This window comes from Sorangium sp. So ce1153, assembly GCF_051521595.1.
In the GTDB taxonomy this organism is placed as follows: domain Bacteria; phylum Myxococcota_A; class Polyangia; order Polyangiales; family Polyangiaceae; genus Sorangium.
In genome coordinates this window covers 9,837,034-9,894,704 of sequence record NZ_CP150361.1, presented here as the reverse complement: position 1 = coordinate 9,894,704, position 57,671 = coordinate 9,837,034, and the positions used below count along the sequence as shown (strand labels likewise).

Genomic DNA, 57,671 nt, shown 5'->3' with positions numbered 1-57,671 from the left:
CCTCACGCCCGCGGTCGCGGGCCGGACGGGGCCGCTCAAGTTCGTCGTCTCGATCGTGGGCCCGAGCATCGACGAGGCCCGCCACGTGGTCGAGCAGGTGGTCGCGCAGGTTCAGGGCATGCTCCCGGAGACGCTCGAGCTCGGCGCGACGCTGGTGAAGGGCGAGCCCGGGCGCCCGGCGCGGACGCTCATCGATTGAACTTGAACGCGTCCGATGAACAGCCGGCCTCCGTTCCCTTCCAGCCCGCCGTCTCAGCCCTCGCCTTACCGCTACCTCGGTCGCGGCGGCAGCGAGCGCCCCGTGCGGCTCCAGATCATCATCGCGCTCGTCGCGGGGCTCATCCTCGTCGCGGTGCCGCTCTACCTCTGGCGCCGCCCGAGGCCTGAGTCGATCCCGTCCGCGGACGCCGCGATGGCCGACGCCGGCGCCTACGCCTGGGACGCGGGGGCGCTCTCGGACGCGGGCGCCGCGCTGCCGGAGGGCGTCACGCTCTCGCCGTTCACCACGATCCGCTGCGAGAACCCCGGCCCGGGCAGCACGCCGCCCGATCGCTGCGATCACGTCACCTTCTTCGAGGACGCCCTCTCGCGCGCGATCCGCGACAACGTCCAGTGCGCGCCGACGGGCAAGACGAGCGCCACCGTGAGCTTCGTCCTCGAGATGGACTTCCGGCGCAAGCGGACGAACCTCTACGTCGGCAAGTCGACGACGGTGAGCCGCGCGAAGACGAAGGAGCTGCTCCGCTGCGTGAAGCGGGCGATGCCGACGCCCGACTGGGGGACGATCCCGCACCAGTACGTGAAGTACAAGGTCAACGTCATGGCGACGTACCCCGCCAGCGAGTCCTTCTGAGGCGAGCGGAGCTTGCGCCGCGCATCGATCGTGCTGGCGCGCTGCGCGCTCGCGCTCTCCGGAGCGCTCCTCGCGAGCGCGGCGCAAGCGCAGCAGCGCGCGCCCGCCGCGCCTGCCGCTCCCGCTGCGCGCGAGGGCTACTCTAGCTACGAGAGCGCCACGATCGAGCGCGCCCTCGCGCGCCTCCGCGCGACGCTCGATCCTGCCCCGGAGGGCAAGATCGTCGAGGGGGTCGACGTGGTCCCGTTCGAGGTCATCGAGGACCGCGACCCGGCCCCGGCCTTCCTCAACTGGTTCCACGTGCTCTCGCGGCGGTACGTCATCCGGCGCGAGGTGCTGCTCGCGGTCGGGCACCCTTACGAGCAGGCGCTCGCCGACGAGTCGGCGCGCATCCTGCGCGATCTCAGCCAGCTGTCGCTCGTCCTCGTCTTCGCCGCGCGGGGCAGCGCTCCGGATCGGGTGCGGGTCGTCGTCGCCACCAAGGACGTCTGGAGCCTCCGACTCAACACGAACTACCGCTTCGCTGGCGGGCAGCTCGAGTACCTGTTCCTGCAGCCCAGCGAGCAAAACCTGTTCGGCATCCACCACGCCATCGCGGCGCAGCTCGCGCTCGACCCCGGCGCGCTCTCGCTCGGCGTCGCCTACGCGATGCCGCGCATCGGGGGCAGCCACGTGCGGCTGCGGACAGAGCTGAACGCGATCGTCGAGCGCGAGACCGGCGCGCTCGAGGGCTCCAGCGGGACGTTCGTGTACGGGCAGCCGCTCTACGCGACGGAGGCGAAGTGGGCCTGGGGCGCCGAGATCACCTGGCGCGACGAGGTGACCCGCCGCTTCATCGGCACGAAGCTCGCCACCTTCGACGCGGCGGCGACGCCGGAGAACGACCGCATCCCGTACCGCTACCGGAGCGATCTCCTGGTGGGCGCCTACACGGTCACGCGCAGCTTCGGCGGCCGCGGCGCGCGCGACGGCGCCCCGAGGTCCTCGGGCGTGAAGCACGACATCTCGGTGGGGCTCGAGGCGAGCCGCAAGGTCTACCGCCTGGACCAGCCCGCGGGCGTCGCCCCCGCCGCGATCGCCGAGTTCGAGGAGAGCGAGATGCCGGTGAGCGACACCCGCGTCGCGCCGACGTTCAAGTACTCCACGTACTCGACCCGCTTCTCGCGCGTGCTCGACTTCAACACGCTCGCGCTGCAGGAGGACTACCGGCTGGGGCACGAGCTCTCGATCGCGATCTACCCGGTCACGACCGCGCTCAACTCCACCCGGAGCTTCCTCGGCGTCTCGGCCGCCGCGGCGTACACGGTCGCGCTCGGCGACGGCCTCGCGCGCGCGGTGGTCGAGACCATCACCGAGTTTGATCGGTCCCAGATCTTCGACGCGTCGATCGAGGCGCGCGCGCGCGTGCACACGCCGAGCTTCGGCCTCGGGCGGCTCGTCTTCGACGTGCGGTTGCTCGACCGCTACAGGAACTACCTGAACCGGCGCTCGCAGCTCGGCGGCGAGACGCGCCTCCGCGGGTACCCGACGGCGGCGTTAATCGGCGAGGACGTGCTGTCCGCGAACCTGGAGCTCCGGACGCGCCCGCTGGAGATCTGGTCGTGCCAGATCGCGGGCGCGGCCTTCCTCGACGCCGGCGACGCCTTCGACGGCTACGGCGAGCTGCGCCTCAAGCAGTCGGCGGGCTTCGGCATCCGGGCTCTCTTCCCGCAGCTCAACCGCGTCGTCATGCGCGCCGACTGGGGCTTCCCGCTCACGCGCGGCTACCGGGAGCCCGACTCCCTCCCGGGCGACATCGTCGTCACCTTCGGTCAGGCGTTTCCGATGCTCCCCGCGGACGAGTAGGCGCGCCGCCCGCGCCGCGCGGCTCCTCCCCGGCCGGCGCGCCGGCCGGGTCGACCTCGACCACGCTCGCCACGAGCGCGCGGTGGGCCGAGAACGCCGGCTGGAGGGCGGGCGGCACCGGCTCCCGGTCGAGCGCCGCGAGCGTCTCCTTCGCCGGCCTGCCCGCGAGCAGCGCGTGCCACGCCTGCTCGAGCGCGCGCCGCAGGCGCGCGGCGTCGTCCTGCGGCGGCTCCTGTCGCTTGCCCTGTCCGGCGCCGCCTCCGCCCGGGCGCTCCAGTTCCACGCCGCGCGCCGCGTGGAACGCGCGGGCAGCGCTGCCCCGGTGCGTGTAGCGATCGCCCTCGAAGCTCGCGACGTCGAGGAGATCGGGCGCGATGGGATCTCCCTCTCTCCTCCGCGTCCGCGCGGCGAGCTCCAGCGTTCCATCCTGATCGACGTCGAGCGCGAACCGCGGCGGCATCGCGAGCTCGACCGCGTACCGGGCCGCGCCGGCGCCGAACGGATGCACGGCCCACACCTCGAGCTCGCCAGCCTCGTTCCTGAGCACGACGTCCGGGGCGCCGTCCCCGTTGAGATCGGTCCCGGAGCGGAACACCCCGAGCTGCTCCGTGGCGTCCGGCTCCTCGCCCGGCAGGAGCGACGGCACGAGCTGGGTGGCCTGGCTCCGGTCCACGCGCCCGCTGTCGAGCGGCCCCGCCGCCATGACCACGCCCCGCGGCGTCGCCACGCGGACCGCCGAGGTACGGCGTCCGAGCGCGTCGGTGCCGGCGTAGCCGCGCAGCACCACCTCGCCCTGGCCGCGCGGCAGCGCGCCGCGGAGCTCGACCTCGAGCTCGAGCCCGAGCTCGTCGGCCTCGACGTCGATGGCACGCAGCTGCGCGTCGAGGTCCGGGGGCGCGATGTACGCGGCGAGGGGCGGCCTGCGCGCGGCGCCCCAGGGAGAAACCTGATGATCGCTGGTGCAGGAACTGGTGCAGGGGACGCAGGAGAGGAGCAGAACGCCCATCGTCAGCGTGAGCTTTTCTGTTACCGTTCCCTTCCGCATGCGCCTGCTAGTCGCCGATAAGATGGATCTCTCGGCTCTGGAAGAGCTCAAGGTACTCGGGATCGAGATCGAGTCCCGGCCGGAGCTCACCAAGGACACGCTCCCGGCGGCCCTGGACGGAATCGGCATTCTTGTCGTTCGCTCCACGGAGGTCACGGCGAAGGCGATCGAGGCTGGACGGCAGCTCAACCTCATCGTGCGCGCCGGGGTCGGCGTGGGCACGATCGACGTCGCGGCGGCGAGCGCGCGGGGCATCTACGTGGCGAACTGTCCCGGCAAGAACGCCACCGCGGTGGCAGAGCTCGCGATGGGGTTGATCCTGGCGCTCGACCGCCGCCTCGTCGACGCGACGTCGGAGCTCCGGGCCGGCCGCTGGGAGAAGGCGAAGTACTCGGTGGCCCGCGGCCTGTTCGGCCGCCGGATCGGGATCGCGGGGCTCGGCGCGATCGGCCGCGAGGTGCTGCTGCGCGCGCGCGCGTTCGGCCTCGAGCCGCACGCCTGGTCGCGCTCGCTGACGCCGGGCCGCGCCGCCAAGCTGGACGTCAGCTACGCCCGGACGCTGGAGGACCTGGCCGCCCGCTCCGACATCTTCACCATTCACCTGACGGCGACGCCGCAGACGCGCGGCGTCGTCAGCCGGAGCGTCCTCGAGGCGCTCCCCGACGGCGCCATCGTCGTGAACGCCGCGCGCCCCGAGGTGATGGACTACGCCGCGCTCGAGGAGCTCATCCCGCGCAAAGGCCTGCGGGTCGGCCTCGACGTCTTCGCCAATGAGCCCGACAGGAGCTCGGCGCCCTTCGAGTCGCACCTCCTCGAGCGCGGGCTCGTCTACGGGACGCCGCACGTCGGCGCGCAGACGGAGCAGGCCCAGCGCGCCGTGGCCCTCGAGACGGCCCGGATCATCCGCTCCTTCATGACGGAGGCGGAGCTCCCCAACGTGGTCAACATCTGCGCGACCTCGCCCGCTCGCTACGCGGTCGTCGTCCGGATGCTGGACAAGGTCGGCGTCCTGGCCAACACCTTGAGCGTCATGAAACGGCACGGGATCAACATCGAGGAGATCTCAAACACCGTCTTCGAGGGGGCGACCGCCACCTGCACGAAGATGCGGGTCACCGGCCGGCCGAGCGAAGCCTGCCTGAAGGAAATCGCGGCGTTCGAGGAGGTCCTGCACGTGGATATCGTCGCGCTGCCCAATCTGGCGTAACTCTGGAGTAAATGCCGCAAGGCAGCGCAGCATCCAGCGCGGCGCGGCGCAGCACGGTCCAGCCCAGCCCAGCTCAACGCGGGGCGGGCCCGGCGCAGGTGAATGCGGGGACGAACCGGCGGGGAGATCCCCGGCCATGCAGGGGCGGTTTGCCCGTATCCCCCCTTGCATGAAGGCCCGCATTCGACTAGGTTGTCCGCCGACAACTAGGCGGATCCGCTGAGCCGGATTCCCAGTTCGGGAATCGGCTCTTTTTTTTTGGCGCAGGGGCGCCGGGCACCGTCGCTCGGGGCCTGTGGCGCTGAGAGGTGCCGGATCCGCCAGGGGTGACGTCTCTCACATGTCGCAACCGATGGAGACTCCGACCAGACCCGTGTTCGAGCTTGGGCGCGTCCGTGACGCGGTGCTGCCCGTGCTCGCCTCGCACGGGGTCACGCTCGTCGATGTGGAGTGGACCACGGAGCGGGCGGGCTGGACGCTGCGGCTCACGATCGAGCGCGAGGGGACGGCGGACGCGGGCGGCGGCGTCACGCTGGAGGACTGCGCGGACGTGTCGCGCGACGTCTCATCGGTCCTCGACGTCGAGGATCTCATACCCAATCATTACAACCTCGAGGTCAGCTCTCCAGGCCTCGACCGGCGGCTCCGTACGACGGCCGAGTTCGCCAGGTTCCTCGGCCGGACGGCGAAGGTGAAGCTGTCTCGCCCCGCGCCGGACGGCCAGCGGCTGCTCCGGGGCGAGCTCCTGGAGGCCCCGGAGGGGCAGGTCGCGGTCCTGGTCGACGGCAAGCGGATCGAGGTCCCGTTTTCGGATGTCGTGGAGGCGCGCCTCGTCTTCGAGCTCACGTCGCAGCCCAAGCCCAAGAAAGGGCAGCGGCCGGGCAAGGAGGCCGCTAAGGAGTCGGCTCCGCGGTCGACCTCGAAGCGGAGCGAGCGCGGCTCCGAGAAGCGCAAGTAGAGAGAAGAAAGATCAGGAGACAGGGACGTCATGGCAACGATGGCAGCGATGCCGACCTCGGAGACGAGCCTCGGCAGCATCCTCGATCAGGTCGCGAAGGAGAAGGGGATCGACAAGAAGATCCTTGTCGAGACGATCGAAGCCGCGATCTTGAAGGCCGCGCAGAGCGTCTTCGGCCCCACCCGCGAGCTCGAGGCGCGCTTCAACGAGGACACCGGTCAGATCGACCTCTTCCAGTACATGACCGTGGTCGAGGCCGTGACGGAGCCGGAGCGCGAGATCTCCATCACTGACGTGGACAAGCTCAAGCTGGACGCGACCCTGGGCGAGGAGCTCGGCTTCCAGGTCTTCTGGCGCCCCGAGGACGCCGAGAAGGCGCGCGATCAGGACAAGGAGTACGGCGACATCCTGAAGCTGAAGCACGGCCGCACGACCTTCGGGCGCATCGCCGCGCAGACGGCGAAGCAGGTCCTGCTCCAGCGCGTGCGCGACGCCGAGCGCGATCTCATCTTCAACGAGTACAAGGACCGCAAGGGTGAGCTCATCCGCGGTATCGTGCGGCGGTTCGAGAAGGGCAACAACATCATCGTCGACATCGGCCGCACCGAGGGCGTGCTCACGTTCCGCGAGCAGACGCCGCGCGAGACGTACCGGCCCGGGGACCGCATCGTCGCGTACGTGAAGGACATCGATCGCGAGGCGCGCGGCCCGCAGGTCATCCTCTCCCGCTCCGATCCACGCCTCGTCGAGAAGCTCTTCGAGGCCGAGGTCCCCGAGATCTACGAGGGCATCGTGCGGATCGTGTCCGTCGCCCGCGAGCCGGGCGCCCGCTCGAAGATCGCCGTGACCAGCCGCGACGCGGACGTCGATCCGGTCGGCGCGTGCGTCGGCATGAAGGGCTCGCGCGTGCAGGCGGTGGTCCAGGAGCTGCGCGGCGAGAAGATCGACATCGTGCCGTTCGACCGGGACCCCGCGCGCTACGTCATCGCCGCGATCCAGCCGGCCGAGGTGCACAAGGTGATCGTCGACGAGGCGGACGGGCGCATGGAGCTCGTGGTCCCCGACGAGAAGCTCTCGCTCGCGATCGGGCGCAAGGGCCAGAACGTGCGGCTCGCCGCGCAGCTGACGAACTGGAAGCTCGACATCATCAGCGAGACGAAGTTCAAGCAGATGGAGGAGGAGGCGATCTCCGCCCTCCAGCAGATGGACGTCGTGACGGAGCAGATCGCGAAGTCCATGTACCGGCTCGGCTTCCGCGCGCTGGAAGAGGTGAGCGAGGCGTCCGTCGAGGAGCTCGCCGCCATCCCGGGCCTCGGCGGCGCCGAGGCCGCCGAGCGGATCAAGGCGCAGGCGGACACCACGATGGAGCGGCTCCGGCAGGAGCGCATCCGCTCCGCGAGCTCGCGCACCGAGCCGCTCACCGACCGCGAGCGGCTGATGTTCATCCGCGGCGTGGGCGACCGGACGGTGGTGCTGCTGGAGGAGGCCGGGTACCGCAGCGTGGAGGACCTGCTGCGCGAGGACGAGGATCGGCTGGCGATCCGCACCGGCCTCGGGATCAAGAAGGCGCGCGCGATCAAGCAGGGCGCGCGCGAGTTCGTGGAGAGCGAGCAGAAGGTGCTCGATGCGGCGCGGGCGGATGTCCGTCGCGCCGCGGAGGCCAGGCACGCGTAGGCTGGAGGTCGAGAGGATCGAGGATGGAATCAGCGGTGAGCAGACAGAGCGACGCAGGTGAGCGCGAGCCCTTCGAGAAGGGGCGCGTGCGCACGTGCGTCGGCTGCGGGGAGCGCGTCGGCGTCGACGACGCCCGCGGCGCGCGTCCGCTCGTCCGGCTCATCCTCGGTCCCGGCGGCGTGATCGCGGTCGATCCGGGCGACGGCGGGTTCGGGCGGGGCGCGCACGTGCACCCGCAGCAGGACTGCCTGGCGGCCGCGGTCTCCCGGGGCCTCGCCCGCGCCGCGAAGGGGCGTGTCCACGCGATCGTGGCGGGCGCGGTCGAGCACGCGGAGGGCGCCGACGATCAGGCCGCGCCGGGCGTGGAGCCGCTCACGAGCGTCTCGCTGGCGCGGGCCATCCGGGAAGCGACGGAGCGCCGGCTCCAGGGGCTCGTCCGCTCCGCCGTCCGCTCGCAGCGCGTGGCGATCGGCGCAGATGCGGTCGCGGGGGCGTGCGCGCGGGGCGAGGCCGAGCTCGTGCTGGTCGCGAGCGACGCGGCGGCGGGCGCGGACCTGCCGGAGGTACGGCGGGCGATCGCGGAGGGGCGCGCCGTCGCATGGGGCAGCAAGCAGGCGCTGGGCGCGCTCGCAGGCGGCCCGCGCGAGCGCGGCGTGGCCGTGATCGCGATCTCCTCGGCGTCGATGGCGGCCGCCGTGGCCGGCGCAGTTCACGTCGTGGACACCTGCGCCCGCGTCGAGCGGGGCGAAGATTCAGCGGAGGGCAGGCGGCGCAGCGCTGGTCGGCGGGGACGACCGGCGCGCAACGCGGCCGCCCGACCGGACCAGGGTGACGAGGGCGGGAGCCCCGAGCCGCGGACGGAGGCGCCTGGCCATGCTGGCCCGGGGCCTCGCCGTCGGACGGGCAGGGCGGGGGTGGAATCCGAGCACCCCAGGTCTGCCCCTCGTCGGGCGTTCGGGGATGCCGGGACACAACCTGGCAGCTCGGAGGGCGCGCCTGCCAGCGGCGACGAGCGGCTGGTGTCAGAGAGCGGGGCCGGTCGGCTTCTTGCTACTGCGCCGGGGACCGGGGAAGGCGGCGCGGTCGGGGGCAGGGGGGCGGTGTCCGGATCTACTGGACGCGCCTCGGCGGTGGACAGAGTGGCCGCAAATCGTCGCCCGCGCGGATGGGTGAGGCGGATTGGTTAACGTGGAGCGAGGTGCATGAGCAAAGTCCGGGTCTACGAGGTCGCCAAGCAGCTGAACATGGACCAGAAGACGCTGGTCGCGCTCTTCCAGTCCATGGGTATAGGCGACGTGCGCAATCACATGAGCGCCGTCGAGTCCGACGTCGTCGAGCGGGTTAAGCGGCACCTCGAGCGGCAGAAGTCGCCTGAGGTGGTGGAGGAGAGGATCCGCCCGACGGTCGTCAAGCGCCGCGCGCGGCCCGGGGCTGAGCCCGAGCCGGAGGCGCCTGTGCGCGCTGCTCCGGAGCCGGCGCCTTCCCGGCCCGCGGCTGCGCCCCCCTCTGCCTCTCCGCCGCCCGAGCGCGCTGCTCAGGAAGAAGCGCCGGTCCGCCGCCCCGCTCCGCCGCCGCCCCCCGCTCCCGTCGCAGCTCCCCCGGAGCCGGTCTCCGAGCCGGTGGTCGCCGCGAGCCCGCGCGAGCCCGCGCCGGCCCCCGCCCCCAGCGTGCCCGCTCCGGCCTCGGCTGCGCCGGCCGCGCCGCCCGCCGCGGAGGCGCCGGTGGCGCCGCCTGCTGCGGCTGCGCCGCCCGTCGCGGCTGCTGCGCCGGCTGCACCGCCCCCGCCCGTCGCGGCCGCCGCTCCCGCAGCGCCCGCGCCGGCCGCGGAGCCTGCAGCCGCGGAGGCGAGGGCGGCCTCGCCCGAGCCGAAGCCTGCGGCTCCCGCCGCGGCGGCGCCGCCCGTGACCACCGCCGCGCCTGCGCCCGCTGCGCCTGCGCCTGCGGCCCCTGTTCCCGCCCCGGCGCAGGCTGCTGCGCCTGCGACACCCGCGCCTGCTGCTGCGCCCGCCGCGCCCGCGCCCGCGCCCGTCGCGGCGCAGCCTCCGGCGCAGGCGCCCGCGCCGTCGCCGTCGCCGACGCGCGCGACACCGGCGCCCGCCGCGTCACCCGCGCCCGCTCCGGCCCGTCCGCAGCCGGCTGCGTCCGCTCCGGCGCAGGGCTCGTCCAGGCCAGCGCCCGGCGCTCCGCCGCAGCGGCCTGGCGCGCCGGCGACGGCCGCGTCCCGCCCGCCGCCCCGTCCGACGCCGCCGCCTGCGTCCGCTCCTGCGCCCAGGCCGGACGACGCGGCAGGCGCCGCGGGTCAGGCGCCGCGCCGCCCGTCCTCGCCGCCGAAGACCGGCATCGAGGTCTGGCAGGGTCGTCCCGGCGTCACGATGCCTGCTCCCCGCACCGGCCCGCCGCCGGCGCGGCGCACGACCTACGATCCGCGCGCCAACGCCCAGCAGGCGCGCCCCGGCGGTCCCAGCTTCGGTCCGGGCGGCCGGCCCATGACTGGCGGCCGGAACACGCGGCCGGGGCAGTTCGGGCGGCCGCGCCCGGGAGGCGGCTCTCTCCCGCGCAAGCCGGTCCAGGTCTCCACGCAGGAGATGGCCTCGCACAAGAAGGTCATCAAGATCGAGGAGCAGGTCACCCTCCAGCAGCTCGCCGCGAAGATGAGCCTGAAGGCGACCGACGTGCTCATGCGGCTCCTGTCGATGGGCATGACGGGCGTGAACATCAACAGCACGCTCGACGCCGACACCGCGAAGATCCTCGCGAGCGAGTTCGGATGGAGCGTCGAGGACGTGGCCGTCAGCGAGCAGGACACGCTGACCGCGGCGATGCAGGCCGGGACCGACACCGACGAGGAGGTCGAGATCCGTCCGCCCATCGTCACCGTCATGGGCCACGTCGACCACGGCAAGACGTCGCTGCTCGACCGGATCAGGAAGGCGTCCGTCGCCGAGGGCGAGGCGGGCGGGATCACCCAGCACATCGGCGCTTACCGCGTCGAGACGCCGCGCGGAACGATCGCCTTCCTCGACACGCCGGGCCACGAGGCGTTCACGGCGATGCGCGCCCGCGGCGCCTCGCTGACCGACATCGTGATCCTGGTGGTCGCGGCCGACGACGGCGTGATGCCCCAGACCAAGGAGGCGATCTCGCACGCTCAAGCCGCGAAGGTGCCGATCATCGTCGCGGTGAACAAGATCGACAAGCCGGGCGCCGACGTGGACAAGATCAAGCGCGACCTCGCCGCGCTCGGGCTCCAGCCCGAGGAGTGGGGCGGCGAGACGATGTTCGCCAGCGTGTCGGCGAAGCAGGGGACGGGCATCGACCAGCTCCTCGAGTCGGTCCTGCTCCTCGCCGAGGTCCAGGACCTCCGCGCCAACCCGAAGAAGCGCGCCAGCGGCACCGTCATCGAGGCCCTGCTCGATCGTGGCCGCGGCCCTGTCGCGCGCGTCATGGTCCAGGACGGCACGCTCCGCACGGGCGACATCCTCCTGGCCGGCGCCGCGTGGGGCAAGGTCCGGGCGATGACCGACGAGCTCGGGCGCTCCGTCGCCGAGGCCGGCCCCGCCACGCCCGTCGAGGTCCTCGGCCTCGCCGAGGTGCCGAGCGCGGGCGATCCCGTCCACGCCGTGAAGGACGGGAAGACCGCGGAGGAGATCGCCGAGACCCGCCGGAAGAAGGCGTCGAAGACGCTGATCCCGCAGGACTCGCGCGTCTCGCTCGAGTCGATCACGAAGAACCTGCAGGAGGCCGACCAGCTCGAGCTCAAGCTGATCATCAAGGGCGACGTGCAGGGCTCGGTCGAGGCGATCACCCACGCGCTGGCGAAGCTCTCGACCGAGAAGGTGAAGGTCACGATCGTGAACGGCGCGGTCGGCGGCATCACCGAGGGCGACGTCAACCTGGCGGTCGCGTCGAAGGCGATCATCGTCGGCTTCAACGTCCGACCGGCCGGCAAGGCGGGCGCTCTGGCCGAGAACGAGGGCGTCGAGATCCGGCTCTACAACATCATCTACAACGCCGTGGATGACATCCGAAGCGCGATGGAGGGGCTCCTCCCCGCGACGAAGGTGGAGAAGGTCCTCGGCCGCGCCGAGGTCCGCCAGGTCTTCAAGATCACGAAGGCGGGCATCGTCGCCGGCTCCATGGTCATCAACGGCTCGGTCAAGCGCACCGCCGAGGCGCGCCTCATCCGGGAGAACGTCGTGGTCTGGACGGGGCGCCTCTCGGGGCTGCGCCGCTTCAAGGACGACGCAAAAGAGGTGGTCGAGGGCTTCGAGTGCGGCATCTCGCTCGACGGCTACTCGGACATCAAGGAACGCGACATCATCGAGAGCTTCGAGATCGAAGAGATCAAGACGAAGCTCTGAGCCTCCTGGATGTTCGTCGGCGTCCTCCGCCTCCGCCTCGACATCGTCGGGGCCCGCTCCCTCAAGGACAAACGCAGCGTGGTGCGCTCCTTGAAGGAGCGGGCGCAGGCCCGGATGCGCGTGTCGATCGCCGAGGTCGGCGTGCTCGACGATCCGCGGCGGGCGACGCTCGGCGTCGCGGTCGTCTCGAACTCGGCGGCCATGTGCGACAGGGTCCTCGCGGACGTGGCCGCGATGGCCGGATCGCTGCCACACGCCGTCCTCACCGACCGCGCGACCGAGATCGTGTCGTTCGGTGAGGGAGGGGCAGGGGTCCAGGGCGGCATCGAGCAAGCGCTCGATCGTGACGATGGAGATCTCGGAGCGCCCTCGGACATGCTCGAGGACGCAGAGGACGACGAATGAGTGGCACGGTGAAGCGGGCGACGCGGGTCGCCGAACGGCTCCGCGAGGACCTGTCCAACCTGCTCCGGGCGATGAGCGATCCGCGCATCGCGGGCGTGCTCGTGTCGCGCGTGGAGGTCACGGACGACCTGCAGAGCGCGAAGGTGCACGTGCGGCACGAGTTCGGGGCGGAGGACGCAGCGTCGCGCCGCGCCCTGCTGAAGGGCCTGGAGGCCGCCTCGGGCCGGCTGCGCCGGGAGGTCGCCCGCACGATGGGGCTGCGCGTCGTGCCGACGCTGCGCTTCTTCTACGACGAGGGGCCCGACGCCCAGCGGCGGATCGAGGAGCTGCTCCGCGAGATCAAGGACGACTCGGGCGGCGAGCGCTCCTAGTCTTCGCGGATGGCAAGCACCGCGGCCGCGCCGCGGGCCGACCAGCGCTGGCCGCGCCCGGGCGCGATCACCGCGGGATGAGCCGCTCGATCGCCTGCGCGGGCTCGAGGTCGAAGCGCCACGGGCCCATCTTCGTCGGGGCGTCGAGCGCCGTCTTCAGGGCGCGCAGGAACTCGCGCCGGGGCCACTCCACGGCGCCGAAGCGATCCAGGTGGTCCGTGTACACCTGGCAGTCCACCAGCGCGAAGTCCCAGTCGACCAGGTTCCCGAGCAGCGTCGCGAACGCGACCTTCGAGGCGTCCGGCGCGCGCGCGAACATCGACTCGCCGAAGAACATGCGCCCGAGCGACACGCCGTAGAGGCCTCCGACAAGCTCGCCGTTCGACCAGCTCTCGATGCTGTGCGCGATCCCGGCGGCGTGCAGCGCGGCGTATCCGGCGATGAGCTCCTCCGTGATCCACGTGCCGCGCTGCCCGGGCCGCGGCGCCTCCCCGCAGGCCCGCATGACGTCCGCGAACGCCGTGTCGGTCCGCACCTCGAGCTCGCCGCGGCGCACCCGCTTGCGCAGCGAGTGCGGGATGTGCGCCTCGCGCGGCGGCAGGACGAAGCGCGGATCCGGCGAGAACCAGAGCAGCGGCAGCCCGTCGTGCGGCCACGGGAAGATGCCCCGGCGGTAGCCGGCCAGGAGCCGCTCCGGCGAGGCCTCGCCGCCCACGGCGACGATCCCCTCCGGGGTCGCGCGCTCAGGCGGAGGAAAGTCGAGCTTGCTCGTGAGCACCGGGACGCGCATCGCTTGGGGATCGAATCCTCCCATCAGCGTGCGCGCTTGCAAATAGCCGCGCTGTTTGCGAACGCGCGCTCAGGAGGCGCACACATAGTCGGAGCCCTCGACGAAGCCGCGCGCCGCGAGGTGAGCGCGGATGAGCGCGCGCGCTCCCCGCGCCCCCACGGCGACGACGAGCGTCTGCGCGCCCCGCTCGAGCCGCGACGGGTCGACGATCGGCGCGCCCTGCGCGGTCCGGCCGATCTTGCGTGGATCGATGTCCACGAACCGCTCCGGCAGGACGCCGTTCCGGGCGAGCGCCCTCGCCAGCCGCCGGCCGGTCTTGCCCGCGCCCCAAACAGCCACGGGGCGCGCCGGTCCCAGCTTTCGCGCGAGGTAGTGCGCCTTCGCCTCGAGGAAGCGCTCGATCGCGTACCGCGGATCCGCGAACGTGGCGCGCCCCTCGCGGTGCCGCCACCGCAGGCCGAGCTCCGGGAGCTTCGCCATCCGCACGCCCGCGGCGTCGAGGCGCAGCCACAGGTCGTAGTCCTCGGCCCACGGGGCCTCGCGGAAGCCGCCGACCTGCTCCAGCGCGCTCCGCCGCAGCATCACCGACGGATGGCACAGCGGGGACTCCACGAACATCTCCCGCGCGTGATCCTCGGGCGTGAGGATCGAGTTCAGCCAGTCCACGTAGCGCAGCATGCCCTCGCCGACCGGCCCGGCCGCGAACGCCTCGACGCGCGCGCCGACGACGCCGAGCCGCGGATCCCTCGTGAGCGCCTCGGCCTGCCGCGCGAGGCGGCCGCCGATCGAGATGTCGTCGCCGTCCATGCGCGCGAGGAGCTCGCCCCGCGCCGCCTCGGCCGCTCGGGAGAGCGCCCGGGCGATCCCCACGCCGCCCGCCGCGACCGGGACGACGCGGGGGTCGCGCTGCGCGATGCGCGCGACCGTGGACGGCCCGGCGTCGGTCGAGCCGTCGTCCACGGCGATCACCTCGAGGTCGACGTCGCGCTCGGCGAGCACGCTCTCCAGCGCCTCCTCGATCGTCGCCTCCGCCTGCCGGTACGGGAGCAAGACGGAGACGAGCGGCGCCACGCCGGGACCATGGTGGCGCGCCGGCGCAGCGTCCAGGAGAAGCCCGCGTCAGAGGTCGCGGGCCAGCCGGATGCCGCTCAGCTGCCAGCGCGCGTCCGGAGGGAAGAAGTTCCTGTAGGTCGCGCGGATGTGGCTCGCGGGGGTCGCAGCGGAGCCGCCGCGGAGCACGAGCTGGCTGCTCATGAACTTGCCGTTGTACTCGCCGAGCGCCCCGGACCACGAGCGGAACCCGGGGTACGGCGCGTACGCGCTCGACGTCCACTCCCACACGTCGCCGAGCAGCTGCCGCGGGGCTCCCGGCCGCGAGGGCGCGCCCGCCGGCTCCGGGTGGTAGCGCCCGCGCTCGGCGAAGTTCCCCTCGATCGACGCCTCGCCCGCCTCGCCCGGCGCGGCGCCGCGGGGGACCTCCTCCGTGCCGGCGAGCGCGCCCTGCGCCGCCGTCTCCCACTCGGCCTCGGTCGGGAGGCGCGCTCCTGCCCACCGGGCGTAAGCGTCGGCCTCGTAATGGCTCACGTGGCAGACGGGCTCATCGGCGTCGAGCTCACGGAGCCCGTGCAGCGTGAACAGCTGGAATGTGTCGTCGTGGCGCTCATGGCGCTCGCGGCGCTCCCAGTAGAGCGGCGCCTCCCATCGGTTCGCCACGACCGCGTCCCAGCCGCTCGAGAGCCAGAGCTCCGGCCGCGAATAGCCGCCGTCCTGCATGAACGCGAGGTACTCGCCGCACGTCACCGGCCGCTCCGCGAGCGCGAAAGCGCCCACGAACACGCGGTGCCGCGGCGCCTCGTTGTCGAACGCGAACGCGCCGCCGCCGTGGCCGACCCAGCGCACGCCCTCGGCGTGATCGACGTAATCGACGTAATCGACGCGGCCGAGCGCCCCGGCGCCGCCGCCGCGCCGGCCTGGCGGCGCGCCGCCGAAGATCGCGGGGCGCAGCGGGTTCTGCGCCATCGCGTGCTTCAGATCGGTCAGGATCAGCTCCTGGTGCTGCTGCTCGTGGTGCAGCCCCACCTCGATCGCGAACGCGAGGTCGTCGGCGTGCCGGCCCGCGGCGAGCTCGTCGAGGAGCTCCCGCATCCTCTCGTCCACGTGGCGCCGGTAGCGGTAGGTCTCGTCCACCGTCGGGCGCGACAGGACCCCTCGCCGTGGGCGGCTGTGCCGCTCTCCCACGCTCACGTAATACGAGTTGAAGAGGTACCCGAACTGCGGGTGAAAGGGCGCGTACCCGGCGCGCTCGCCGAGCACGAACGTCTCGAAGAACCAGCTCGTGTGCGCGAGGTGCCACTTCACCGGGCTCGCGTCCGGCATCGACTGGACGACGTGGTCCTCGGGGCAGAGCGGCGCGCAGAGCGACTCCGTGAACGCCCGGACGGCGTCGTACCGCGCCCTCAGCCCGCTCGCGACGCATCGCGCCTGTTCCATCGCGTTTCCTCGGTTCCTTGCCCGCGCGCGGCGCGCCGCCGCGGCGAGCGATGCGGAGGCCTAGCGCTTCTTGAAGTCGCCGAGGTGCGTGATGTACCAGCGACCCTGCCAGGAGATGATCGTGTGCACGTCGAGGCTCGCCGGCTTCCCGTCGAGCTCGAACTTCAGCTTGCCGTGCAGGGAGCGGTAGTAGCCGATTTTGTTGGCCTCGTCCCCCGGGGGCACCCACTTCGGCCTGGAGCCGACCTGGAAGCCGACGAACCGCGCGCCCTCCCAGCTCTTGCGCTTCCGGTGCATCGCCTTCACGTCGTTGAGGTACGCGGCGTGGAGGTTGTCCCAGTACTTGCCGGGGTCCTTCACGTCCTTGAGCGGGATGAACGGCTCCTTCGGGAACCAGAAGGCCTCGGCCAGCGCCGGCTCGTTCTTCACGATGGCGTCGAACAGCGCGCTGGCCCGCTCGGTGAGGTCCTTGCTCTCGAGCGCCGGCATGACCTTCTCCATCGACAAGGCGGACGCCGCGTCGCCGGCGTCGCCTGCGTGGATGGGCGCCGATCCCGGCTGGAGCGTCCCGTCCGCCGCCGCCTCGGTGGCCGCGCGCGCGCCTCCGTCCTGCGGCAGCTCCGGCGTCCCCGCGTCCGTCGGCGGTGGCGCCGACGCCGCCTCGGCCGCGCCTGCGGTCGCTGTCGCTGCTGCCGCCGCCGGTGAGGCGCCGGCCGACGGGGGCTGGGCGCTCTCAGCCGGCCGCGCGTCCGGCGCTGGCGGGGGCGCCGCGCACCCCATCACCACGGCGAATGCGCACGCGACGACCGGCTTCATCATGCGCATGCCCCTATCGCAACCCCCCGGCGCCGACAAGCGACGCCGGGGGCGTGGGCGCGACGAGGGCCGCCCTGCGGCGGGCCCGGATCACTTCTCGAGGATGATGAACTGCACGCGCCTGTTCTTGGCCTTGTTCGCGGGCGTGACGTTCGGCGCGACCGGGCGGTCCTGTCCGTAGCCCTTCGCGACCAGCCGCGAGCCGTCCACGCCTGCCTTGCTCAGCCAGGCGCGCACCGAGTTCGCCCGGGCCTCGCTGAGCGTCTGGTTGTGCTCTCGCCCGCCCGTGTTGTCGGTGTGCCCCTGGATCTCGACCTTGCGGATGTTCGGATTCCGCTGGAGCACGTCCGCGATCTCCTCCATCAGCGCGTTCGAGTCGCCCAGGATCTTCGCCGAGTCGGTCTCGAAGTGGATCTGCCGCGAGATCTTGATCTCGTTGCCCTGCACCTTCACGAGCGAGACCTTCGGCCGCTTGTTCACGGTGAGCTGCGCGCGCGTGTCCTCGCTCGTCCGGACGTCGGCCTGGTTGACGTGGTTCATGTAGCCCTGCGCCTCGACCTTGAGCGTCACCGCGCCGGCCGGCAGGTCGGGGAAGCGGAAGGCGCCGCTCGCGTCGGCCGTCGCGGTCTGCTCGCGGCCCGTCGCGTCGGTCAGCCGGATCGTCGCGCCAGCGACCGCATCGCCGCTCTCCGCGTCCTTCACCGTCCCGACGACGTTCCCCGTCTTCGGCAGCGCCTCGAGCGAGCAATCGACGTCCACGAACGTGGGTCCCTGCGGCTGCGCCGGGCTCGGCGCCGCGCCAGGCAGCCCCGGCTGCGGGCCGAAGGCGCCGGGCTGTCCGGGCTGCGGGCCGAAGGCGCCAGGCTGCGGGCCAAAGGCGCCGGGCTGCCCCGGCTGCGGGCCGAAGGCGCCGGGCTGTCCGAGTTGCGGACCAAAGGCGCCGGGCTGTCCGGGCTGCGGGCCGAAGGCGCCGGGCTGTCCGGGTTGCGGACCAAAGGCGCCGGGCTGTCCGGGCTGCGGGCCGAACCCGCCGGGCTGCGGGCCGAATGCGCCCGGCTGCCCCGGCTGCGGGCCGAACCCGCCCGGCTGCGGGCCGAATGCGCCCGGCTGCGGGCCGAAGGGATCGAACTGCCCGGGCTGCGGGCCGAAGCCGCCGGGCTGCCCAGGCGCTGCCCCGGGGGCGAGGATCGTCGCCTGGCACGTGCCCGGCTTGTAGCCGTTCGCCCGGATATTGAACGTGTACGTCCCCGGCTCGAGGTGGCGCGTCAGGAAGCGACCGTCGGGCCCCGTCGCGTACGGCGGCTGGGGGACGCCCTCGACCGTGACGATGGCGTCCGCCACCGCCGCGTCGGGCCTGTTCTGCTCGTGCACGAAGCCGCGCGCGAAGCTCTGCGGCGCCGGCACGAGCTGCGGCGGCTCCTTGATGATCTGCGGCGCCGGGGCGGGCGGCGGCTCCTTCTGCTTCGTGTCGTACGCGTACCCGATCCCGAGATAGAGCGTCCACGGCGCCTGCGGCGCGACCTCCTCGATGAACACGGAGGTCGCCGACAGCCCGAGGTCGAACGCCGCGTGCCCGGAGAGCCCGCGGAACGCCTTCTCGAACGGCGTCACCCGCACGCCGAGCGAGAGCCGCGAGGGCGCCGCCGCGTACCCCGGGCCGCCCTGGTTCGCCGGATCGGGCGACGCGAAGTCGTCGAGCCCGAGGCAGACGTCGCCGCGCGACACGCGGCTCGTGTGGCACTCGTAGCCCTGCCGGTTCACCGGGATGTCGAGCGTGTACTCGAGGTACGGCTGCACCTTCGGCAGCGGCATCTCCACGCCGAGGTGGGTCTGGAAGAAGTCGACCCGGTTGATGCCGAGCCCGAACCGCTCGATGCGCGTGATCGGCTGCCTGTCGCGGTCGTCCGTGAACGCCCTGGCCCGCTGCTGCTCGACCTCCTCGACGAGGACGCCGGAGTTGTCGAGCTTGTAGCCGAGGTTCAGGTTGACCCGCAGCGGGAACCCCTTGCCCTCCGGCTTGCGCAGGTCGAGCGACGCGAGCCCGCGGAAGACCGCGCTCGTGCCGCCGCCGGCCAGGCCGACGTCGCCGGTCCCGTTCAGCAAGAGCAGCTGCGCCTCGCCGCCGAAGGTGAGCGGCTTGCCGATCTTCGGGGGCGTGAACGCCTTCACGCCGAGCGTCGTGTCGCCGAGCACCTGCAGCAGCCCCGGACGACCTTGATCGTTCGCGTTCGCGAACGTGCGGATCGCCGCGTAGCCCTCGAGGAAGGGCAGGGGGGTCGCGTTCAGCGCGAAGAACGCCCCCACGTGGCTCGCCGAGTCCTCCCGCGCGTCAGGGCCGCACGTGATCGGCTGGCCAGCGGGCGTCGACTCCGCCGGATCGCAGAGGAAGCCGCTCGTGGAGAACCAGTCGAGCAGGAACGACACGCGGAAGGTGCCCGGCGCGCCCGAGCCCGCGTACGACGTCCTGAGGAGGCCGGTCGAGCCCCAGAGGTTCGGCTGCTCGGTGAGCGAGAGCGCGCGCTCCTGCTCGTCCCACGCGGCGGAGCGGGGCGCCGTCGCGCTGGCCTGGACGCCCTGCTCGCCCGCGGACGCCTGCGCGCCGAACGAGAAGCTCGCGTCCGGCGGCGGCTGGCCTGGCGCGGGCGGCTGCCCGGACTGAGGAGGCGGCGCGCCGCCCGGAGAAAAGCCCGGCTGCGGCCCGAACTGGGGCGGCGGCGCGCCGCCCGGAGAAAAGCCCGGCTGCGGCCCGAACTGGGGCGGCGGCGCGCCACCCGGAGAAAAGCCCGGCTGCGGCCCGAACTGGGGCGGCGCGCCGCCCGGAGAAAAGCCCGGCTGCGGCCCGAAGGGGCCCGGCTGAGCGGGAGGAGGCTCGGGCCCGAAGGGCGGCTGCGGCTGCGCCGGCTGGCCCGGAGGCGGCTGCGGTCCGAAGGGCGGCTGCGGCTGCTGCGCCTCGGCGGCGCCCGCGAGCGTGAGACAGCCGACGAGCGGCAGCGCCGTGAGCGCAGCGCGCCGGGGCCTGTCGGCGAACACCTTCAGAAGCGTATGCATCGAGCCTCATCCGCGAGATCGATGAAGGAAACGCCCGCCAATCGGGACGGTAGGACCTCGCGCGCGGCCCGTTGTACCACTCCGGGCGGCACACGAAACAGCGGTTTTCGACGGCGGCAGATTCGCGACAACCCGCGCCGCGCGGCTCGATAAGTGCGGTCTCGCCGCTCTCGGATGCGCGGTCGTTCCGGCCGCCCTCGAGCTCCCTGCGCGTCATCGTCGGACGGCCCGCACGGCCCGCACGGCCCGCGCGGCCCGCGCGCCGCGCTGCCGCGACCGCGCCCCGGTCACAATCGTGCTCGACCGCTGACCCGGCGCGGCCCCGGCCGGGCAGCGACGGGGCCGCGCAGCCGCCCATTTCCGCGGGCGCGCATGCTAGGAAAGCCACCATGGCATCCCGGGGGCGCATCCTGATCGTCGACGACGAGGCCAACGCGCGCGCGGCGCTCTCCGAGATCCTGCGCGAGGAAGGGTACACCACCGAGACCGCGGCGGACGGGTTCAAGGCGCTCGGCAAGCTCGAGGAGTTCGCGCCGGACGTGGTGCTGACCGACCTGAAGATGCCGGGGCTCGACGGCATCCGGATGATGGAGAAGGCGCAGCTCGCCCTCCCGGACGCGACGTTCGTCGTGATGACGGCGTTCGGCACCATCTCGAGCGCGGTCGAGGCGGTGAAGAAGGGCGCGTACAACTACCTGACCAAGCCGCTCGACTTCTCGGTGCTCGCGGTCGTGGTCGAGCGCGCGGTGGAGCGGGCGAGGCTGCTCCAGGAGAACTCGCGGCTGCGCGAGCGGCTGCGCGAGCGCAACGCGTTCGGCCACGTGATCGCGAGCCACCCGAGCATGGTGAAGCTCGTCCGGCTGGTCGAGCAGGTGGCGCCGAGCCGCGCGAGCGTGCTGATCGTGGGCGAGACGGGCACGGGCAAGGAGCTCATCGCCGAGATGATCCACCGCGCCAGCCCGCGCGCGAAGGCGCCGCTCGTCCGGCTGAACTGCGCCGCGCTGAGCGAGTCGCTCCTGGAGAGCGAGCTGTTCGGCCACGAGCGCGGCGCCTTCACCGGCGCGGTCGGGCGCCGCGAGGGCCGCTTCGAGCAGGCGAACGGCGGCACGCTGTTCCTGGACGAGGTGAGCGAGATCCCGCTCGCCACCCAGGTGAAGCTCCTGCGCTTCCTGCAGGAGCGGACCTTCGAGCGGGTCGGCGGCAACGAGACCCTCAAGGTCGACGTGCGCATCCTCGCCGCGTCGAACCGCGACCTGCGCCAGCGCATCGCCGACGGATTGTTCCGCGAGGACCTCTATTACCGCCTCAACGTCGTCACCCTGGAGATCCCGCCGCTCCGCGAGCGCCGGAGCGACATCCCCGAGCTCGCGACGTTCTTCCTCGGCCGCTACGCGCAGGAGAACGGCAAGCGCATCGAGGGGTTCACGGACGAGGCGCTCTCCGCGCTGACGAGCTACTCGTTCCCCGGCAACGTGCGCGAGCTGGAGAACGCGATCGAGCGGGCGGCGGTGCTCTGCGACGGTCCGCGCATCGAGCCCCGGCACCTGCCGGCGCAGATGTCGTCCGAGCCGGCCGAGGCGGCCGACGCGATGCCGCGCATCCCCGGGAGCACCATCTACGACCTCGAGCGCTACGCGATCCTGCGTACGCTCGAGGCGTGCAAGGGCTCGACCTCGAAGGCGGCGACGATCCTCGGCATCAGCCCGCGCAAGATCCAGTACAAGCTGCACGAGTACAGCGCGGCCAACGCGCGCAGCCGGGCGCGGCCGGGCGACGGGACGTCCGGCGAGCACCCCGAGGGCGAGGAGGGCGCATGAGCAGCGGAGCGGAGCCGCTCGTCGAGGAGCGCGGAGGGCGCGGTTCGCTGGCCCGTTCCGGCGGCGAGGCGCCGGACGGCGAGCTGCTGATCGACGTCCGCGGCCTCCTGAAGACGTTCCAGCTGGGCTTCTTGCGCCGCAAGGCGGTCGAGGCGGTGAAGGGCGTGAGCTTCGGCGTGCGCCGCGGCGAGATCTTCGGCTTTCTCGGCCCGAACGGGGCTGGCAAGACGACGACGATCAAGATGCTGACGGGCCTCATCTCCCCGACCGGCGGCGAGGCGTACCTGTTCGGCGCGCGCGTCCCGTCGCCCGAGGCGCGCCGGAAGATCGGCTTCTTGCCGGAGAACCCGTACGTCTACCCCTACCTCACCCCGCGCGAGTTCGTGGAGCTCTGCGGCCGCCTGTCCGGGATGGGCGGCGCGGCGCTGCGCCGGCGGACGATGGAGGTGCTCGATCAGGTGAAGATCGCGTACGCGGCGGACCGGCAGGTGCGCCGGCTCTCGAAGGGGATGCTGCAGCGCACGGGGCTGGCCGCCGCGCTGGTCGCCGATCCGGAGATGCTGATCCTGGACGAGCCGATGAGCGGCCTCGACCCGGTGGGCCGCAAGGAGGTGCGCGATCTCATCTTCGCGGAGCGCGACCAGGGCCGGACGATCTTCTTCTCGACGCACATCCTGAGCGACGTCGAGGCGATGTGCGATCGCGTGGCGATCCTGCGCGAGGGCCAGGTCGTGGTGAGCGGCGCGATCCGGCAGCTCTTGCGGGGCGACGTGCTGCGCACCGACGTCACGCTGGCGGGCGCGTCCGACGGCCTGCTCGCGCAGCTCGGCGCGACGGGCTTCGCGACCTCGCGCCGTGGCGACGTCGTGGTGGTCGACGTGGAGGGCGAGGCGCGCGTGCGCGAGGTGCTGGACGCGGCGCTCAAGGCGGGCGCGCAGGTCGTCGAGGTGACGCCCCGCCGCGAGACGCTGGAGGACCTCTTCATGCGTCGCGCGCTCTAGAGCGAGGCTCGCCCGCTTCGGATACGGGCCCATCTCGACGTTTTCGGTGCTCAGCGTGCTGGAGCACGCCTGCGCGCCGAAAACGCCGATCTGGACCCGTCTCCTGTGCAGGCGAGCCTCGCTCTGGCCGACGTCTTGCTCCTCGGACCTTCCTGAACCGGTAGGCCCGAGGGGAGGGAGCTCGCCGCGCGGGGTGGGGGATGGGCCGATGTCTGCGGGATTTTTGAAGGAAAGCGGTAGGCCCGAGGGGAGGGAGCTCGCCGCGCGGGGTGGGGGATGGGCCGATGTCTGAGCCTTGGCCATCACGCCTCCGGCGCAGCCGGAGGTGTGATGGTCAAGGCGAGTTCGGCGGGGCCCCCACCCCGCGCGGCGAGCTCCCTCCCCTCGGGCCGGGCAGTTCCCTCCCCTCGGGCCGGGCAGCCTGCGCTAGCCCGTGGCCCCCGCGACGTCCTGCTTGGCCGCCTCGATGATCTCGAGCGCGTACGCGCTGATGGTCGACGCGTCCTCGCCCTCGACCATGACGCGCAGCTTCGGCTCCGTGCCGCTCCAGCGCACGAGGATGCGCCCCTTGTCCCCGAGCGTCTTCTCGATGCGATCCACGATGAGCCGCGTCCGCTGCATGCTGTCGAGCGGCAGGCGCGTCGCGAACGTCGCGTTCTCCAGCACCTGAGGCACCCGCTGCATCGCCTTCGAGGCGAGCTCGCTCAGCGGCTTGTCCTCCTCCACCATGATCGCGAGCACCTGCAGCGCCGCCACGATGCCGTCGCCCGTCGTCGCGTGGTCCAGGAAGATGAGGTGCCCCGACTGCTCGCCGCCGAACGAGTAGCCGCCGTTCCGCATCGCCTCCACGACGTAGCGGTCCCCGACCGCCGTCCGCACCACGTGCCCGTTCTGCGCCTTGAGCGCGCGCTCGAGGCCGAGGTTCGACATCACCGTCGTCACGATCGTGTTCCGCGGCAGCTTGCCGGTGCGCAGCATCCTGAGCGCGCAGAGCGCCATGATCGCGTCGCCGTCCACGACCTCGCCGCGCTCGTCGACCATGATCACCCGGTCCGCGTCGCCGTCGAGCGCGATGCCGATCGCCGCGCCGCGCTTCAGCACCTCGGCCTTCATGTGCTCCGGGTGCATCGCGCCCGTCTCGCGGTTGATGTTGCGGCCGTTCGGCTTCACCCCGAGCGCGGTCACGTGCGCGCCGAGCTCGGTGAACACCGCGGGCGCCACGCGGTAGGCAGCCCCGTGCGCCGCGTCGACGACGATCTTCACGCCGTCGAGCGACAGCGCCGTGGGGAACGTGCTCTTGCAGAACACGACGTACCGCCCGCGCGCGTCGTCGAGCTTCACCGCGCTGCCGATCGCCGCCCCCACGACCCGGGCCTCGTCGAGCTCATGGCTCTCCATGAGCCGCTCGATCTCCTCCTCCTCCACGTCGGGGAGCTTGTAGCCGTCGGGCCCGAAGATCTTGATGCCGTTGTCCTGGTACGGATTGTGGCTCGCGCTGATCACGACCCCGGCGTCGGCGCGCATGCTCTGCGTCAGCTGCGCGACCGCCGGCGTCGGGATCGGCCCGCTCAGCATCACGCGCCCGCCCATGGCGCACACGCCGGACGCGATCGCTGTCTCGAGCATGTAGCCGGACAGCCGCGTGTCCTTCCCGATCACCACCCGCACCTGCCGCGATTTCCCGTGGCTCGCGACGAACGCGATCGCGCGCCCGAGCCGCAGCGCCATCTCCGGCGTCATCGGCGGCTGGTTCGCGACGCCGCGCACCCCGTCGGTGCCGAAGAGCTTGCGGCCTGCGGACTGCTTCTGCGGTTCGCCCGTCGCCGACGGAGCGCTCTCCTTCTGATCCTTCTTGGTGTGCTTCGGCACGGTCCCTCTCTGTGGTTGGGGCTGAGGAGACCACCCTTAGCAACCTTTGCCAAGACAGCCTACGGGATCGCGCCGCGTTGACGGCGCGGCCTCATCGCGCCTTGTTTTGGCGCGTCGCTACCGCGCCGTGTTTGGGGTGGTCGCTAACGCGCCTTGTTTTGGCGCGGTCGCTAACGCGCCGCTTCCGGCGGCGCCTCGTTGTTGCGCCGCGCCGCCTCGTTGCTCAGGCGCAGCAACACCGACCTCTGCGTCGGCGTGCGCAGATCGCGCCCCCGCGTCGTCCCCTCGGCGCCGCGGGGCGCCGGCAGGAGCGTGTTGACCAGGCCCATCAGCCGCACCGTCGCTTGCGGCGCGATCCCGTGCGCCCAGCTCAGGAGGTGCGCCGACAGCCCGAGCGTCACCTCGGCGCGCCCCTCGCGCGCCGCCACCACCACCCGGCGCGCCGCGCGACGCGCGTCGACCGTCGCGATCGGGAGCGACGAGGCCAGGCCGAACCAGCCGAACTCGAGCTGCTGGCTGCCGCCGAACTCGGCGTTGTAGATCGACCCCGTGCGCATCGGCCCGGGGATCACCGTCGTGACCCGCGGGCCCTTCGCGCTCCCGTGCGAGAGCTCGGCCTGGAGGCTCTCCGAGAAGCCCATCATCGCGAACTTCGACGCGTTGTACCCGAGCAGGTGCGGCAAGGCGACGCGCCCGCCGATGGACACGATGTTCACGACGCGCGCCGCCCGCCCCTGCTTCTCGAGGTGCGGCAGCGCGCTCAGCGTCGCGTGGACCGCGCTCCAGTAGTTCGAGCGCATCGCCTCGTCGAGCTCCTCCACGCGGAGGTCCTTCATCGGCGCGACCTGGATCACGCCGGCGTTGTTGACGAGCACGTCGATCCGGCCGAACGCGCGCACCGTGCCGTCGATGAACGCCTCGGCCGCCGCTCGATCGCCGAGGTCGCAGGCCACCGCGTGCACCTCGACGCCGAGCGCTCGCAGCCGCTGCTCCGCCCGGTCGAGCGCCCCGGCGTCGCGGCCGTTGATGGCCACCCGGGCGCCGTGCCGGCCGAACTCCTCGGCCAGGAGCAGCCCGAGGCCGCGAGAGCCGCCCGTGATGATCACGACCCGGCCGCGCAGGTCGAGCCGCCGCAGGGCGCGGAACGCCGTCCGCGCGAGCGCGGCCGCCCCGAGGGCTGCCGCTGGGAAGAGCACCGGCGAACGCCGTTTCTTGATGAATGCCATGGCGCCGGAGCCGGCATCGCGCGTGCCATACCGGCGCGCTGGCAGAGCGCGACGCGCCCGCTCCTGCGCGCCTCCGCGGCGCTCCCCCCCGTGATGCCCTGCCGTCCGCTCAGAGCGCCACGACCGGATCCGGCGCGATGCCGAGCAGCGACGACCGCACCTCGCCGACCAGGTAGATCGAGCCGGTCACGACGACGAGCTCGCCCGGCGCGGCGACCTCCATCGCCCGCGCCACCGCCGCGCCCGGATCGCCGATCGGCTCGCCCGGCGCGATCGCGCGCAGCGCCTCGAGCGGGGCGGCCGCGCGGCCCTTGGGCGTCACGTAGAACCGCCGCTGCGCGCGCGGGGCGAGCGTCTGTAGCATCTCGCCCCATCCCTTGTCGCTCATCGCCCCGAACACGAGCGAGGTGCGCGCCGCGCCCGGGCCCTCTTCGTCGAGCCACGCCGCGAGCGCCTGCGCGCCGTGCGGGTTGTGCGCACAGTCGAGGAGGACATGGGCAGCGCCCGCCTCGATCCGCTCCAGCCGGCCGGGCCAGCGCGCGGCAGCGAGCCCCGCCGGCAGCGCGCGCTCGACCTCGGGCCACCGGCCGGCGAGCTGCCACGCGACGCCGCACGCCACGCCCGCGTTCTCCGCCTGGTGCGCCCCGCGCAGGCCGAGCTCCACCTCGATCGCGCGGCGCCCCGGCGCGGCGACGCGCGTCGCGCGCGCTGAAGGCCCCGCCCGCCCCCCGCGCCCGACCGCGATTTCGCCCGCGCGCCCGCCTTGCTCCGACCGCGTCACGCGGAGGCGCGGCCCCGCGCCCACCGCCTGCGCCGCCGCCTCGATCGCGGCGTCCGCCTCGGGATCGAGCGGGCCGAGCACCGCGGGCGCGCCGGGCTTGAGGATACCAGCCTTCTCCCTGGCGATGTCGGCCAGCGTCGGGCCGAGCAGGGCCTGGTGATCGAAGGAGATCGACGTGATCGCCGTGCAGAGCGGCGCCGCGATCACGTTGGTCGCGTCGAGCCGACCGCCGAGCCCCACCTCGAGGATCGCGAGGTCGACCCCCGCGTCGCGGAACGCCACGAACGCCGCGACGGTCAGCGCCTCGAAGAACGTGAGCGGCGAGGGGACCCGCTCGAGCGCGGCCGAGAGCGCCCGCTCGAACGCCGCGTCGTCGATCGGCTCGCCCCCGACGCGGATGCGCTCGGCGAAGCGCGACAGGTGCGGCGACGTGTAGAGGCCGGTGCGGAGCCCGGCCGCGCGCGCGATCGACTCGACCATCGCGCACACGCTCCCCTTGCCGTTGGTGCCGGCGACGTGCACCGCGGGGACGCTCTCGTGGGGATCGCCCAGCGCCGCGAGCGCCTCGCGCACCCGGTCGAGGCCGAGCACCATGCCCCGCGGCGCGCGCTGCCCCAGCGCGTCGAGCAGCGCCGGGAGCCGCGGCGCCGCCGAGGTCATCGCCGCGCCCGGCGACCGCCCGCGAGGTGCTGGAGCAGCGTCCCGAGGTAAGCCTTCATCTCGGGGCGCGGCACGATGGCGTCGACCATGCCGTGGTCGAGCAGGAACTCGGCCCGCTGGAAGCCCGCCGGCAGCGTCTGCCGGATCGTGTTCTCGATGACCCGCGGGCCGGCGAAGCCGATGAGCGCCTTGGGCTCGGCGATGTTCACGTCGCCGAGGAAGGCGAAGCTCGCCGCGACGCCGCCCGTGGTCGGGTGGAGCAGCACGGACAGGAACGGCAGCCGCGTCTTCCGGTACCGCTCGAGCGCGGACACGCTCTTCGCCATCTGCATCAGCGAGAGGATGCCCTCCTGCATCCGCGCGCCGCCCGACGACTGGAGGAGCACCACCGGGAGCTCCTCCCGGGCCGCGCGCTCGAACAGGCGGGCGATCTTCTCGCCGACGACGGAGCCCATGCTCCCGCCCATGAAGGCGAAGACGAACGCGCCGTAGGCGATGTCGCGGCCGTCCAGCCTCGCCCGGCCGATCTCGATCGCCTCCTTCGACCGGCTCTTCTTGTGGAGCGCGGCGACGCGGTCGCGGTAGCTCTTGCCGTCGCTGAACCGGAGCGGATCGTTCGGGACGAGGTGATCGTCCCACTGGGCGAGCTCGCCGTCGTCGAGCAGGAGCCTCCGCCACCCGTCGGCGTCGAGCTTGTGGTGGTGGCCGCACTGCGAGCACACCTCGAAGGTGCGCGCGAGCTCGGCGGCGTCGTGCGTGTGCGCGCAGCCGTCGCAGCGACGGAACACGCCCGCTCCCAGCGAGCGCTTCTCGCTCGCGTCGGTCGTCGGCAGGGTCTTTTCGGGCCAGGTCATCGGCGAACCCTCAGGCGCTCCCGAGGTCCATCTCCATCACGTCGGAGGGGACCCGCAGGGTTGGTTGTGTCTTCTCCTGCACCTCTCGGGCGCTCACGCCGGGCGCGAGCTCGCGCAGCACGAGCCCCTCGGGCGTCACGTCGAGCACGGCGAGGTCGGTGATGATCCGGTGGACGACGCCCCGCCCGGTGAGGGGCAGCGCGCAGTCGTTCAGGATCTTCGGCGCGCCGTTCTTGGCCGCGTGATCCATGATCACGACCACGCGCTTGGCGCTCACCACCAGGTCCATCGCCCCGCCCATCCCCTTCACCATCTTGCCGGGGATCATCCAGTTGGCAAGGTCGCCCTTCGCGGAGACCTCCATGGCCCCGAGGATCGCGAGGTCGATGTGGCCGCCCCGGATCTGCGCGAACGACTCGGCGCTCGAGAAGATCGCCGAGCCGCGGAGCATCGTCACGGTCTCCTTGCCGGCGTTGATGAGGTCCGGGTCCTCCGAGCCCTCGGTCGGGTAGGGGCCGATGCCGAGCAGCCCGTTCTCGCTCTGGAGCACCACCTCGATCCCGGCGGGGATGTAGTTGGCGACGAGCGTCGGCATCCCGATGCCGAGGTTGACGTAGTAGCCGTCCTTGAGCTCCAGCGCGGCGCGCTGCGCGATCTGTTCCCGCGTGAGTCCCATCGTGTCCCCTGTCCTTCCGCCGCGCGCGGTCAGGCCGAAGCCGCCTTGCGCACCGTGCGCCGCTCGATCCGCTTCTCGTAGCGCTCGCCCTGGAAGATCCGGTGCACGAAGATCCCGGGCGTGTGGATGTGGTCCGGGTCGAGCGAGCCGACCTCCACGAGCTCCTCGACCTCGGCGATCGTCACCTTCGCGGCCATGGCCATCATCGGGTTGAAGTTCATGGCGGTGTGGCGGTAGACGAGGTTGCCGAACCGGTCGCCCCGCCAGGCCTTCACGATCGCGTAGTCGCCGCGGATGGCCGGCTCGAGCACGTAGTCGCGGCCGTCGAACTGCCGCACCTCCTTCTTCTCGGAGTACCGCTTCACCGTGCCGTCGGGGCTGTAGAGCACCGGCAGCCCGCCCTCGCTGATGGCCGTGCCCGCCCCGGTCGGGGTGTAGAAAGCAGGGATCCCGGCGCCGCCCGCGCGGATGCGCTCGGCCAGCGTGCCCTGCGGCGTGAGCTCGACCTCGAGCTCGCCGCTCAGGTACTGCCGCTCGAACTCCTTGTTCTCGCCGACGTACGACGAGATCATCTTCCGTATCTGGCGGTTCTGGAGCAGGACCCCGAGCCCGAAGGCGTCGACTCCGCAGTTGTTGGACACGACCACGAGATCCTTCGTGCCGAGCTCGCGGAGCGCAGCGATGCAGTTCTCCGGGATGCCGCAGAGGCCGAAGCCGCCCGCGAGGATCGTGGCGCCGCTCGGGATGTCTCTCACCGCATCCAGCGCGCTCTTGTAGACCTTGTCCATGGCCGCAAGAGAGGTAGCCCAACTGGCCGCGAGGCAAAAGCCTCCGCTGCCGCCGCGCACGCCGCGACGCCGGCGCCGCAGCGCGGCACAGGGGCCGGGCGGTGCCGGCCTTGACGCGGCGCCGCGACGCGCCCCGCGAACGCCGCAAGCGTGGCGCGCCGGCTTCTTGGCCCTGCCCGCCGAAACCCCGTAACGCACCGGTGTGCCTCGACCGCTCTCCCTGCTGTTCACGATGCTGGCGCTCTCCTTGCCCGGCTTCCGGTCAGCCGACGCCGCGACGGCAGCACCGGCGCGCCCCGCCGCGGCGTCTTCCGCGCAGCGGGCGCCGCGCGCTGCGCGGAAGACGCCGCGGGCGTTGCGCGCGAAGGACCCGAACAAGGGCCACCGCCCCCGCGCCGGCGACGCGGGCCCGAGATCGACCGAGCCCGCCAGGACCAAGGCCGCGCCCCGGACGCCCGCCTCGTCGGTCGGCCATCCGAACGAGGGGCGCCTCGAGGGCGGCGTGCGCCTCGACACCTCGCGCAAGGACATCCGCGTCGTGCCCGCCTACGCCCACGCGGACGTCCGCTGGGGGCTGCCGGCGCTCGTCGGCATGATCGAGCGCGCGGCGCGCGGCGTCGCCAGGCGCTACCCGGGGGCCGTGCTCGACGTCGGCGACCTGTCGCGCCAGCAAGGCGGCGAGGTCCACCGCCACAACTCCCACGAGAGCGGCCGCGACGTCGACCTCGGCTTCTACGCGCTCGACGCGCGCGGCAAGCAGGTGCACGCGCCGTTCTTCCTGCGGTTCAACGCCCGGCTCGCCTCGACCAACATGCCCGGGGCGCGCTTCGACCTGCCGCGCAACTGGCTCCTCGTGCAGCACCTGCTCACCGACCCGCGCGCCCGCGTGAGCCACATCTTCGTCTCCGATCCGCTTCGGTCCGCGCTGATCGCCCACGCGAAGCGCATCGGCGTCTCGCGCGCGCTGCTCGTCCGCGCGCAGCTCGCCATGATGCAGCCGACGGGCTCCGAGCCGCACGACGACCACATGCACGTGCGCATCTCCTGCCCCGGCGCCATGCGCGGCAGCTGCATCGAGCTCGCGAAGAACGCGCCCTCGTTCCGCACGCGCGCGCGGATGGCGAAGATGGCCAGGGCGCTCCGGACCCCGGCCGCGCGCCCCCAGAAGACGACCGCGACGCCGGCGCGGCCCGGCGCGGCCGACGCGAGCCGCCGCGAGCCCGCGGCGCGAGCCCGCCCCGAGAGCCCGCGGCCCGCGAACGCGCGGCCCGAGAGCCCGCGACGCGAGGAGCCGCGCCCCGAGAAGGAGGGGCGCCGCGCCGAGCCGCGCGCCGGCGAGCGAGACGCGCTCCCCCTCGCCGCCGCGCGCGCGGCCGCCCAGCAGCCCATGGGCGGCCTCGACCTGTCGTTCCTTCGACCTTCAGCCCCTTCCGCGTCGCAGGAGGAGGTCGAGGCCGACTCCGACGGCGCCGACGCGAGCGGCGCGCTCGACGACAGCGGCGCGCTCAAGATCACGGACTGACGCCGCTGGCCTCCGGCATCCTCCCGCGTCAGCAAAGAGAGATTAACGCGCTGCATTGAAGGTAGTCCCGCATTCTTTGATCGGGGCGTCCGGCCATCTGGACCTGGAGAGAAGTCCTCGTGCAGACTGGGTGAACAAGGGGGGTGTTCATGCGGCAAGCGGACTCCCACACCTCGATTCCGACGCTCCCATCCACTCCCTCGCTCGTCGCCAGCGGCCATGATCGACGCGCGTTGCTCGCGGCGCTCACGTTCATCGATGCGCCGCCCCAGAGCGCCGCGGCGCTCGCGGCCTGGTTCGAGAAGCACCTCGTGGCGACCGGGCGGATGCGCCGTCCGGCTTACGTTACCGAGGGCTTCTCCAAGCAGGTGATGCTCGGCCCGCCCCTCGACGCGGACCTCGACCAGGCCGAGCTCCGGGAGCTCGTCGGCGCGGCGCGGTTCCGGGTGCTCGCCTCGCTCCGCGCCTTCATGCCCCCCGCCTCGGACGATCGATTTCTCGGCGCCGCCATCGACGGCGGGCGCGTGCGCCGCGCCGGAGACCCCGCGCTCTGGGAGCCGTGCCCGCGCGAGGAGGACCTGCTCAGCGACATCGTCCTCAGCCTGTTCGCCGCCGACATCCTGAGCTACCGCGAGTTCCACGACGCGTACCTCTGCGTCTGCAAGACCTGCCTCCGCATCGATTTCGATCCCAGCCGGTCTGGCCGCACCGGCTGCCCCGAGCACCAGCCCACGGCGACGGTCAACGTGATGCGGCGCAGCCGGCCGCCGTCCCTCTGAGGCTCGGCCCGCGGCGCGCGCCGGGCCCTGACGAACGACGAGCTCGCGCCGGGCCCTGACGATCGACGCGCCCGCGCTGGCCCGGCGCTCGGAGCGCTCGCGCGGCGCGGGCTCAGAGGCAGCCGAGGCGGCACCTGGACGCTTGCTCCAGGCACGTCGACAGGCAGCCCTGGTACTTCTGGTACTGGCTGCTCTGCGTGGGCTCTCTCCCGCACTGCGTCGCCCGGCACGCCTGGTGGCGCCGCTCGCACGCGCCCACGCACCCGGCGTTGCCGGCCGCGGCGGGCGCGCGAGGCGCCGCCCCCGCGGCGGGCGGCGGCGACGGCGTAAGGTCGGCGGCCGGCGGAGCGCCCCGAGCCGCGGGGGCTGGCAACACCGGGTGCGCGGGCGCCGGCCCGCAGCGCTCGAACGCGCGGCGCATCACGTCCTCCGCCGCGCCCGGCTGGATCTCGCACGCCCGCGCGACGCTCTCGATGCGGCGATCGATCGCGGAGGCCGCGCGCGCCGCGACCCCGTCCGGCCGGAGCGCCGGCGGCGGGGCGCTCGCGGGCGCTCCGCTCGCGGGCGCTCCGCTCGTGGGCGCCGCGCGCGCCGCCTCCTCGCCCGGAGCGCTCGACGCCCTGCCGATCAGGAAGGCGACGAACAGGCCGGCCACAACGATCGCCAGGGTGGCCAGCAGGATGCGCACATCGACGCGGCGCGCCGCCCGCACGGGCGTCCGCTCGGCAGCGCCGGGCGCGCCGGCCTGGCGCCGCGCCGGCCCGCCGACGCCGGGCGCCCGCCCCCGCGCCCTCGCCGCGGGCTCCGGCGTGGGGACGCCCGGCGTCCGCGTCGTCGGCGGGATCGGCGGCGGCGCCAGGGTCGCGACGTACGCCGGAGGTGAGGGGGCCGGCGCCGGCGAGAGATTCGGCAGCGGTGCGGGTCGCGGGATGTCCGTGTGCGCGTGCCCCATCGACGACACCGGCGGCACTGTCCGCAGATCGGGCCACTCCACGAGCGGCCTCACCGCGCGGAGGCTCTCGACGAGCGACCAGAGCTCGCGCCGCTGCTCGAAGCGCCGGACGAGCTCGTGCGCCGCGCCCTGGATCCCACGATCCCAGGGGATGTCCGGCGCGCCGAGCTCTTCCGCGAAGCGGCGCAGCTCCATCAGGCTGAAGCAGGCGGTGATGCGCCCGCGGATCTCCGCTGCGTCTCGCGCCGTGCCGCCCGCGCCGCGCGGCGTCCCCGTGACCTCGTCGTCCACGCCCTGCAGTTTACCGCACGCGCCACGGAAGCCGAACCTGGTATAGGCTCCGGACATCGTGTCCCGAGCTGCGGCACCCGGGAGACGTGGAGGCCACAGGTAGATGAGCCGAGAGGACAGTGCAATTGGCGCGGCGCCGCCCGCCCGCGCGCCGCTGATCGGGCGCGAGGGCGAGCTGACGGCGCTGGCCCGCGCCCTCGACGCGGTCGAGAGGGAGCGCTCCACCCGGACCGTGACGCTCGTCGGCCCCCCGGGCATCGGCAAGAGCAGGCTCGCGCGCGACTTCCTCGAGCAGCGGCGCCACGGCTCCGCCCCGCTGCGCGTCTACTCGGGCAACGCCGGCGACATCGCGTCGGCGTACGGCCTCTTCGCGCGGCTCCTGCGCGCCCGCTTCGGCCTCTCGGAAGGCATGGAGAAGGACGCGGCCCGCGCCGAGGTCCGCGCGCAGGTCGCCCACGTGATGGGCGACCGCAAGGTCGGGGACGTCATCTACTTCCTCGGCCAGTTCATCGGGCTCGCGTTCGGCGACAGCCCGCTCACCCGCGCGGTGCAGGACGATCCGGCGCAGGCCGACCTCATCCGCCGCGCCGTCCTGAAGGCGTTCCTCGAGGCGGACGCCGCCCACGGCCCCGTGTGCCTCGTCTTCGAGGACCTCCACGCGGCCCACGACGACTCCCTCGCGCTCGTGCGCTACCTCATCGAGTACCTCGCGGGCCCGGTCCTGATCCTCTGCGCCGCCCGCCCGGAGCTGCTCACCCGCCAGGACGACTGGGGCAAGGTCGGCGACCGGCGCCACGCGCTGATCGAGCTCGCGCCGCTCGGCGAGGCCGACTCGGCGGCGCTGGCGCGGGAGCTGCTCGCGCCGTGCCTGCCGCGCGGGGGCGAGGACGTCGTCGTCGTCGACGCCGCGGGCGCGGAGTCGCAGCCCCGGCCGGGCGCGCCGCCCGAGCTCGTCGAGGCGGCCTGCTCCTTCGCGAACGGCAACCCGGCGCTGCTCGAGCAGATGGTCCGCATCTGCCACGACCAGGGCGTGATCGAGGAGCTCTCGCCCGACTCCGCGGGCGGGCCGCGCTGGCGCGTCCACCTCGGGAAGCTGTCGACGGCGAGCCTCCCGATGACGGTCGAGGACGCCGTGAACGTCCGCCTCGCCGCGCTCGATCAGGACAGCCGGCAGCTGCTCGAGCAGGCCGCGACGATCGGCCCGGTGTTCTGGAGCGGCGCGCTGTTCGTGCTCGGCCGCGCCGGCTGTCAGGCGCCCGAGCTGTGGGGCGAGGAGCAGAGCGACAAGGACCTCGACCGGATCAACGCCTGTCTCCGCTCGCTGTGCGACCGCGGCTACCTGCGCAAGCAGGGCGAGTCGAGCTTCGCGGGCTCGGACGAGTACGTGTTCGCGCAGGACAAGGAGCGCGAGACGCTCCAGAAGCGGATGAGCGCCGCGGCCCAGCGGCGCTACCACCACGCGATCGCCGAGTGGCTGGAGCAGCAGGTGGCGGTGCGCGCCAGCGAGGAGTTCCTGGCGCAGCTCGCGATGCACCGCGAGCGCATCGGCGACGCGGTGCGGGCGGGGCTCTCGCTGCTCGACGCCGGGGATGTGGCGCGCGGGCGCTACTCGAACGCGAAGGCGGCGGAGTACTACGCGCGCGGGCTCTCGCTGCTCGGCGACGCGCACGTCGCGCGGCGCATCGACGCGCTCCACGACTACGGCGACGTCCTGCAGCTCGCCGGCCGGGTCGACGACGCGCTCGCCGCCTTCCGCGAGATGCTGACGCTCGCCTACCGGCTCGACAACCGGCGCAAGGGCGGCGCCGCGCACAACCGCATCGGGCGGCTCTACCGCGACAGCGGCTCGCTCGACGAGGCCGGCAAGCACCTCACGACCGCGCTCCGGCTCTTCGAGGGGGCGCGGGACGAGCGGGGGATCGCCTCGACCATCGACGACATAGGCAAGCTGCACTGGCTCCGGGGCGAGTACCAGGAGGCGCTGAAGTGGCTGCGCGACGCGCTCACCCGCCGCGAGCGGATGGGGGATCGCCGCTCGATCGCGCTCTCGCTGAACAACCTGGGGCTCGCCCTGCAGGACTCAGGCGAGTTCAAGCAGGCGCTCGCGACGTTCGAGCGGTCGCTCGCGATCCGGCGCGAGATCTCGGATCTGCTCGGCGTCGTGATGAGCCTGAACAACCTCGGGATGATCGCCCAGGACCAGCGGGACCACCGCCGCGCGCTCGCCCTCTTCGAGGAGGCGCTGGAGGTGGCGCGGCAGGTCGGCGATCGCAACCGGACGGCGCTGATCCTGACGAACATCGGCGGGACGCTCTACCGGAGCGGCGACCCGGACCAGGCGGTGCGCGTGCTGCAGCAGGCCGAGGAGCTCTGCGACGAGCTGGGCGACCGGCTCGGGCTCGCCGAGGCGCGGCGCGCCCTCGGGAAGGCCTACATGCTCCGGGGCGATCTGGAGAAGGCGCGCGACTCGATCAGCCGGGCGGTGGACCTGTTCGCCTCGGTCCGGAGCAAGGTGCACCTCGGCATCGCGCTCCGGACGCTCGGCGAGATCACGGCGGCGGGCGGCTGGGGCAGCGCGAACACGAAGAGCGCGCGCGCTTATTTCGCCCGCTCGGTGAGCATCTTCGAGGAGACGGGGAACGAGCTCGAGCTCGCGCGCACGTTCCAGGCCTACGCGCGGTTCCTGACCACCGATCGCAGCTTCGTCGCCAACATGGCGGCGCGGCGCGAGGCGGTGACGATGAACGATCGGGCCGAGGCGATCTTCACGCGGCTCAAGGTCACGGCGGCGCGCTTCGAGGACGAGCCCACGCTCCCGACGGGGCCGCCGGGCCTCGGGAAGTCGTCGGTCGCGCCGGGATCCGGGCGCTCGCCGACCCCGGAGGAGCCGTTGTTTCCGAGGCCGGGGCGGGCGTCGACGTCGAGCTAGCAGCGCGCCGTTCGAGAGCGCTCTCGGCCCGCGGGAGGTCCTGCCGAACCGACCGGCCCCCGGGGAGGGTGTTCGTCGCGCGGGGCGGGGACGGGCAGAACTCGCGTGGGACGTCCCGTGCCCGACGTGCTGCGCACGCCGGACACGGGACGTCGATTGCGCTCAGACATCAGCCCGTCCCCGCCCCGCGCGACGAACACCCTCCCCGGGGGCCTACCGTGGGCTGCTGGGGACGAACCTGGGGGAGCGGTGATACACCTGCCGGGTGACGGTCCAGCACGAGAAGCCCGCCTCCGAGTCGGTCACCACGATGACCGAGTACGTCCTGCCGACGCACGCGAACGCGCTCGGCTCGATCTTCGGCGGCCAGGTGCTCGCCTGGATCGACCTGTGCGCCGCCATCTGCGCGCAGCGACACACCGGCAGCACCGTGATCACCGCGGGGATCGACGACCTCTCGTTCGATCGCGGGATCAAGGTCGGTCAGGTCGTCCGCCTGGCCGCGCGGGTGACCGCCACCTTCCGCACATCGCTCGAGATCCTCGTGTCCGTCGAGGGGGAGGACGCGGCGACAGGCGACGTCTGGCCCACCGTCACGGCCTTCGTGACGTTCGTGGCGGTGGACGCGTCGCTGAAGCCCACCGCGGTGCGACCGCTCCGGCTCGAGACGGACGAGGACCGCCACCTCGCCGAGGCCGCGGCGGAGCGGCGCGCTCGCCGGCTCTCCCGGCGCGGGGGCGCTCGCGGCGGCGCGTGAGCGCCGGCCCTCGCGGCGGCGCGCGCTACTTCTTCTTGATCCGGTCGGGGTTCCCGAGGAACTCGAAGTGCATCGTGTCCTCGAGATCGTCGTGGCCGAGCCAGTCGAAGCCGTAGCGCTCGAACGCCTTGATCCAGCAGCGGGTGAGCGCGGTGCGCTCGTAGGCCGTGCGCTTCTTCTCGTGGCACAGCGGGCTCGTGGGCCACGGGTCGACGCAGCCGCAGCACGGGTTGCGCTCGGGATCGATGTCGATGGCGATGCCGAGGAGGTGGTTCGAGATCTCCGCGCCACGATAGCTGTTCGCCGTGCGAAACCCACCGACGGCGCGCGGCGTGTAGCGGCGCGACTTGCTGGAACACGTCGCGCGGATCCGCTTCTCGACGCAGTGGAGCGCGGGGGCGATCTTCTCGTGGACGGAGAGCGGCAGGCCCATGAACTGCACGGTCGTGGCCTGGGAGAAGGCGCTCTCAGGGTTGAGGCGCCGCGTCTCGTCGGTCTCTACGTGGCCGTAATGCTCGATGAGGTAACGGACCGCGCGGGCGTGCTTCTTCGGGTTGAGCATGCCCTTCTCCACGAAGTTGCGCCGCTTCAGGAACTTCTGCGGGCTCTGCGGCCGGCACTCGTAGTTCTTCGTCTTCTTGGCCCGGACGGTCTCCTTGGCCTCGGCCACAGCCCCGTCACCGAGCCCGGAGGGGCCGGCCGCGAGCAGGGCGATCGCTGCTGCCACGAGCAGATGCACCCGTGTCCGGCCGTTCGCGTTCACGCGCGGAGGTTAAGCAGGCCGCGCCAGGGGCGGCAAGGACTTGCCGCAAGCGCCTGTCAGGAGAGCGCCGTCAGGGGGCAGGGCGCACCCGGTCGCCGGACGGCGCGCTGCGTCTCCGAGCGCGGCGGGGAGCTCGCCGCGCCGCCGCGCGAGCCGGCTCGCCCGTCCACGGAGCGGCCGATCTCATGGGACGGTCCACGGCGCGCAGATCTCCACGAGCACGCCGTTCAGATCGCGCACGTAGGAGACGCGCTGGCCCCACGGCATGTCGTGGGGCTGCGCGACGGGCGTCGCTCCGGCGTCGACCGCGCGCTTGAACGCCGCGTCGACGTCCTTGTTGACGACGAGGATCTCGAACCCGGCGGGCCGCGCGCCCGACTGGTTCCTCACGAACTCGGGGAGGCTCTTCTGGGCGTAGTCCTCCTGCACGAACCCGAGCGGCGCTTCCCCCTGCATCTGGCAGTATTCCTTGCCGTCAGAGACGAACTTTCGCTCGAAGCCGAACGCGCGCTCGTAGAACGCCGCCGCTGCCTCAGCATCGGGCACATAGACGATCACACCGCCGAATCCTGCTTTCATGAGGTCCTCCTCGCGGGCCTCCGGCCCGCACGCACTGGCACTCTACAGCCGCCCTCCTGACAGCGTGCTGTCAGGATCCTGAAGCCCCTTCCCCTCGATCTACAAGACGCTGACGCACATCCTCCTCGTCGACTGGTACTACCTCGACGCGTTCGAGCGCGGCGGCCGCGGCCTCTCGATCTTCGAGGACACCGAGCCGTTCACCGACTTCGCCGCGCTGCGCCAGGCTCAGCGCGAGACCGATCGCCGCCTCATCGCGTTCTGCGAGCAGCTCTCAGGGGACTCCGATCGCGAGATTCAGATCCAGCGTGAAAATTATGTGCAGGTCGATCGCGTGGGAAGTGTGCTGCTGCACCTCTTTGTCCACCAGATCCATCACCGCGGGCAGGCGCACGCGATGCTCGCCGGCACGCGCGTGAAGCCGCCGCAGCTCGATGAGTTCTTCATGGCCGCGGAGCTCCCGCTGCATGAGGCAGAGCTCCGCGAGCTCGGTCTCCGGGTGCGTTGACGCGGTGTGCCTTCGGTCAGGCGCCCTCGCGAACATGTAGCTGGGCACACGCGCGCGCGGCCGGAGCGGAGTCGCGTCCCGTCCTGGCCATCGCCGCCGGTTGCAGCGCTGAAGCAGCCTTGCATCCATGCAAGGGAAATCCGCCGTGAGCCCCCGTGTTCGCGCGGTACTCGTTCAGGGATCAGGCGGCATGGCCATTGCAGAACGCTGGAATGTGCCCTCCGCTGCGGTGGTTGCCGCAAGTGGCCCCTGAGTTGAGTTCTTTCACGGCGAGCTCCATATGAAAGAGGTCCGCAGCGACCAGCGCCGGCAAGCGAACGAGACGCCGATTCCCAAGAGCGGTGTCATGCGCACCGTTCCTCGAAGCGTCATGCCGGCGAGCGCCCCGTTCGGTGAGGGGCCGCTCGTCGGGCCGAACGGCGCCTCCTTCGAGGTGCGGCCGTCCGATCCGCTCCTCGGCAACATCGACCTCGAGGCCGTGGTCGCGGGTGTCCCCGAGTTCTACGCGATGAAGGGGATGTTCTTCAACGCGCTGGCGGCGACGCTCGGGGAGCGCTTCGCGCAGGTGGTGCCGACGCTCTCGAGCCCTCCGCGGGGCGGGCTCTACCTGCCGTTCTCGGACTACCCGATGCGCGACTTCCTGCGCCTCTATGACGCGGCGGCGCGGCTCTCCCACCCGAACCGGAGCTCGCGCGAGGCGTACCGTCGTCTGGCGCGGCAGCAGGTCGCGGCCTTCCGGGACAGCGCGCTCGGACGGATCACGATGCACCTCGCGACCGACCCGGGCGCGGCGCTGATGCGCTACACGGGCAGCCTCGGCGCGCTCGTGAAGGGGCCGACGGCGCGGGCGAGGCAGCTGGGGCCGTCCGAGGTGAAGATCGACATCGGGAGCTTCCGCGGTGTGCTGGAGTACCCGCTGGGGAATTTCGAGGCGCTCGTCATGGGGTACGGGGCCAAGCCGACCATCTCGGTGGATGTGCACGGGACGGAAACGCTGCAATTCGTGGTCAGCTGGTAGCCCGCGCCGGCGGGAGGGTCCGCGCGGCCCGCGCCGGCGGGAGGGTCCGCGCGGCGGGGGCGGGCAGGCGCTCGGCCATCCGCCAAGACGGGGGCCGAGGCGCTTGCGCATGAGACACCACCCGGCATGTCTCCCTTCGGGCCATGCCACCTGGGACGTTGTGTTGCGCGCCACATAAGGCGCGCCTGAGACGCGGAGCCACCAGGAGCCTCATGGCACCTCGGTCGGTGCTGGTCGCGCCCACCCGCCCCCGCCGCGCGGACCCTCCCGCCGGCGCTACGGTGGTTGGTAGGTGGGGATCCGGCCGCGGAGCACTGCGTCGAATCAACCCCGCGAGCAGGCAGCACCCGGAACGGTGAAGAGCATTGGCCGGGCTGGCCAGGGACTGGAGTGGCCGTGCGCTGAACGAGCCTGTCACCTCGCGGCGCATGGACGATGCAACAGGCCGAGAGACGCTCCAGCCGGTTCGTGCGCGCAAGGACCGCCATCCACTGCCACGATCGAGTCTTGATGTTCCCACGGCTCAAGCGGAACTCTGGATATGTTCTGTGTAGATCGCTGTCACGCTGTGTGACTGCCACAGCGGCATTCGCGATGTCGAGTGGGGCAGAGCGCACGGCCACGAGGGCCTGCCACGCCGCCATCGCCGGGGCGCGATCCGGTCGAGTCGCGCGGCCCGCGGCCGGGCGGTGCGTCGATGAATTCCTGCAGCGACTCCCGACGGCCGAGCTTGCGCTCGCTCCCTCCCTTTGAGAGGGTCGGAGCCGGGCCGCCGAGCCCGTCCCGAGGACCACTCAGATGACCACCAGCGAGATCGCGCTCTTCGTCTACGACAACCTCATGAAAGGCGAGGACCAGCACGAATGGCTCGCAGGCGCCCGCCCCCTCGGAGAGGCGACCACAACGCCCCAGTACGCGCTCGTCGACCTGGGCACGAGCGGCGCCCTCGTCCAGGGCGGATTCGTCGCCGTCACCGGCGAGCTCTACGCCGTCACGCCGGCCGCGCTCGCCGCGCTCGACGTGCACCGGGGACACCCGATCTTGCACCGGCGCGCGACCATCCGCCTCGCTGACGGGCGCGAGGCCGAGGCCTATCTCCTGTCCATGGAGCAGGCGGCAGGGTGCCGGCGCGTCCGCGAAGGCGACTGGCGGAAACGCCGCGGCGCGCCCGGCGCCACACGCACCCGGGACAACAGCCCGCTCGTGAGCTGGGCGAAGCGCCGCTTCGACCCCTCCCGCTGACAGCAGGGCGAGCCCCCTGAGCACCCGCGCTGCGCCATCCCCTCCGCACGGGGGCGAACCAGACAGGTGCGCCATCCGCTCGAGCGGCGCCTCCCCGCGCAGGTGCTAGGGCATGGTGCGGGGGAAACGCGACGTGACGAGAATCTCGGAGCATGGTCGGCTCCAGGGCGCGACCGGAGAACCCGCCTCGGCCGCCGCCCTGCTCGCAGACACGGTGGTCCAGGCATCCGCCGCGCTCTCGCGGACGCTCGCGCCAGAGGCGCTCCACCATGCCGTCGCCGAGCAGGCCGCCTGGCTGCTCGGCGCCGACCTCTCGCTCCTCCACCGCGCGCCGGCCGGCCGCGCGCTCCCCATCCGGCTGCTCGCTTCCTCCGGCGTGCCCCTCGATCTCGCCGGGGCCTTCGACGAGCTCCCGAGCACCCCGTCGCTCGTCCGGCGCGCCGCGGAGAGCCGCCGCATCGAGCACACCGCGACGGACGAGACAGACAGCGAACGCCTCCCCGACGTCCGCGTCATCGAGGCCGCCCTGAGGCCCTGCTGGGTCGTGTCCGTCCCCCTCTTCGGCGCAGATCGGCTGCTCGGCGTCCTCACCTGCGCCTTCGGCGGCCGCTCCGCGCCTTCGCTGGAGCTCCTCCCACACATCCAGGCCCTCGGCGCGCTGTTCGGCCTGGCGCTCGGGTCCGTCGAGCACGTCGTCGAGCGCGCCGAGCACCACCCCCGCGGCGCGCTCGACGACGCCCCCGACGCGAGCCCTCCCTCACAGCAACGCGCCGTGAGCCTGCTCGAGGACGTCCGGGCCGAGCTGCGCGAGGCGGACAGCCGCCTCGCCGCCGAGCGGCGATGGCTCCACAGCATCATCGAGGACTTCCCCGTCGCGATCGCCGTCTTCGATGAGCGCAGCGGCGGCTCGCTCGTCGCCAGCCGCCGCTGCGAGCAGATCTGCGGCGGGCCGCACCCGCTCTCGATGCCCCCGTCCCCCCGGCGCGCGCTCCTGTGCGCGCCGGGAGGACGGCCGCTCCTGCACCACGAGATGCCCCTCGTCCGAGCGGCGCGCGGCCAGGGGACGACCTGCGAGGAGCTGTGGTTCCGGAGGCCGGACGGTAGCTACGTCCCCGTCGTGGTGAGCGCCGGCCCCATCCGGGACGAGCACGGCACGATCCTCGGGGCCATCGCCAGCTACGAGGACGTCACCCACTTCACGGAGCGCGCGCGGCTCCACCAGGAATGGATCTCGATGGTCGCGCACGACCTCAAGCAGCCGCTCACCGCGATCTCCGCGTACGCCGGCATGCTGCTGCGCCGGTCCCAGGCCGCCGACACGACGGGGTGGAGCCAGAAGGTCCTGGCCAGCGCCCGCCGCCTCGAGCGGATGATCGAGGACCTGCTCGACGCCTCGAAGATCGAGGCGCGGCGCCTCTCCATCGAGCGGCGGCCGACGGACCTCGTCGCCCACCTGCGCGCCGCCGTCGAGCTCGCGGCCGCCGAGCGGCCGGAGCGCGCCGTCGAGCTCACCGCCGACGAGGACGTGCCGCTCGTCCTCGTGGACGCGGCCCGCATGGACCAGGTGATGGGGAACCTCCTCCTCAACGCCGCCAAGTACGGCGACCCCGGCGCGCCGACCCGGGTCGCGCTCTCGCGCCGCGGCGCCGAGGTGGAGATCGCCGTCGAGAACCGCGGGCCGGGCATCCACCCGGACGATCTGCAGCGGCTTTTTCAGCGCTTCCAGCGGCTCTCGTCGGGCCAGTCCGGCAACGCCCCTCCGGGCACGGGCCTCGGGCTCTACATCTGCAAGGGCATCGTCGAGGCGCACGGCGGAAGGATCTGGGCGCAGAGCCAGCCGAACGAGACGACGTCGTTCCACTTCACGCTGCCGCTCCCGGAAGCGCCCGCGGGCGACGGCCGACCCGCGCCTGACGCCTCGGACCGCTGGGCCCGTTCGCCGTGACGCCGGTCCCGGAGGCGGCCGCGCCCGTTCGCCGTGACGCCGACCGCTCAGCCGTTCTTGATGCGCGCCACGATGGCGTCCGTGAGCGTCTTCGTGTCCGCCTTGCCGCCGAGGTCGCGGGTGCGCACCCCGTCCGCGTTCAGCGCCCCGTCGATGCCGGCGCGCAGCCGGCCGGCGAGCTCCTGCTGGCCCACGTGGTCGAGCATCATCGCGGCGGCGAGCATGAGGGCGATCGGGTTCGCCACGCCCTTGCCGGCGATGTCCGGCGCCGAGCCATGCACCGCCTCGAAGATGGCGGCGTTCTGGCCGATGTTGGCCCCCGGCGCCATGCCGAGGCCGCCGATCAGGCCCGCGATCTCGTCCGAGAGGATGTCGCCGAAGAGGTTCGTCGTGACGATGACGTCGAACTGCCACGGGTTCAGCACGAGCTGCATCGCGCACGCGTCCACGATGCGCTCGTCGGTCGCCACGCGGCCCTCGAAGGCCCGGCCCACCTCGCGCGACGTCTCGAGGAAGATGCCGGTGAGCGCCTTCATGATGTTGGCCTTGTGGACGATGGTGACCTTCTTGCGGCCGTGCTTCTCGGCGTAGTTGTAGGCGTACTCGGAGATGCGGCGCGAGCCGACCCGGGTGTTCACGCCGGAGCCGATCGCCACCGCGTGCTCGTCGCTCCCGATCGGGATGTAATGCTCGAAGCCCACGTAGAGGCCCTCGAGGTTCTCCCGCACGAGCACGATGTCGATGTTCTCGTAGCGGCCGCCGGGGATCAGCGTGCGCGCGGGGCGCACGTTCGCGAAGAGCTGGAACTCCTGCCGCAGCCGCACGTTCGAGGAGCGGTATCCGCCGCCGATCGGCGTCTCCAGCGGCCCCTTGAGCGCGAGCTGCGTGCGGTGGATGCTGTCGAGCGTGGCCCGCGGCAGCGGGTCGCCGAAGTCCTTGACGCCGGCCATGCCGGCCACGCACGTCTCCCACTCGAAAGGCGAGCCGAGCGCGTCGAGGGCGCGCAGCGTCGCCTCCACGATCTCGGGGCCGATGCCGTCACCAGGGATGAGGGTCGCGGTCTGCTTCTGTGATGTCACGGGCTGTGTCTCTCGGGCTCGGGGTCAATCGCGTCGACCAGGAAAGTCGCACGCATAGCCGAGGTCCGCGCCGCGATCTACCTCCCGGGACGGTAGATCGCGCCCTCGACGGAACGCGCGCTGTGCGCTCTGCGCTCTGCGCCGTGCGCTCTGCGCTGTGTGCGCTCCACATGTTTCGATTGTTTCACGCGCTCCGCGCTGGTCCGCGCTGGTCCGCGCACGTCCATGTAGCTCCGGGCTCATCCGGTTTGTTTCGTGTCGTGGTCCGTGTTGTTTCACGTCCTTTCACGCGAGATTCCCGGGCGATGACGCGCCGGGACGCAAGTCCCTTGAGGATCCCCGCCGGCGCCCTCATCATGACGCGCCTCCATGATCTGCCCGCGATGCCACCGCGGCTACGCCGACCGGTCCTACGTCTTCTGTCCGGACGACGGCGCCCGCCTGGTTCAGTCCCTCTCGGCCGCGCCGCCCGCGCAGCCGACGCGGCAGTTCGGCGCCGTGCTCGAGGATCGCTACGTGATCCAGGGCTTCATCGGCGCCGGCGGGATGTCGCGCGTGTACCTGGCCGTGGACAGCCACACGAAGGAGCAGGTCGCGATCAAGATCCTGAACCGCACCTTCGCCGCCGACCGGACCCAGCGGGAGCGGTTCCTCCGCGAGCTCGAGGTGGCGGCCGAGCTCGGGCACCCGAACATCATCCGCGTCCTCGACGCGGGCTCGCGCAAGGACGGGTCTCCCTTCATCGTGCTCGAGCTCCTCACGGGGGAGTCGCTCGGCTCCCTGCTCCGCCGCGAGGTGGCCGTGAGCGAGGCGGTCGCGCTGCCGCTGATCCGCCAGGCGGCGTCGGCGCTCGCCGCCGCGCACGCGGCCGGCGTCATCCACCGCGACGTGAAGCCGGACAACATGTTCCTCGTCCGCTCGGCGAGCGGCCCGCGCTTGCTCAAGATGATGGATTTCGGCTTCGCGAAGCTGCGATCGGGCCCCGCGACGGCGGCCGGCCTCGTGCTGGGCACCGTCCCGTACATGGCCCCGGAGCAGGCCCTGGCCGATCCCGTCGACGGCCGGACGGACGTCTACGCGCTCGGCATCACGATGTACCGCATGCTCGCGGGCCAGCTGCCCTTCTCGTCGCCGGACGACGTGGTGGTCGTGGCCCAGCACGCCTGCACCCCGGCCCCGCGGCTGAGCGCGATCCGCCCCGGCGTCGATCGGCGCCTCGAGGCGCTGGTCGCCACCGCGCTGCGCAAGCTGCCCGGGAACCGCTTCGACTCGATGCAATCGCTCCTGGAGGACGTCGAGCGCATCCTCGGCGCCCGCCCCGGCGAGCCGATCGGGGCGCCGGTCCGGAAGGCCCCGGACGTCTACGAGCCGGTGAACCCGGCCGCGCGCGAGGCGCTGAAGTTCCTGCGGCGCCAGCTGCCCTGAGCGCACGGGCGATGTTCACGGCGGGCGCCGGGCCGCCGGCGCGCGGTGGCCGCCGGATCGCCGGCGTGCGCCGGCGATCACCGCGCGCCGAGGTCCTCGATGCGGTAGCCGTCTGGATACGTGCGGCTCTTCGTCCGGGTGAGCAGGCGCGGCGAGCGCCGGCGGGGCATCGCCCGCAGCACCGGGCCGCGCGCGCGGAGCGCCGCCTCGACCGCGCGGCGCAGCGCGGGCGAGGGGCGCGGCAGCCCGACGGCGTCGAGCATGGGGTCGTCGATGAGCGCATGGATGACCTTCGCCCCGAGGGGCCGCAGGGCCCTCGGCAGCACCCAGCTCAGCATGAGGTCCCGCGTCGCGACGGCGAGCTTCCGGTTGTCCTCCGAGAACCGCAGGTGCTCCGCCTCGTAGTCCACGTTGAAGCGCTCGAACGCCTCGTAGCTCGGCGGGATATCCGTGATGTTCATGAGCGTCCCGACGTGCTTCCAGTAGTGGTACTGCGCGAGCTTCTCCTTCTCGGTCGGCTTGCGCCAGGCGAAGCGCTCGTTCCAGCGGATGGGCTCGAAGATGAACGTCGACAGCGTGTAGACGTACTCGTCGTTCGGGATCGTGTAGCGCCGGTGCTGCTGGTTCATGCGCCGCAGCGCCGCCCGGCCGCGCTCGCTGTCGTAGCCGTTCTCCAGCATCTCGGAGAGGATGAGGACCGTGTCGTCGTAACGCTTCTGGGTGCGCTCCAGGAGCTCCCCTGTCCGCACCAGGAGCGGTGTGCCCTTCGCGATGCCGAAGACACGGAGCAGCGCGAGCTCCAGGGCCCGGTGCGTGTCCCAGGGGAAATCATAGCACGTCGACAGAAATACGATCTCCTGATGATCCCTGACGGGATCGAGGTTTGCCTCGATGTGGTCGCGGATCGCATGGCGCGATCGCGATCGGGGAGGGGCCCAGCGCATGGAGAACTCCTGGTGAATATCCGCTCGATGTCACCGAGGCATCCATCATACCTCCGCGTATCCTGACGGAAACGTCGTTGAGCCAGTGGCACGACGAGGGTGGTGGTGATGATGACGAGGAGGATGGTGATGGCGGCGAGATGAGGTGAGGGCGGACGCCGCACGGCGACCCCCGACGTCGGATGAGGCGGGCCGGCCCGGCGAGCTGGCTGGTCGCGGCGCCGAGCCCGGCCCGGGCAGCGGCGGCCCGGGCGCCTGCGGGCAGGGGGACCGAGGCGCTCGAGGAGCTCAGTCCTGCGGGCGTCAGGGCGTGCGTGACCTGCGCGCAGGTGCCACCCTAGCTCCGTGCGGCCTGTCATTGACGACATGATCCAGGAGCTCCTTACACGCCATCGAGCGAGCGGACGGGTGGACCTCAACGACATCGCGGAGGTCATCGATGGCCGGCCGGTCTCGTACGAGGAGGTGGAGCACATCATCGATCGGCTTGAGTCGGAGGGCCTCAGGGTCGCCGAGCCGCTCGACACGGGCGACGTCGAGGTGCTCCGCGCTGTCCTCGCGAGCGCCAGGCGGCTCGCCGACGAGCTTGGGCGCAGGCCCACCATCGGCGAGATCGCGCTGGCCTGTGGCCATGCCCCGCACGCGGTGCGCCGGGCGCTGGAACAAGCGGGGCGGGTCAAGGCTTGCTGAGGAGGAGGCGTGCGGGCCCCTCCGGGCGCGGCGCGGCAAGCTGCGGCGCGGCGCGGCAAGGGCGCGCGCAGCGCGGCAGCGCGGCAGCGCGGCAGCAAACCGAGCGAAACAAACAAAACGAAAGGACAGCTTCGTTGATGCAAGACCGGAGCTCTATCGCGGTGTTACTATGGAGATGGAGGGGAGCTCTGTCGCCGTAGTCGATTGTTTCATCTACGCATCAGGGGGAAGGAAGGCTGGCCCGATGAACATCACGATCACGTTCCGGCACATGGTGGGTACCGAAGCCGTCAAGAAGCACGCTCACGAGAAGGTCGCCAAGCTCCAGAAATTTCTAAGGCAGGCGATGACGGCGCAGGTGACCCTCTCCGTCGAGGGCCTGGTACACGTCGCCGACGTCCGTATCTCCTCCGGCAGCCTGGCCTTCCAGGCGACCGAGCGGAGTGAGGACATGTATGCATCGATCGACATCGTCCTCGACAAGCTCGAACGGCAGATCCGCGATGGCAAGGGACACACCATCGCCCGAAAGCGCGGTGGCACGAGCGCCGGCGAGTACGCCGCCGAGGTGGAGCGGGAGGCTGCGGCGGCGCGCTCCAGATCGTGAGCGGCCGCGCACCGCGTGCGCTGCGCCGCTGAGGCGGCCTCGCTCGCGGCGTGAGCCGCCGGGCGCGCGGGTGAGCCGTCCGGCGCGCCGGTGAGCCGCCGGGCGCCGGGTGCTTCACAAGAGCCCTCCTGCGCGCCCGGCGAATCGCCGCGGCCGCTGCCGAGGCGGCCGCGCTCGCCGCCGGCGCCCTTCGCCGCCGGGCTGCGCCCCGGAGCCCGCGCGCAACCTGCCCGGGGAGACCTGCCTCCGCGGACCGCCTGGCGGTCGGCCCGCGGCGGTGGCGCGGAAGATCACCTCATTCTGGATCGCTCCTCGCGACCGCGTCCTTGAGTCGCGTACCCGTGGTCCACGGGGTACGATGGCGACGTCGGCGCGCTTGGCCCTGGCCGAGCGCAGCGCCCGCCGTCCCACGTGCGCCATCCCAGAGCCCCCTCACCTCGTCCGAGCGCCGAAATCAGCATGCAAGTCTGCGACATCTTGACCGCGCACCAGGTATCCGTCGCCAGCGAGCAGGAGGGGGTCGTCCGCTCCAAGGCCGACGCGCTCCGCCGGCTCGCCGCCCTGCTCGCGACGGGACAGCAGGGGGTCAAGAGCGAGGACATCGAGCGGGTGCTCGCCGAGCGCGAGCGCCTCCAGTCGACCGGCGTGGGCAGCGGCGTCGCCATCCCCCACGGCGCCATGGAGGGCGTCGAGCGGCTGATCGGCGCGGTCCTGCTCTGCCCGAAGCCGATCGACTTCGACGCGATCGACGGGGCGCCGGTGTCCATCCTCGTCGCCGTGATCGGCCCGAAGCGGGCCACCGGCGAGCACCTCAAGACCCTGGCGCGCATCTCCAGGCTCCTGCGGGACGAGACGTTCAGGAGGCGGTTGCTCGGCGCATCGACCGGGCGGGCGGCGTTCGAGCTCATCGCCGCGGAGGAAGGGAGGTCGGTATCGTGAGCGGCGCGCGAAGCAGCAGACAGGAAGGGGACGCGGGCGGCGCGGGCGGCGCGGGCGGCCAGAGGACGCCCCCGGCGGGCGGAGGGCGCGCGGACCGCCCCGTCCTGACGGTGCGGAGCCTGATGGCCGACGAGGGGCTCGGCATCGAGCTCTCGCTGATCGCGGGCGCCGCGGGCCTCGACCGGCCCATCATGAACACCCGCATCCAGAAATCGGGGCTGGCGCTCGTCGGACACTTCCACGGGATCGTCCCGACGCGGGTGCAGATCCTCGGGCAGACCGAGCTCTCGTTCCTCCACAAGCTCTCGCGCGAGGACCGGCTCCTGTCGCTGCGCGGCTTCTTCGAGCTCGGCCTTTGCTGCGTCATCCTCACGCAGGGCGACCAGCCGTTCGAGACGAACAGCTCCGGGATCGGGTTCTTCCCCGTGCCGGAGCTCGCCCAGTGCGCCGAGGAGTCCGGGACGCCGCTCCTCATCTCGGCGGTGCGGTCGAGCGTCACCATCACCGCGCTGCACGCGCTGCTCGACGACCGCCTGGCGCCGCGCATCCGCCTGCACGGCGTGCTCGTCGACGTGTTCGGCGTGGGCCTCTTGCTCATGGGCTCGAGCGCGATCGGCAAGAGCGAGTGCGCGCTCGATCTCGTGATGCGCGGCCACCGGCTCGTGGCCGACGACGCGGTCGAGTGCGACTACCGCCCGCCCGGCATGGTCTTCGGCTCTCCGGCCGAGCTCCTCCGCTACCACCTCGAGGTGCGCGGCCTCGGCATCCTCAACGTGAAGGACCTCTTCGGCGTCACCTCGATCCGCGAGCGCAAGCGGATCGACGTCGTGGTGAAGCTGGTCGAGTGGTCCAAGGACACCGAGTACGACCGGCTCGGGCTCGACGAGCGGTACCACACGATCCTCGGCGTGAAGATCCGGGAGCTCGTCATCCCGGTGCGCCCGGGCCGCGACATGGCGTCGATCCTGGAGGTCGCGGCCCGCAACGAGCTCCTGAAGAACGCCGGGTTCCACGCGGCGCGCGAGTTCTTCGGCAACGTCGAGGGCGAGCTGCTCGGCGAGCGCACGCCGGAGGAGTCGTCGGTGCCGCCGCCGGTGCGGTTCGCGGAGGAGGGGGGCCCGCGGAGCGCGGCGCCGCCCGGCCTGCCCCGGCCGCCGCGGCCCGGCCACGGGACGGACGTGCCGAGCCCGCCGAGCAGCGCCTTCCGGCAGCCGATCGACCGGGGGAGGCCGGCTCCGGACCGCGACCGCCCGAGCTCCGGGTTCGTCGCCACGGAGTCCTCCGTGAGCCTGCCGCGGCCGAGGAGGCGAGGATGAGCGGCGGGAGCGGTCATCAGCCGCCGTCCGAGGGCGCGCCGGGGCGCGTCGTCGTCGTCACGGGGCTCTCCGGCGCGGGCAAGTCCACGGCGCTCCACGCCCTGGAGGACCTCGGCTTCTTCTGCGTCGACAACCTCCCCACCTCGCTCGTCCGGTCGGCGGTCGAGGCGTGCGAGGCGGGCGGGATCACCCGCATCGGGCTCGGCATCGACGTCCGGGTCGGCTCGTTCCTCGCGGGCGCCACGGCGGCGCTCGACTCGATCCGGGTCGGCCGCGACGTGGTGATACTCTTCCTCGACGCCTCGGACGAGACGCTGCTCCGGCGCTTCAGCGAGACGCGGCGCCCGCACCCGCTGACGACCGGCGGCAGCGGCGCCATCGCGATGCTCGACGGCGTCCTCCTCGAGCGCGAGCGGCTGGCGTCGCTGCGGGCCAGGGCGACCATCGAGCTCGACACGACGCGGCTGTCGACGCACGACCTGCGCCGCGTCGTCCTCGAGCGGCTGCGCCCGGCGAAGGTGGACCTGCCCGTCATGTCCACCCGGTTCATCTCGTTCGGCTACAAGTACGGCATCCCGCTCGACGCCGATCTGCTCCTCGACGTCCGCTTCCTCGACAACCCGTATTTCGTCCACGGCCTCCGCGAGCTCACGGGCAACGACGAGCCCGTGCGGGAGTACATCCTGAAGAACCCGGACGCCCTCGAGTTCATCAGCAGGACGGAGCAGCTCCTGTCGTTCTGCATGCCGCGCTACGCCAGCGAGGGAAAGAGCTACCTCACCGTCGGCATCGGGTGCACCGGGGGCCGGCACCGCTCCGTCGTGCTCACCAACGTCCTCAGCGACAGCCTGCGGCGGAAGACCGGGCTCCCGATCACGGTCGTGCATCGAGACGTCGCTCGAGCGAGCGGTAGTATAGTACCCTCGGCGGGCGAGGGGTTGGCCGGGACCCCGAGCGTGGACCTCCGGCTGACGCCGCCTGGGGTGACCGCGCCGGAGTCTCGCCCGGCATCGGGCAAGAGAGCGACGGGGGGCGAGCGGTGACGACCGGGGCGGTAACGAGGCGCTTTACCATCATCAATGTGCGCGGGCTGCACGCGCGCGCCGCGACGAAGCTCGTGCAGCTCGCCGGGCGGTACGACTGCGAGATCTCCCTGACCGGGCCTGATGGGCAGTCGGCCAACGCGAAGAGCGTGATGGGCGTGCTGCTGCTCTGCGGCTCGATGGGCACGCAGATCGAGGTCCGCGCGACCGGCGATCAGGCCGCCGAGGCGGTCTCCGCCATCGGCGAGCTCATCGCCTCGCGCTTCGGAGAGCCCGAGTGACGCGCGGCCCGAGCGCGCTCCCCGCGGGGACCCCGGGCGAACAACCCGTCCCGGCAGACGCCGCTCGCGACGACTCGGCGTCGTCGGGGGTCCGGAGCGACCCGGCGGCGTCAGGGGTCCGGAGCGACCCGGCCGCGCCCGCCCGGAGCGACTCGATGGCGCCCGGCGCCCGGCGCGACTCGATGGCGCCCGGCGCCCGGAGCGACTCGATGGTGCCCGGCGCCCGGACCGAGACGCTGCGCGGCATCTCCGGGTCGCCCGGGGTCGCCATCGGCACCGCCGTCGTGATCGGCGGGCACCGGACGGACCACCCGCGCCGCCGCGTCAGCTCCAGCGAGATCGACGCGGAGGTCGCGCGCTTCGAGGCCGCGGTCGAGCGCGCGCAGGACGAGCTCCGCGACATGTCGAAGCGCCTCGGCAACCACCGCGCCGAGGCGTCGATCCTCGAGGCGTACCTGCTGATGCTGGGCGACGAGACGCTCGCCGACGCCGTGAAGCGCCAGGTCACGGACGAGCGGCGCTGCGCCGAGTGGGCGGTGGCCACCGCGTGCGAGGCGATCGCGGGCCGCTTCGCCGCGCTCGACGACCCGTACCTGCGCGAGCGCAGCCACGACGTGATGTTCGTCGGCGAGCGCCTGCTGCGCGCCTTCACCCTCCCGCCCCAGGAGCCGCCGTCCTCGCGCGACACGTCGCCGCTGTCCACCCGCAGCCTGATCGAGCTGCAGAACTCGATCGCCATGCCCGCGACGTTCGGCGCGGCGATCCCGCGCTTCTCCGGGCCGACCATCGTCATCGCGCACGACCTGTCGCCGGCCGACACGACGGCGATGGTCGACGAGCCGGTCGTCGGCTTCGTCACCGAGGTCGGCACGCGCACGAGCCACACCTCGATCATGGCCCGCGCGCTGGAGATCCCGGCCGTGGTCGGCGTCAGCGACGTGCTGCAGCGCGTGATCACGGGCGACGTCGTCGTGATCGACGGCCTGCGCGGCACGGTGATCGTGCGCCCCGGGCCCGCCGAGCTCGTGGAGGCGCGCGCCCGCGCCGAGCGCCACGTCGCGCTCGCGAAGGAGCTCTCGGAGTCGCGCCACCGCGCCGCCCAGTCGAAGGACGGCGTCAAGGTCTCGCTCCGCGCCAACGTCGAGCTCCCGGCCGAGGCGATCCTCGCCCGCGATCAGGGCGCGGACGGCATCGGCCTCTACCGCACCGAGTTCCTCTACATCGACCGCAAGTCGCCGCCCTCGGAGGACCAGCAGTTCGAGATCTTCCGCGCGGTCGTCGAGGCGCTCCGCCCGAAGCCGGTCACGCTGCGCACGTTCGACATCGGCGGCGACAAGTTCGTCTCCACCTTCCAGGTGCCGCCGGAGATGAACCCGATGCTCGGCCTCCGCGCGGTCCGGCTCGCGCTCTCGCGCCCCGACGTCTTCCTCGAGCAGCTCCGCGCCATGGTGCGCGCCTCCGCCTACGGCGACGTGCGGATCATGATCCCCATGGTCGCGGGCCTCGGCGAGCTCCGGCAGGTGCGCGCGCTGCTGCACCGCGCGCAGGAGCAGGTGCGCGCCCGCGGCCAGCCGTGCGCCGACGAGATCCCGCTCGGCGTGATGATCGAGGTGCCCTCCGCCGCGATCATGGTCGACCATTTCGCGCGCGAGGCCGCGTTCCTGAGCCTCGGGACGAACGACCTCATCCAGTACGCGCTCGCCGTCGACCGGACGAGCCGCTCGCTCGCTTACCTCGCCTCGCCGTTCGACCCGTCGATCCTCCGGCTGATCGCGAAGGTGATCCAGGCGGGGCAGGACTTCAGCCGGCCGGTCTCGATCTGCGGCGCCATGGCGAGCGACCCGCTCGCCGCCCTGCTCCTGCTCGGCCTCGGCATCCGCGACTTCTCGATGGAGGCCGCGGCGATCCCGGAGATCAAGGAGACGCTCCGGCGCGTGTCGCTCGTCGAGGCCGAGGCGGTCGCGGCCGAGGCGCTCGCCTGCGCCACGGCGGAGGAGGTCGAGTGCTGCGTCGCCGCGGCGTTCGCGCCCGATCTCTACGACCTGCTCACGGGAGAGCGCGAGACGAAGTGACCTGCATTGCAGGTCGGCCGCCTCGCCGCCTTCACCTCCTTTTCGCTTGAGCTCGCGTTGAGGGCTTCCTAGCGTGACGTCGCTTCATGAAGTCCCGTAAAGCCATGGGCGCGGCGCCGGGGGCCACGACACTGCCCTCCGAGGCTCCCCTCTCTCCGGCGGCTCCCGCGACAAGCGCGACGCCCGCGACGGGCTCGGCGCGCGTAACGCGCGTTGCGCAGTTCGCGTCCCGCGCGTCGCGCGCGCTCCTGGCCGGCGCGGTCGCGCTCGGCCTGGGCGCGGCGGGCTGCGAGCAGGAGCCGCCGCCCACGCGGCTCGTGGGGCAGGTGCACCTGACGCTGCTCCACACGTCGGACATCCACTCGCGGCTCTTCCCGTACAACCTGCAGCTCGGCCAGGTCGACGCGGGGCTCGGCCTCGGCGAGGCGACCACCATCGCGAACGTCGGCGGCGCCGCGCGCATGTCCCATATCATCGGCCGCGAGCGCGCGCGGTCGTCGCGCGTGCTGCACCTCGACGGCGGCGACTGCTTCCAGGGCGCGCCGATCTTCAACTTCTACTCGGGCGAGGCGGAGATCCGCACCCTCGGCGCGATGGGCGTCGACGCCATGATCGTCGCCAACCACGAGTTCGATCGCGGCGCGCTCAACCTCGGCATCCAGCTCCAGCAGCACGCCGGCTTCCCCATCCTCGCGGCGAACTACCAGCTCGAGGACCCCGCGCAGCCCGGCGCCTCGCCGCTCGGCGCGATCCTTCAGCCGTTCACGGTCTTCGACCTGGAGGGCCTCCGGGTCGGCGTCATCGGCATGGGCAACCTCTCCAGCCTGACGTCGATCTTCGAGGCGCCGAACCGGCTCGGCATCACCCCGCTGAACACCACCGAGGTCGCCCAGTTCTACGTCGACCTGCTCCGCCCCACGGTCGACGTCATCGTCTTCGTCACGCACCTCGGGCTCGACGTCGACGAGCAGATGATCGAGACGACCACGGGCATCGACGTCGTGCTCGGCGGGCACAACCACATCGTGCTCCAGCCGCCGAAGCGCGTGCGCGACTGCTCGCGGTACTACGACGAGGAGAAGCAGAGCCACTACATCCTCCTGAACGACGAGCGCTCCCCCGAGCAAGGCGAGAAGCGCCGGCGCTACTGCGCCCCGCGCGACGTGGTCCTCGCGCACTCCGGCGCGTTCGCGAAGTTCGTCGGCCGCCTCGACCTCGTGCTGTCGAAGGACCCCTCGGAGCTCGGCGCCGCCTACGACCCGCTGAACGGCTTCGAGGTGGTCTCGGACCGGTACGAGCTCTTCCCGGTGACCGAGAGCGTGCCGGCCGATCCGATCGTCGCCTCGGTGCTCGAGCCGTACGGGCAGGGGCTCGACGCGCTCGCGAACCTCGAGCTCCTCGTCGGCTACGCGCTCGACGGCTCGCGCCGCGTGTCGACGAGCGGCGGCGACTCGCCGCTCGGCAACCTGATCGCCGCGGCGATGTGGCTGCGCCTCGGCATCCAGACCGACTTCGCCCTCACGAACACGACGGGCATCCGCGCCGACCTCGTGCCCGGCCCGGTCACGGTCGAGCAGATGTTCAACATCTTCCCCTTCGACAACTCGATCTCGAAGATGCAGCTCTCCGGGCTGGAGGTGCAGGACCTCTTCGACTTCGTGGCGCGCCGCTCGAGCGGCCGCGGGTGCGTGTCGCAGGCGCAGATCGCGGGCGCGCGGGTCGTCATCGACTGCACCGCGCGCCCGTCCCCGGGCGCCGCGCCCGGCGTCGCGACCCACGTCTACATCGGCGCCCACGAGCCGCGGATCGCGTGCCCGAACGGCGACGCCGACTGCCCGGGCGGCGAGGTGGGCAGCTGCGACGTCGAGGCGAACCGGTGCTGGCAGCCGATCGACCCGATCGCGACCTACGAGCTGGCGACGTCGAACTACCTCGCGCAGGGCGGCAGCGGGTTCCGGGTGCTCCAGCGCAACACGACCCAGTTCGACACCCAGGTGCAGCAGCGCGACGCGCTCATCGACTACATCCGCGCCGGCGGCCCTTGCGGCGCGGGCGAGGACGGCAAGCTCCCGACGTGCCGCGCGGACAGCGACTGCGAGGAGGCCCTCGGCGAGGACTACGTCTGCGCGTGCCCCGAGTCGGTCGTCGAGGGGCCTGTGTGCCGGACCGGCGACGCGCCGTGCTCGGCGGGGGCGTGCGTGCTCGCGCGCTGCCGCGACGACGTGGCGGCCTACCAGCGCGACGTCTGCGCGGCGGCGCCGACGGCCGAGGTGCGGCGGCAGTGCGAGAGCGCGCTCGCGCCGTGCAGCGCCGCCGGCGAACAGTGCAAGTACCTGGCGTGCGTCGACCGGCGGCTCGGGAACTTCTCCGACGGTCGCCTGCGGATGGTGGGCCAGTGACGGCGCGGGCGCGGCTCCGGGCGGGGCTCGCGGCGCTCACGGCGACCGCGGCCACGGCGCTCGCCGGGTGCGGCAGCGACGGCGAGCCCCCCCGCGGCGTCTCGAGCTTCTGGGTCAAGGTCGAGAAGGTGAACGGGGAGGCGCCGCCCTCCGCCGACGAGCCCATGCCGGCGAACCGCGGCGACACGGTCGACACCTGGGACTTCCGGATCGAGGCGCGCGACCCGGCCGGCCGCCGGGCGCCCTTCGACGGCGTGGTCCGGCTCAGCGTCGAGCCCGGGGCCGTGATCGACGTCGAGGCCGCCGAGGAGGGCGTCGCCGTGGGCCGCAACATCCGCCTGCGCGGCGGGGTCGCGGTGGGCGCGGTCCACGTGACGGCGGTCTACGGCCCCACCCGGCTCTGGGCCGAGGACATCGGCTACCAGCCCGCGGCCCGGGGGGACCAGCCCGCGTGCTCGAACGGCGCCAACGACGACGCGCCCGGCGACGTGCTCATCGATTTCCCCGCCGACCCCGGGTGCGCCTTCGCCGACGACGACACCGAGGAGGGCGGCTCCTTCAGCGCCGGCGCCTCGAAGCCCGTCGCCTACGCCCTGCCGCGCGTCGCCGACGTCCAGGGCGGCGGCTCGGCGACGCCTTACGCGTTCGAGGGGATGGAGATCAACACCGCGGCCCCCCAGCAGGTCGTCGTCACGCGCGTCGCGAGCGACGGCTTCTACGTCACCGACCTGGCGGGCCAGGACACCGGCTTCAACCACCTCTTCGCGTACAACTTCAACACCCCTGCCAACATGCGAGTCTGCGATCGGCTCGAGTACCTCGCGGGCACGGTGAACGAGTTCTTCGGCTTCACCGAGCTCTCGTTCCCCTCCTACGAGATCGCGCCCTTCCAGGAGGGCACGGCGTGCCCGGTCCCGGAGCCCCGCGTGCTCGACGGGCCTACGATCGCCGACGCCACCGCCATGGAGCGGCTCGAGAGCGGGCTCGTGCGCGTCGAGGGGGTCCACATCAGCAAGAACTTCGGCCCGAAGCCCGCGCGGGACAACGTCTTCGCCCCGGACCAGTCGAACTGCGACCTGAGCGGCGATGGCCAGATCGACTTCGAGAGCCCGGCCGAGGGGAGCTGCGCGAACGCGTGCTCGCGCGACCCCGAGTGCAGCGAGTGGACGGGCTACTCGGCGCGCGGCAACTACAAGGTCACGGACGGATCGAGCATGATCCAGATCCAGACGGCCACGGTGAGCGACTTCGATCCGACCTCGCACCGGGGCCGGGAGCTCGGCGCGGTGACTGGCACGCTCCGGAACTTCTCGGGCGGCTCGCTCAACTGGACGATCGAGGCCCGCTGCCCGGACGATCTCGTCTGCGACGCGCCTGGCTGCGCGCCCGCCGTGAAGAGCTCGAAGGAGGCCTGCGTGCGGATGCGCAGCCTCGACGACAACGACGCGGAGACCAACTAGGACACCGAACAGGTTGAACCCCTGAGAAAATGAACCACAGAGGCACAGAGGGCACAGAGGAAGAGAAAGAGAGAGAGATTTTTATCTTCTCTCTTCCTCTGTGCCCTCTGTGCCTCTGTGGTTCAAATCTCTTCATTCCCGGGCGTTTCGAGCTATCGGTGCTCTAGCCCTCTCCTCCTTTGCCGCGGCCGCGCTGCCCCGCCGCATCACCCAGGCCCCAAGGAAGTCCACCGCCCGCCATGCACCGAAGCGCGCTCCTCGCCCCCGCTGTCTCCGCGGCCCTCCTGCTCACCCTCGCGCCGGCGGCGCTCGCGCAGCCCCAGCCCGGCCCCGCCCAGCCCGCCCCGGTCCCGGCCGGGCCCGCGCCCGCCCAGGCCGCGCCGGCCCAGGCGGTGCCGGCGCCCGCGCCGGCCGCGCCGGCCGCGCAGCCCGCCGCGCCGGTCCAGGCGCCTGCCGCGGCGGCCCCGGAGCCCGTAGCGCCGGGCCCGGAGCCCGCCGCGCCGCCGCCGGCCCCGCCCTCGTCCACGCCGCCGGCGACGCTGCCCCTGGCGTCCACCGTGCCGCAGCTGCCAGGCCCGCCGCCGGAAGCGGCGCAG

At 72.6% G+C, this 57,671-nt stretch carries 48 protein-coding genes (2 of these 48 only partly in view); 31 read left to right on the top strand and 17 right to left on the bottom strand.

Features of this window, described 5'->3' with window-relative positions:
• The 3 genes in view from WME85_RS35660 to WME85_RS35650 are tightly spaced (at most 15 nt apart) and all read left to right on the top strand, a layout consistent with a single transcriptional unit that may run on beyond the window.
• Positions 1–199, top strand: partial view of a protein kinase domain-containing protein gene (locus WME85_RS35660; RefSeq protein ID WP_436622006.1) — the 3' portion only. It extends 1,487 nt beyond the left edge of the window; the window shows 199 of its 1,686 coding nt (coding positions 1,488–1,686); its start codon lies off the left edge, out of view; its stop codon occupies positions 197–199.
• A gap of 15 nt (positions 200–214) precedes the next feature.
• On the top strand, positions 215–853 hold the full coding sequence (locus WME85_RS35655; protein WP_437827553.1) for a hypothetical protein: 639 nt from the start codon (positions 215–217) through the stop codon (positions 851–853).
• A gap of 12 nt (positions 854–865) precedes the next feature.
• Entirely contained in the window at positions 866–2,698 is a 1,833-nt protein-coding gene (locus tag WME85_RS35650) for a hypothetical protein (RefSeq protein WP_437827552.1), read from the top strand.
• On the opposite strand, the gene WME85_RS35645 is transcribed toward WME85_RS35650, so the two are convergent.
• A complete protein-coding gene (locus WME85_RS35645) occupies positions 2,655–3,704 on the bottom strand; it encodes an FG-GAP repeat domain-containing protein (RefSeq protein WP_437827551.1) in 1,050 nt (349 codons plus the stop codon). The genes WME85_RS35650 and WME85_RS35645 overlap by 44 nt on opposite strands.
• A gap of 61 nt (positions 3,705–3,765) precedes the next feature.
• Between WME85_RS35645 and WME85_RS35640 the strand changes: the two genes are divergently transcribed.
• The 7 genes from WME85_RS35640 to rbfA all read left to right on the top strand — a co-directional run bounded on the left by WME85_RS35640 (position 3,766) and on the right by rbfA (position 12,719).
• A complete protein-coding gene (locus WME85_RS35640; protein ID WP_437827550.1) occupies positions 3,766–4,950 on the top strand; it encodes a phosphoglycerate dehydrogenase in 1,185 nt (394 codons plus the stop codon).
• A 373-nt stretch (positions 4,951–5,323) separates the two neighbouring features.
• On the top strand, positions 5,324–5,908 hold the full coding sequence (gene rimP, locus WME85_RS35635; RefSeq protein WP_437827549.1) for a ribosome maturation factor RimP: 585 nt from the start codon (positions 5,324–5,326) through the stop codon (positions 5,906–5,908).
• A gap of 30 nt (positions 5,909–5,938) precedes the next feature.
• Positions 5,939–7,582: a transcription termination factor NusA gene (nusA, locus tag WME85_RS35630; RefSeq protein ID WP_437827548.1), complete on the top strand. Its 1,644-nt coding sequence runs from the start codon at positions 5,939–5,941 to the stop codon at positions 7,580–7,582.
• Between the two features lie 35 nt (positions 7,583–7,617).
• Complete coding sequence (locus tag WME85_RS35625; RefSeq protein ID WP_437827547.1) at positions 7,618–8,769, top strand: DUF448 domain-containing protein; 1,152 nt, start codon at positions 7,618–7,620, stop codon at positions 8,767–8,769.
• Between the two features lie 15 nt (positions 8,770–8,784).
• Positions 8,785–11,943 (top strand): translation initiation factor IF-2, encoded by a 3,159-nt coding sequence (gene infB, locus WME85_RS35620; protein ID WP_437827546.1) that lies wholly within the window; start codon positions 8,785–8,787, stop codon positions 11,941–11,943.
• Between the two features lie 9 nt (positions 11,944–11,952).
• Complete coding sequence (locus WME85_RS35615) at positions 11,953–12,348, top strand: DUF503 domain-containing protein (protein WP_437827545.1); 396 nt, start codon at positions 11,953–11,955, stop codon at positions 12,346–12,348.
• Entirely contained in the window at positions 12,345–12,719 is a 375-nt protein-coding gene (rbfA, locus tag WME85_RS35610) for a 30S ribosome-binding factor RbfA (RefSeq protein WP_437827544.1), read from the top strand. Before WME85_RS35615 ends, rbfA begins: the two co-directional genes overlap by 4 nt.
• 67 nt (positions 12,720–12,786) lie before the next feature.
• Here the strand turns inward: rbfA and aat are convergent, their stop codons facing one another.
• The 5 genes from aat to WME85_RS35585 all read right to left on the bottom strand — a co-directional run bounded on the left by aat (position 12,787) and on the right by WME85_RS35585 (position 19,863).
• Positions 12,787–13,509, bottom strand: coding sequence for a leucyl/phenylalanyl-tRNA--protein transferase (gene aat, locus WME85_RS35605; protein WP_437827543.1), 723 nt, complete (start codon positions 13,507–13,509; stop codon positions 12,787–12,789).
• Between the two features lie 69 nt (positions 13,510–13,578).
• Positions 13,579–14,580, bottom strand: coding sequence for a glycosyltransferase (locus tag WME85_RS35600; protein ID WP_437827542.1), 1,002 nt, complete (start codon positions 14,578–14,580; stop codon positions 13,579–13,581).
• 48 nt (positions 14,581–14,628) lie between these two features.
• Positions 14,629–15,999, bottom strand: coding sequence for an ergothioneine biosynthesis protein EgtB (egtB, locus tag WME85_RS35595; RefSeq protein WP_437827541.1), 1,371 nt, complete (start codon positions 15,997–15,999; stop codon positions 14,629–14,631).
• A 60-nt stretch (positions 16,000–16,059) separates the two neighbouring features.
• Positions 16,060–16,818, bottom strand: a complete 759-nt coding sequence (locus WME85_RS35590) for a hypothetical protein (protein WP_437827540.1) — start codon at positions 16,816–16,818, stop codon at positions 16,060–16,062.
• Between the two features lie 87 nt (positions 16,819–16,905).
• Positions 16,906–19,863, bottom strand: coding sequence for a carboxypeptidase regulatory-like domain-containing protein (locus WME85_RS35585; protein ID WP_437827539.1), 2,958 nt, complete (start codon positions 19,861–19,863; stop codon positions 16,906–16,908).
• Positions 19,864–20,252: 389 nt separating this feature from the next.
• On the opposite strand from WME85_RS35585, the gene WME85_RS35580 reads away from it, so the two are divergent.
• Positions 20,253–21,680: a sigma-54-dependent transcriptional regulator gene (locus WME85_RS35580; protein ID WP_437303506.1), complete on the top strand. Its 1,428-nt coding sequence runs from the start codon at positions 20,253–20,255 to the stop codon at positions 21,678–21,680.
• Positions 21,677–22,681, top strand: a complete 1,005-nt coding sequence (locus WME85_RS35575) for an ABC transporter ATP-binding protein (protein ID WP_437827538.1) — start codon at positions 21,677–21,679, stop codon at positions 22,679–22,681. The genes WME85_RS35580 and WME85_RS35575 overlap by 4 nt, the downstream gene beginning before the upstream one ends.
• Positions 22,682–23,107: 426 nt before the next feature.
• Here WME85_RS35575 and glmM read toward each other — a convergent pair whose 3' ends face one another.
• From glmM to WME85_RS35545, 6 genes are all read right to left on the bottom strand, one after another.
• Complete coding sequence (gene glmM / locus WME85_RS35570) at positions 23,108–24,550, bottom strand: phosphoglucosamine mutase (protein ID WP_437303504.1); 1,443 nt, start codon at positions 24,548–24,550, stop codon at positions 23,108–23,110.
• Between the two features lie 170 nt (positions 24,551–24,720).
• Positions 24,721–25,746, bottom strand: a complete 1,026-nt coding sequence (locus WME85_RS35565; protein ID WP_437827537.1) for an SDR family NAD(P)-dependent oxidoreductase — start codon at positions 25,744–25,746, stop codon at positions 24,721–24,723.
• Positions 25,747–25,885: 139 nt separating this feature from the next.
• A complete protein-coding gene (locus tag WME85_RS35560; RefSeq protein WP_437827536.1) occupies positions 25,886–27,217 on the bottom strand; it encodes a bifunctional folylpolyglutamate synthase/dihydrofolate synthase in 1,332 nt (443 codons plus the stop codon).
• Positions 27,214–28,071 carry an acetyl-CoA carboxylase carboxyltransferase subunit beta gene (accD, locus tag WME85_RS35555; RefSeq protein WP_437303501.1) on the bottom strand — a complete coding sequence of 286 codons (858 nt, stop codon included), beginning with the start codon at positions 28,069–28,071 and terminating at the stop codon, positions 27,214–27,216. Before accD ends, WME85_RS35560 begins: the two co-directional genes overlap by 4 nt.
• A gap of 10 nt (positions 28,072–28,081) precedes the next feature.
• Positions 28,082–28,747, bottom strand: coding sequence for a CoA transferase subunit B (locus WME85_RS35550; RefSeq protein ID WP_437827535.1), 666 nt, complete (start codon positions 28,745–28,747; stop codon positions 28,082–28,084).
• A 29-nt stretch (positions 28,748–28,776) separates the two neighbouring features.
• Positions 28,777–29,535, bottom strand: coding sequence for a CoA transferase subunit A (locus WME85_RS35545; RefSeq protein WP_437827534.1), 759 nt, complete (start codon positions 29,533–29,535; stop codon positions 28,777–28,779).
• Positions 29,536–29,737: 202 nt separating this feature from the next.
• Here WME85_RS35545 and WME85_RS35540 point away from each other — a divergent pair, with 202 nt between their 5' ends.
• Both WME85_RS35540 and WME85_RS35535 read left to right on the top strand, forming a co-directional pair.
• The gene (locus WME85_RS35540; protein ID WP_437827533.1) at positions 29,738–31,057 is read left to right on the top strand and encodes a penicillin-insensitive murein endopeptidase; all 1,320 of its coding nucleotides are present in this window, start codon (positions 29,738–29,740) and stop codon (positions 31,055–31,057) included.
• Positions 31,058–31,290: 233 nt separating this feature from the next.
• Entirely contained in the window at positions 31,291–31,836 is a 546-nt protein-coding gene (locus WME85_RS35535) for a hypothetical protein (RefSeq protein ID WP_437827532.1), read from the top strand.
• Positions 31,837–31,948: 112 nt separating this feature from the next.
• Here WME85_RS35535 and WME85_RS35530 read toward each other — a convergent pair whose 3' ends face one another.
• The gene (locus WME85_RS35530; protein WP_437827531.1) at positions 31,949–33,136 is read right to left on the bottom strand and encodes a hypothetical protein; all 1,188 of its coding nucleotides are present in this window, start codon (positions 33,134–33,136) and stop codon (positions 31,949–31,951) included.
• Between the two features lie 46 nt (positions 33,137–33,182).
• Here WME85_RS35530 and WME85_RS35525 point away from each other — a divergent pair, with 46 nt between their 5' ends.
• Together WME85_RS35525 and WME85_RS35520 are read left to right on the top strand one after the other, a co-directional pair.
• On the top strand, positions 33,183–36,008 hold the full coding sequence (locus WME85_RS35525; RefSeq protein ID WP_437827530.1) for an ATP-binding protein: 2,826 nt from the start codon (positions 33,183–33,185) through the stop codon (positions 36,006–36,008).
• A gap of 265 nt (positions 36,009–36,273) precedes the next feature.
• Entirely contained in the window at positions 36,274–36,765 is a 492-nt protein-coding gene (locus WME85_RS35520; RefSeq protein ID WP_437827529.1) for an acyl-CoA thioesterase, read from the top strand.
• Between the two features lie 25 nt (positions 36,766–36,790).
• On the opposite strand, the gene WME85_RS35515 is transcribed toward WME85_RS35520, so the two are convergent.
• Complete coding sequence (locus tag WME85_RS35515) at positions 36,791–37,492, bottom strand: M15 family metallopeptidase (RefSeq protein ID WP_437827528.1); 702 nt, start codon at positions 37,490–37,492, stop codon at positions 36,791–36,793.
• Positions 37,493–37,711: 219 nt separating this feature from the next.
• Complete coding sequence (locus WME85_RS35510) at positions 37,712–38,107, bottom strand: VOC family protein (protein ID WP_437827527.1); 396 nt, start codon at positions 38,105–38,107, stop codon at positions 37,712–37,714.
• Positions 38,108–38,204: 97 nt separating this feature from the next.
• Between WME85_RS35510 and WME85_RS35505 the strand changes: the two genes are divergently transcribed.
• The 4 genes from WME85_RS35505 (at position 38,205) to WME85_RS35490 (ending at position 42,820) form a co-directional block, all read left to right on the top strand.
• Positions 38,205–38,615: a DinB family protein gene (locus WME85_RS35505; RefSeq protein ID WP_437842426.1), complete on the top strand. Its 411-nt coding sequence runs from the start codon at positions 38,205–38,207 to the stop codon at positions 38,613–38,615.
• 346 nt (positions 38,616–38,961) lie between these two features.
• Positions 38,962–39,633, top strand: coding sequence for a DUF2378 family protein (locus WME85_RS35500; RefSeq protein WP_437303491.1), 672 nt, complete (start codon positions 38,962–38,964; stop codon positions 39,631–39,633).
• A 798-nt stretch (positions 39,634–40,431) separates the two neighbouring features.
• A complete protein-coding gene (locus WME85_RS35495; protein ID WP_437303481.1) occupies positions 40,432–40,875 on the top strand; it encodes a gamma-glutamylcyclotransferase family protein in 444 nt (147 codons plus the stop codon).
• Positions 40,876–41,008: 133 nt separating this feature from the next.
• Positions 41,009–42,820 (top strand): ATP-binding protein, encoded by a 1,812-nt coding sequence (locus WME85_RS35490; protein WP_437827526.1) that lies wholly within the window; start codon positions 41,009–41,011, stop codon positions 42,818–42,820.
• A 47-nt stretch (positions 42,821–42,867) separates the two neighbouring features.
• Here WME85_RS35490 and WME85_RS35485 read toward each other — a convergent pair whose 3' ends face one another.
• A complete protein-coding gene (locus WME85_RS35485) occupies positions 42,868–43,899 on the bottom strand; it encodes an isocitrate/isopropylmalate dehydrogenase family protein (RefSeq protein ID WP_437827525.1) in 1,032 nt (343 codons plus the stop codon).
• 369 nt (positions 43,900–44,268) lie between these two features.
• On the opposite strand from WME85_RS35485, the gene WME85_RS35480 reads away from it, so the two are divergent.
• The gene (locus tag WME85_RS35480; RefSeq protein WP_437827524.1) at positions 44,269–45,324 is read left to right on the top strand and encodes a serine/threonine-protein kinase; all 1,056 of its coding nucleotides are present in this window, start codon (positions 44,269–44,271) and stop codon (positions 45,322–45,324) included.
• A 77-nt stretch (positions 45,325–45,401) separates the two neighbouring features.
• On the opposite strand, the gene WME85_RS35475 is transcribed toward WME85_RS35480, so the two are convergent.
• On the bottom strand, positions 45,402–46,268 hold the full coding sequence (locus WME85_RS35475; protein ID WP_437827523.1) for an oxygenase MpaB family protein: 867 nt from the start codon (positions 46,266–46,268) through the stop codon (positions 45,402–45,404).
• Positions 46,269–46,634: 366 nt separating this feature from the next.
• On the opposite strand from WME85_RS35475, the gene WME85_RS35470 reads away from it, so the two are divergent.
• The 10 genes from WME85_RS35470 to WME85_RS35425 form a co-directional block, all read left to right on the top strand.
• Entirely contained in the window at positions 46,635–46,958 is a 324-nt protein-coding gene (locus WME85_RS35470; RefSeq protein ID WP_437827522.1) for a sigma-70 domain-containing protein, read from the top strand.
• A 244-nt stretch (positions 46,959–47,202) separates the two neighbouring features.
• The gene (hpf, locus tag WME85_RS35465) at positions 47,203–47,565 is read left to right on the top strand and encodes a ribosome hibernation-promoting factor, HPF/YfiA family (protein WP_437827521.1); all 363 of its coding nucleotides are present in this window, start codon (positions 47,203–47,205) and stop codon (positions 47,563–47,565) included.
• 459 nt (positions 47,566–48,024) lie between these two features.
• A complete protein-coding gene (locus tag WME85_RS35460; RefSeq protein ID WP_020738744.1) occupies positions 48,025–48,504 on the top strand; it encodes a PTS sugar transporter subunit IIA in 480 nt (159 codons plus the stop codon).
• Positions 48,501–49,820, top strand: a complete 1,320-nt coding sequence (hprK, locus tag WME85_RS35455) for an HPr(Ser) kinase/phosphatase (protein WP_437827520.1) — start codon at positions 48,501–48,503, stop codon at positions 49,818–49,820. The genes WME85_RS35460 and hprK overlap by 4 nt, the downstream gene beginning before the upstream one ends.
• Positions 49,817–50,863, top strand: a complete 1,047-nt coding sequence (gene rapZ, locus WME85_RS35450; protein WP_437827519.1) for an RNase adapter RapZ — start codon at positions 49,817–49,819, stop codon at positions 50,861–50,863. Before hprK ends, rapZ begins: the two co-directional genes overlap by 4 nt.
• A complete protein-coding gene (locus WME85_RS35445) occupies positions 50,860–51,144 on the top strand; it encodes an HPr family phosphocarrier protein (protein WP_436622048.1) in 285 nt (94 codons plus the stop codon). Before rapZ ends, WME85_RS35445 begins: the two co-directional genes overlap by 4 nt.
• Positions 51,141–53,216, top strand: a complete 2,076-nt coding sequence (gene ptsP / locus WME85_RS35440; protein WP_437827518.1) for a phosphoenolpyruvate--protein phosphotransferase — start codon at positions 51,141–51,143, stop codon at positions 53,214–53,216. The genes WME85_RS35445 and ptsP overlap by 4 nt, the downstream gene beginning before the upstream one ends.
• An 86-nt stretch (positions 53,217–53,302) precedes the next feature.
• Positions 53,303–55,615 carry a bifunctional metallophosphatase/5'-nucleotidase gene (locus WME85_RS35435; protein ID WP_437827517.1) on the top strand — a complete coding sequence of 771 codons (2,313 nt, stop codon included), beginning with the start codon at positions 53,303–53,305 and terminating at the stop codon, positions 55,613–55,615.
• Positions 55,612–57,075, top strand: a complete 1,464-nt coding sequence (locus tag WME85_RS35430; protein WP_437827516.1) for a hypothetical protein — start codon at positions 55,612–55,614, stop codon at positions 57,073–57,075. The genes WME85_RS35435 and WME85_RS35430 overlap by 4 nt, the downstream gene beginning before the upstream one ends.
• A gap of 239 nt (positions 57,076–57,314) precedes the next feature.
• Positions 57,315–57,671: the 5' portion of a hypothetical protein gene (locus WME85_RS35425; RefSeq protein WP_437827515.1), read on the top strand. Its footprint extends 1,539 nt past the window's final position; only the first 357 of its 1,896 coding nucleotides appear in the window; it begins with the start codon at positions 57,315–57,317; the stop codon falls past the right edge of the window.

Bases quoted from the DNA above. Each gene is read 5' to 3' on its own strand.
- WME85_RS35655 (WP_437827553.1), top strand. From the start codon at position 215: ATGAACAGCCGGCCTCCGTTCCCTTCCAGCCCGCCGTCTCAGCCCTCG.
- WME85_RS35645 (WP_437827551.1), bottom strand. From the start codon at position 3,704: ATGGGCGTTCTGCTCCTCTCCTGCGTCCCCTGCACCAGTTCCTGCACC.
- WME85_RS35640 (WP_437827550.1), top strand. From the start codon at position 3,766: ATGGATCTCTCGGCTCTGGAAGAGCTCAAGGTACTCGGGATCGAGATC.
- nusA (WP_437827548.1), top strand. From the start codon at position 5,939: ATGGCAACGATGGCAGCGATGCCGACCTCGGAGACGAGCCTCGGCAGC.
- infB (WP_437827546.1), top strand. From the start codon at position 8,785: ATGAGCAAAGTCCGGGTCTACGAGGTCGCCAAGCAGCTGAACATGGAC.
- WME85_RS35615 (WP_437827545.1), top strand. From the start codon at position 11,953: ATGTTCGTCGGCGTCCTCCGCCTCCGCCTCGACATCGTCGGGGCCCGC.
- rbfA (WP_437827544.1), top strand. From the start codon at position 12,345: ATGAGTGGCACGGTGAAGCGGGCGACGCGGGTCGCCGAACGGCTCCGC.
- aat (WP_437827543.1), bottom strand. From the start codon at position 13,509: ATGCGCGTCCCGGTGCTCACGAGCAAGCTCGACTTTCCTCCGCCTGAG.
- egtB (WP_437827541.1), bottom strand. From the start codon at position 15,999: ATGGAACAGGCGCGATGCGTCGCGAGCGGGCTGAGGGCGCGGTACGAC.
- WME85_RS35590 (WP_437827540.1), bottom strand. From the start codon at position 16,818: ATGATGAAGCCGGTCGTCGCGTGCGCATTCGCCGTGGTGATGGGGTGC.
- WME85_RS35585 (WP_437827539.1), bottom strand. From the start codon at position 19,863: ATGCATACGCTTCTGAAGGTGTTCGCCGACAGGCCCCGGCGCGCTGCG.
- WME85_RS35580 (WP_437303506.1), top strand. From the start codon at position 20,253: ATGGCATCCCGGGGGCGCATCCTGATCGTCGACGACGAGGCCAACGCG.
- WME85_RS35575 (WP_437827538.1), top strand. From the start codon at position 21,677: ATGAGCAGCGGAGCGGAGCCGCTCGTCGAGGAGCGCGGAGGGCGCGGT.
- WME85_RS35560 (WP_437827536.1), bottom strand. From the start codon at position 27,217: ATGACCTCGGCGGCGCCGCGGCTCCCGGCGCTGCTCGACGCGCTGGGG.
- accD (WP_437303501.1), bottom strand. From the start codon at position 28,071: ATGACCTGGCCCGAAAAGACCCTGCCGACGACCGACGCGAGCGAGAAG.
- WME85_RS35550 (WP_437827535.1), bottom strand. From the start codon at position 28,747: ATGGGACTCACGCGGGAACAGATCGCGCAGCGCGCCGCGCTGGAGCTC.
- WME85_RS35545 (WP_437827534.1), bottom strand. From the start codon at position 29,535: ATGGACAAGGTCTACAAGAGCGCGCTGGATGCGGTGAGAGACATCCCG.
- WME85_RS35530 (WP_437827531.1), bottom strand. From the start codon at position 33,136: ATGTCCGGAGCCTATACCAGGTTCGGCTTCCGTGGCGCGTGCGGTAAA.
- WME85_RS35525 (WP_437827530.1), top strand. From the start codon at position 33,183: ATGAGCCGAGAGGACAGTGCAATTGGCGCGGCGCCGCCCGCCCGCGCG.
- WME85_RS35510 (WP_437827527.1), bottom strand. From the start codon at position 38,107: ATGAAAGCAGGATTCGGCGGTGTGATCGTCTATGTGCCCGATGCTGAG.
- WME85_RS35500 (WP_437303491.1), top strand. From the start codon at position 38,962: ATGCGCACCGTTCCTCGAAGCGTCATGCCGGCGAGCGCCCCGTTCGGT.
- WME85_RS35495 (WP_437303481.1), top strand. From the start codon at position 40,432: ATGACCACCAGCGAGATCGCGCTCTTCGTCTACGACAACCTCATGAAA.
- WME85_RS35480 (WP_437827524.1), top strand. From the start codon at position 44,269: ATGATCTGCCCGCGATGCCACCGCGGCTACGCCGACCGGTCCTACGTC.
- WME85_RS35475 (WP_437827523.1), bottom strand. From the start codon at position 46,268: ATGCGCTGGGCCCCTCCCCGATCGCGATCGCGCCATGCGATCCGCGAC.
- WME85_RS35470 (WP_437827522.1), top strand. From the start codon at position 46,635: ATGATCCAGGAGCTCCTTACACGCCATCGAGCGAGCGGACGGGTGGAC.
- hpf (WP_437827521.1), top strand. From the start codon at position 47,203: ATGAACATCACGATCACGTTCCGGCACATGGTGGGTACCGAAGCCGTC.
- WME85_RS35460 (WP_020738744.1), top strand. From the start codon at position 48,025: ATGCAAGTCTGCGACATCTTGACCGCGCACCAGGTATCCGTCGCCAGC.
- rapZ (WP_437827519.1), top strand. From the start codon at position 49,817: ATGAGCGGCGGGAGCGGTCATCAGCCGCCGTCCGAGGGCGCGCCGGGG.
- WME85_RS35435 (WP_437827517.1), top strand. From the start codon at position 53,303: ATGAAGTCCCGTAAAGCCATGGGCGCGGCGCCGGGGGCCACGACACTG.